Origin of the sequence: Micromonospora sp. NPDC007271, assembly GCF_040634005.1 — a bacterium.
Lineage (GTDB): Bacteria > Actinomycetota > Actinomycetes > Mycobacteriales > Micromonosporaceae > Micromonospora.
Window position 1 is genome coordinate 1 of record NZ_JBEYER010000035.1, and the last position, 56,032, is coordinate 56,032.

Annotated in this window: 56 protein-coding genes (1 of these 56 cut by a window edge); 23 read left to right on the plus strand and 33 right to left on the minus strand. The window is 72.5% G+C overall.

The genetic code is table 11. The annotated features are described in order from the left end of the window. The 3 genes from ABZ570_RS15005 to ABZ570_RS15015 form a co-directional block, all read right to left on the minus strand. Positions 1–390: ATP-binding cassette domain-containing protein (locus ABZ570_RS15005; RefSeq protein ID WP_358062565.1), on the minus strand; the 390-nt coding region annotated here is incomplete at its 3' end. Next, positions 391–1,218 (minus strand): ABC transporter permease, encoded by an 828-nt coding sequence (locus tag ABZ570_RS15010; RefSeq protein ID WP_358062568.1) that lies wholly within the window; start codon positions 1,216–1,218, stop codon positions 391–393. Positions 1,219–1,282: 64 nt separating this feature from the next. Beyond that, positions 1,283–2,653 (minus strand): L-serine ammonia-lyase, encoded by a 1,371-nt coding sequence (locus tag ABZ570_RS15015; protein WP_358062571.1) that lies wholly within the window; start codon positions 2,651–2,653, stop codon positions 1,283–1,285. Positions 2,654–3,061: 408 nt separating this feature from the next. On the opposite strand from ABZ570_RS15015, the gene ABZ570_RS15020 reads away from it, so the two are divergent. Beyond that, a complete protein-coding gene (locus ABZ570_RS15020) occupies positions 3,062–3,247 on the plus strand; it encodes a PspC domain-containing protein (RefSeq protein ID WP_358062574.1) in 186 nt (61 codons plus the stop codon). Between the two features lie 59 nt (positions 3,248–3,306). Here the strand turns inward: ABZ570_RS15020 and ABZ570_RS15025 are convergent, their stop codons facing one another. The 7 genes from ABZ570_RS15025 to pdxH form a co-directional block, all read right to left on the minus strand. Beyond that, on the minus strand, positions 3,307–4,089 hold the full coding sequence (locus ABZ570_RS15025; protein ID WP_358062576.1) for a DUF4230 domain-containing protein: 783 nt from the start codon (positions 4,087–4,089) through the stop codon (positions 3,307–3,309). Between the two features lie 100 nt (positions 4,090–4,189). Next, complete coding sequence (locus tag ABZ570_RS15030; protein WP_358062578.1) at positions 4,190–5,350, minus strand: acyl-CoA dehydrogenase family protein; 1,161 nt, start codon at positions 5,348–5,350, stop codon at positions 4,190–4,192. 32 nt (positions 5,351–5,382) lie between these two features. Next, complete coding sequence (locus ABZ570_RS15035) at positions 5,383–5,688, minus strand: type II toxin-antitoxin system VapB family antitoxin (RefSeq protein ID WP_091669177.1); 306 nt, start codon at positions 5,686–5,688, stop codon at positions 5,383–5,385. A 180-nt stretch (positions 5,689–5,868) separates the two neighbouring features. Next, the gene (locus ABZ570_RS15040; protein WP_358062581.1) at positions 5,869–6,471 is read right to left on the minus strand and encodes a nitroreductase family protein; all 603 of its coding nucleotides are present in this window, start codon (positions 6,469–6,471) and stop codon (positions 5,869–5,871) included. Between the two features lie 16 nt (positions 6,472–6,487). Further along, positions 6,488–7,435, minus strand: a complete 948-nt coding sequence (locus ABZ570_RS15045; protein ID WP_358062583.1) for an aldose 1-epimerase family protein — start codon at positions 7,433–7,435, stop codon at positions 6,488–6,490. 69 nt (positions 7,436–7,504) lie between these two features. Then, on the minus strand, positions 7,505–8,794 hold the full coding sequence (locus ABZ570_RS15050; RefSeq protein ID WP_358062586.1) for an MFS transporter: 1,290 nt from the start codon (positions 8,792–8,794) through the stop codon (positions 7,505–7,507). 53 nt (positions 8,795–8,847) lie between these two features. Further along, the gene (gene pdxH, locus ABZ570_RS15055; protein ID WP_358062725.1) at positions 8,848–9,477 is read right to left on the minus strand and encodes a pyridoxamine 5'-phosphate oxidase; all 630 of its coding nucleotides are present in this window, start codon (positions 9,475–9,477) and stop codon (positions 8,848–8,850) included. Between the two features lie 271 nt (positions 9,478–9,748). On the opposite strand from pdxH, the gene ABZ570_RS15060 reads away from it, so the two are divergent. The 4 genes from ABZ570_RS15060 to ABZ570_RS15075 all read left to right on the plus strand — a co-directional run bounded on the left by ABZ570_RS15060 (position 9,749) and on the right by ABZ570_RS15075 (position 14,654). Beyond that, entirely contained in the window at positions 9,749–10,855 is a 1,107-nt protein-coding gene (locus ABZ570_RS15060; protein ID WP_358062589.1) for a citrate synthase 2, read from the plus strand. Between the two features lie 299 nt (positions 10,856–11,154). Further along, positions 11,155–12,282 (plus strand): phosphoserine transaminase, encoded by a 1,128-nt coding sequence (serC, locus tag ABZ570_RS15065; protein ID WP_358062591.1) that lies wholly within the window; start codon positions 11,155–11,157, stop codon positions 12,280–12,282. A 188-nt stretch (positions 12,283–12,470) separates the two neighbouring features. After that, positions 12,471–13,553, plus strand: a complete 1,083-nt coding sequence (sepH, locus tag ABZ570_RS15070; protein WP_358062594.1) for a septation protein SepH — start codon at positions 12,471–12,473, stop codon at positions 13,551–13,553. 114 nt (positions 13,554–13,667) lie between these two features. After that, positions 13,668–14,654, plus strand: a complete 987-nt coding sequence (locus ABZ570_RS15075) for an aldo/keto reductase (protein WP_358062597.1) — start codon at positions 13,668–13,670, stop codon at positions 14,652–14,654. 139 nt (positions 14,655–14,793) lie between these two features. On the opposite strand, the gene thpR is transcribed toward ABZ570_RS15075, so the two are convergent. The 5 genes from thpR to ABZ570_RS15100 form a co-directional block, all read right to left on the minus strand. After that, complete coding sequence (gene thpR, locus ABZ570_RS15080; protein ID WP_358062600.1) at positions 14,794–15,372, minus strand: RNA 2',3'-cyclic phosphodiesterase; 579 nt, start codon at positions 15,370–15,372, stop codon at positions 14,794–14,796. A gap of 13 nt (positions 15,373–15,385) precedes the next feature. After that, the gene (locus ABZ570_RS15085) at positions 15,386–15,889 is read right to left on the minus strand and encodes a hypothetical protein (RefSeq protein ID WP_358062603.1); all 504 of its coding nucleotides are present in this window, start codon (positions 15,887–15,889) and stop codon (positions 15,386–15,388) included. Positions 15,890–16,043: 154 nt separating this feature from the next. Next, entirely contained in the window at positions 16,044–17,330 is a 1,287-nt protein-coding gene (locus tag ABZ570_RS15090; protein ID WP_358062606.1) for an MFS transporter, read from the minus strand. Positions 17,331–17,400: 70 nt separating this feature from the next. Further along, a complete protein-coding gene (locus ABZ570_RS15095) occupies positions 17,401–17,850 on the minus strand; it encodes a MarR family transcriptional regulator (protein ID WP_358062609.1) in 450 nt (149 codons plus the stop codon). A gap of 78 nt (positions 17,851–17,928) precedes the next feature. Next, complete coding sequence (locus ABZ570_RS15100; RefSeq protein WP_358062612.1) at positions 17,929–19,407, minus strand: NCS2 family permease; 1,479 nt, start codon at positions 19,405–19,407, stop codon at positions 17,929–17,931. Between the two features lie 83 nt (positions 19,408–19,490). Between ABZ570_RS15100 and ABZ570_RS15105 the strand changes: the two genes are divergently transcribed. Beyond that, positions 19,491–19,751, plus strand: coding sequence for a DUF2530 domain-containing protein (locus tag ABZ570_RS15105; RefSeq protein ID WP_358062615.1), 261 nt, complete (start codon positions 19,491–19,493; stop codon positions 19,749–19,751). Positions 19,752–19,760: 9 nt separating this feature from the next. Here ABZ570_RS15105 and ABZ570_RS15110 read toward each other — a convergent pair whose 3' ends face one another. After that, the gene (locus ABZ570_RS15110) at positions 19,761–20,582 is read right to left on the minus strand and encodes a DUF3027 domain-containing protein (protein ID WP_358062617.1); all 822 of its coding nucleotides are present in this window, start codon (positions 20,580–20,582) and stop codon (positions 19,761–19,763) included. Positions 20,583–20,687: 105 nt separating this feature from the next. On the opposite strand from ABZ570_RS15110, the gene ABZ570_RS15115 reads away from it, so the two are divergent. Beyond that, the gene (locus ABZ570_RS15115; RefSeq protein WP_358062620.1) at positions 20,688–22,289 is read left to right on the plus strand and encodes an MFS transporter; all 1,602 of its coding nucleotides are present in this window, start codon (positions 20,688–20,690) and stop codon (positions 22,287–22,289) included. Then, a complete protein-coding gene (locus ABZ570_RS15120; RefSeq protein ID WP_358062623.1) occupies positions 22,286–22,936 on the plus strand; it encodes a futalosine hydrolase in 651 nt (216 codons plus the stop codon). The genes ABZ570_RS15115 and ABZ570_RS15120 overlap by 4 nt, the downstream gene beginning before the upstream one ends. Here ABZ570_RS15120 and ABZ570_RS15125 read toward each other — a convergent pair. After that, positions 22,908–23,774 carry a GNAT family N-acetyltransferase gene (locus ABZ570_RS15125; protein ID WP_358062626.1) on the minus strand — a complete coding sequence of 289 codons (867 nt, stop codon included), beginning with the start codon at positions 23,772–23,774 and terminating at the stop codon, positions 22,908–22,910. The two genes, ABZ570_RS15120 and ABZ570_RS15125, sit on opposite strands and share 29 nt — an antisense overlap. A 280-nt stretch (positions 23,775–24,054) precedes the next feature. On the opposite strand from ABZ570_RS15125, the gene ABZ570_RS15130 reads away from it, so the two are divergent. Next, positions 24,055–24,885, plus strand: coding sequence for a 1,4-dihydroxy-6-naphthoate synthase (locus ABZ570_RS15130; RefSeq protein WP_358062629.1), 831 nt, complete (start codon positions 24,055–24,057; stop codon positions 24,883–24,885). On the opposite strand, the gene ABZ570_RS15135 is transcribed toward ABZ570_RS15130, so the two are convergent. After that, a complete protein-coding gene (locus ABZ570_RS15135) occupies positions 24,846–25,232 on the minus strand; it encodes a cold shock domain-containing protein (RefSeq protein ID WP_088997128.1) in 387 nt (128 codons plus the stop codon). The two genes, ABZ570_RS15130 and ABZ570_RS15135, sit on opposite strands and share 40 nt — an antisense overlap. 27 nt (positions 25,233–25,259) lie before the next feature. Beyond that, complete coding sequence (locus ABZ570_RS15140) at positions 25,260–25,883, minus strand: HAD family hydrolase (RefSeq protein ID WP_358062633.1); 624 nt, start codon at positions 25,881–25,883, stop codon at positions 25,260–25,262. A gap of 76 nt (positions 25,884–25,959) precedes the next feature. On the opposite strand from ABZ570_RS15140, the gene ABZ570_RS15145 reads away from it, so the two are divergent. After that, positions 25,960–28,437 (plus strand): helicase-associated domain-containing protein, encoded by a 2,478-nt coding sequence (locus ABZ570_RS15145; RefSeq protein ID WP_358062636.1) that lies wholly within the window; start codon positions 25,960–25,962, stop codon positions 28,435–28,437. 27 nt (positions 28,438–28,464) lie between these two features. Here the strand turns inward: ABZ570_RS15145 and ABZ570_RS15150 are convergent, their stop codons facing one another. Further along, on the minus strand, positions 28,465–28,701 hold the full coding sequence (locus ABZ570_RS15150) for a hypothetical protein (RefSeq protein ID WP_358062638.1): 237 nt from the start codon (positions 28,699–28,701) through the stop codon (positions 28,465–28,467). Between the two features lie 117 nt (positions 28,702–28,818). Continuing rightward, positions 28,819–29,715 (minus strand): L,D-transpeptidase family protein, encoded by an 897-nt coding sequence (locus ABZ570_RS15155; protein WP_358062641.1) that lies wholly within the window; start codon positions 29,713–29,715, stop codon positions 28,819–28,821. Positions 29,716–29,887: 172 nt separating this feature from the next. Between ABZ570_RS15155 and ABZ570_RS15160 the strand changes: the two genes are divergently transcribed. After that, complete coding sequence (locus ABZ570_RS15160; protein ID WP_358062644.1) at positions 29,888–31,567, plus strand: DNA repair helicase XPB; 1,680 nt, start codon at positions 29,888–29,890, stop codon at positions 31,565–31,567. A 273-nt stretch (positions 31,568–31,840) separates the two neighbouring features. On the opposite strand, the gene ABZ570_RS15165 is transcribed toward ABZ570_RS15160, so the two are convergent. After that, the gene (locus tag ABZ570_RS15165; RefSeq protein ID WP_358062647.1) at positions 31,841–32,296 is read right to left on the minus strand and encodes a lamin tail domain-containing protein; all 456 of its coding nucleotides are present in this window, start codon (positions 32,294–32,296) and stop codon (positions 31,841–31,843) included. A 261-nt stretch (positions 32,297–32,557) separates the two neighbouring features. Next, a complete protein-coding gene (locus tag ABZ570_RS15170) occupies positions 32,558–33,373 on the minus strand; it encodes an RNA polymerase sigma-70 factor (RefSeq protein WP_358062728.1) in 816 nt (271 codons plus the stop codon). Positions 33,374–33,677: 304 nt separating this feature from the next. On the opposite strand from ABZ570_RS15170, the gene ABZ570_RS15175 reads away from it, so the two are divergent. Next, positions 33,678–34,163 (plus strand): carboxymuconolactone decarboxylase family protein, encoded by a 486-nt coding sequence (locus ABZ570_RS15175; RefSeq protein ID WP_358062650.1) that lies wholly within the window; start codon positions 33,678–33,680, stop codon positions 34,161–34,163. A gap of 1,645 nt (positions 34,164–35,808) precedes the next feature. On the opposite strand, the gene ABZ570_RS15180 is transcribed toward ABZ570_RS15175, so the two are convergent. Further along, entirely contained in the window at positions 35,809–36,018 is a 210-nt protein-coding gene (locus ABZ570_RS15180; protein ID WP_358062653.1) for a winged helix-turn-helix domain-containing protein, read from the minus strand. A 387-nt stretch (positions 36,019–36,405) separates the two neighbouring features. On the opposite strand from ABZ570_RS15180, the gene ABZ570_RS15185 reads away from it, so the two are divergent. Next, positions 36,406–36,678, plus strand: a complete 273-nt coding sequence (locus tag ABZ570_RS15185) for a DivIVA domain-containing protein (protein WP_358062731.1) — start codon at positions 36,406–36,408, stop codon at positions 36,676–36,678. Beyond that, on the plus strand, positions 36,675–36,944 hold the full coding sequence (locus ABZ570_RS15190; protein WP_358062656.1) for a hypothetical protein: 270 nt from the start codon (positions 36,675–36,677) through the stop codon (positions 36,942–36,944). The genes ABZ570_RS15185 and ABZ570_RS15190 overlap by 4 nt, the downstream gene beginning before the upstream one ends. Positions 36,945–37,064: 120 nt before the next feature. On the opposite strand, the gene ABZ570_RS15195 is transcribed toward ABZ570_RS15190, so the two are convergent. Continuing rightward, the gene (locus tag ABZ570_RS15195; protein WP_358062659.1) at positions 37,065–37,934 is read right to left on the minus strand and encodes an N-acetyltransferase; all 870 of its coding nucleotides are present in this window, start codon (positions 37,932–37,934) and stop codon (positions 37,065–37,067) included. Positions 37,935–38,105: 171 nt separating this feature from the next. Here ABZ570_RS15195 and ABZ570_RS15200 point away from each other — a divergent pair, with 171 nt between their 5' ends. Then, positions 38,106–38,342, plus strand: a complete 237-nt coding sequence (locus ABZ570_RS15200) for a hypothetical protein (RefSeq protein ID WP_358062662.1) — start codon at positions 38,106–38,108, stop codon at positions 38,340–38,342. A 33-nt stretch (positions 38,343–38,375) separates the two neighbouring features. On the opposite strand, the gene ABZ570_RS15205 is transcribed toward ABZ570_RS15200, so the two are convergent. From ABZ570_RS15205 to ligD (ABZ570_RS15215), 3 genes are all read right to left on the minus strand, one after another. Further along, on the minus strand, positions 38,376–39,137 hold the full coding sequence (locus tag ABZ570_RS15205) for a TIGR03089 family protein (protein WP_358062665.1): 762 nt from the start codon (positions 39,135–39,137) through the stop codon (positions 38,376–38,378). A 171-nt stretch (positions 39,138–39,308) separates the two neighbouring features. Further along, the gene (gene ligD / locus ABZ570_RS15210; protein ID WP_358062667.1) at positions 39,309–40,223 is read right to left on the minus strand and encodes a non-homologous end-joining DNA ligase; all 915 of its coding nucleotides are present in this window, start codon (positions 40,221–40,223) and stop codon (positions 39,309–39,311) included. After that, positions 40,213–41,154, minus strand: coding sequence for a non-homologous end-joining DNA ligase (gene ligD / locus ABZ570_RS15215; protein WP_358062734.1), 942 nt, complete (start codon positions 41,152–41,154; stop codon positions 40,213–40,215). Before ligD (ABZ570_RS15215) ends, ligD (ABZ570_RS15210) begins: the two co-directional genes overlap by 11 nt. 85 nt (positions 41,155–41,239) lie before the next feature. On the opposite strand from ligD (ABZ570_RS15215), the gene ABZ570_RS15220 reads away from it, so the two are divergent. Next, complete coding sequence (locus ABZ570_RS15220) at positions 41,240–42,298, plus strand: Ku protein (protein WP_358062670.1); 1,059 nt, start codon at positions 41,240–41,242, stop codon at positions 42,296–42,298. Between the two features lie 71 nt (positions 42,299–42,369). On the opposite strand, the gene ABZ570_RS15225 is transcribed toward ABZ570_RS15220, so the two are convergent. Beyond that, positions 42,370–43,332, minus strand: coding sequence for a zinc metalloprotease (locus tag ABZ570_RS15225; protein ID WP_358062673.1), 963 nt, complete (start codon positions 43,330–43,332; stop codon positions 42,370–42,372). A 147-nt stretch (positions 43,333–43,479) separates the two neighbouring features. After that, on the minus strand, positions 43,480–43,872 hold the full coding sequence (locus tag ABZ570_RS15230; RefSeq protein ID WP_358062676.1) for a PPOX class F420-dependent oxidoreductase: 393 nt from the start codon (positions 43,870–43,872) through the stop codon (positions 43,480–43,482). Positions 43,873–44,060: 188 nt separating this feature from the next. On the opposite strand from ABZ570_RS15230, the gene ABZ570_RS15235 reads away from it, so the two are divergent. The 4 genes from ABZ570_RS15235 (at position 44,061) to ABZ570_RS15250 (ending at position 47,877) form a co-directional block, all read left to right on the plus strand. Then, the gene (locus tag ABZ570_RS15235; RefSeq protein WP_358062679.1) at positions 44,061–44,720 is read left to right on the plus strand and encodes an FKBP-type peptidyl-prolyl cis-trans isomerase; all 660 of its coding nucleotides are present in this window, start codon (positions 44,061–44,063) and stop codon (positions 44,718–44,720) included. Positions 44,721–44,856: 136 nt separating this feature from the next. Next, the gene (locus ABZ570_RS15240) at positions 44,857–45,714 is read left to right on the plus strand and encodes a hypothetical protein (protein WP_358062736.1); all 858 of its coding nucleotides are present in this window, start codon (positions 44,857–44,859) and stop codon (positions 45,712–45,714) included. 205 nt (positions 45,715–45,919) lie between these two features. Then, positions 45,920–46,669 (plus strand): MerR family transcriptional regulator, encoded by a 750-nt coding sequence (locus tag ABZ570_RS15245; RefSeq protein WP_358062682.1) that lies wholly within the window; start codon positions 45,920–45,922, stop codon positions 46,667–46,669. A 194-nt stretch (positions 46,670–46,863) separates the two neighbouring features. Then, entirely contained in the window at positions 46,864–47,877 is a 1,014-nt protein-coding gene (locus ABZ570_RS15250; RefSeq protein ID WP_358062685.1) for an NADPH:quinone reductase, read from the plus strand. A gap of 185 nt (positions 47,878–48,062) precedes the next feature. On the opposite strand, the gene ABZ570_RS15255 is transcribed toward ABZ570_RS15250, so the two are convergent. Beyond that, positions 48,063–49,697 (minus strand): fatty acid--CoA ligase, encoded by a 1,635-nt coding sequence (locus ABZ570_RS15255; protein ID WP_358062739.1) that lies wholly within the window; start codon positions 49,695–49,697, stop codon positions 48,063–48,065. A gap of 98 nt (positions 49,698–49,795) precedes the next feature. On the opposite strand from ABZ570_RS15255, the gene ABZ570_RS15260 reads away from it, so the two are divergent. Continuing rightward, positions 49,796–50,287 (plus strand): NUDIX domain-containing protein, encoded by a 492-nt coding sequence (locus tag ABZ570_RS15260; RefSeq protein ID WP_358062688.1) that lies wholly within the window; start codon positions 49,796–49,798, stop codon positions 50,285–50,287. A 101-nt stretch (positions 50,288–50,388) separates the two neighbouring features. Here ABZ570_RS15260 and ABZ570_RS15265 read toward each other — a convergent pair whose 3' ends face one another. Next, positions 50,389–52,038 carry an MDR family MFS transporter gene (locus ABZ570_RS15265; protein WP_358062691.1) on the minus strand — a complete coding sequence of 550 codons (1,650 nt, stop codon included), beginning with the start codon at positions 52,036–52,038 and terminating at the stop codon, positions 50,389–50,391. A 185-nt stretch (positions 52,039–52,223) separates the two neighbouring features. On the opposite strand from ABZ570_RS15265, the gene rfaE2 reads away from it, so the two are divergent. Together rfaE2 and ABZ570_RS15275 are read left to right on the plus strand one after the other, a co-directional pair. Next, positions 52,224–54,164, plus strand: a complete 1,941-nt coding sequence (rfaE2, locus tag ABZ570_RS15270) for a D-glycero-beta-D-manno-heptose 1-phosphate adenylyltransferase (protein ID WP_358062694.1) — start codon at positions 52,224–52,226, stop codon at positions 54,162–54,164. Then, positions 54,161–55,015, plus strand: a complete 855-nt coding sequence (locus ABZ570_RS15275) for a glycosyltransferase family A protein (protein WP_358062698.1) — start codon at positions 54,161–54,163, stop codon at positions 55,013–55,015. The genes rfaE2 and ABZ570_RS15275 overlap by 4 nt, the downstream gene beginning before the upstream one ends. On the opposite strand, the gene ABZ570_RS15280 is transcribed toward ABZ570_RS15275, so the two are convergent. Beyond that, positions 55,008–56,032: the 3' portion of a glycosyltransferase family 9 protein gene (locus ABZ570_RS15280; RefSeq protein WP_358062701.1), read on the minus strand. 79 nt of this gene lie beyond the right edge of the window; only the last 1,025 of its 1,104 coding nucleotides appear in the window; its start codon lies off the right edge, out of view — the gene reads right to left on this strand; it ends in the stop codon at positions 55,008–55,010. The genes ABZ570_RS15275 and ABZ570_RS15280 overlap by 8 nt on opposite strands.

The window sequence follows — 56,032 nt, forward strand, 5'->3', positions numbered from 1 at the left end:
CTCGTCGAAGTGCCGCCGCAGGTACGCCGTCGACAGCCCGTGCAGTCCGCCCACCAGGTACACGTTCTCCCGGCCGGTCAGGTCGTTGGAGAAGCCGGCGGAGAGTTCCAGCAGCGGAGCCACCGTCCCGCGTACCCGGATCCGGCCCTCGTCGGGGATCAGCACCCCGGCGATCAGCCGCAGCAGGGTGCTCTTGCCGGTGCCGTTCCGGCCGATCACCCCGACCGTCTCGCCCGCCTCGATCCGGAAGGACACGTCCCGCAACGGCCAGAACTGCCCGGCGGCGCTGTTCCGGCCGCCTCGGCCGATCAGCAGCTCCCGCAGCCGGAGCTGGCGGCGCCGGTTGCGGACGAACCGGATGCCGAGCCCCTCCGCCTCGACGATCGCCATTCACAGTTCCTTGAGCACGGCCGGTTCCAGCCGGCTGAACGACCACCAGCCGACCGCCAGCACCAGCAGGCTGCCCAGCACGGTGATGGTGAGCAGCCGGGCGTCCGGGAACTCGTCCGGGTACCAGATCGAGTGTTGCAGCTGGAAGATGCCGACCAGGGGGTTGAACTCGTAGCCGAGCTTGGCCCAGGTCGGCATGCCGGAGTCCCGCACCAGACCGAGCGGATAGATGATCGGGGTGGCGTAGAAGAGCACCCGGATGATCAGCCGCATGAAGCGCTCGATGTCCCGCATCAGCACGTTGATCGCCGACAGCAGCAGCGCGACCCCGACCAGCAGGACGAACTGCACCGCCACGGCCAGCGGCAGGGCCAGCATCGTCCAGCCGAGATGGATCTTGCCGTGCGCCGCGTAGATCGCGGCGATGCCGGCCAGGATGGGCAGGCCGGCGGCGTACTCGGCGAAGCGGCCGGTGACCCGGCCGATCGGGAAGACCTGCCGGGGCACGTTCATCGTGGTGATCAGCCGGGCCTGCCCGGTCAGCGCCTTCGTCGCCTCGCTGAGCGCGGAGCTGGCCCACATCCAGGCGAAGATCCCGGTGATCAGGAACAGCGGGTACGACCCGGACGCCTCGCCCAGGTGCCGGCGGGTGGCGCCGGAGTAGAGCACCCCGAACACGAACCAGTAGATCAGGCCCATGCCGAGCGGTTCGATCAGCGACCAGAGGTAGCCCAGCACCGACTGCTGGTACTTCACCGCGAGGTCCCGTTTGACGAGGATGCGCAGCGAGTTGCGGGCCGACCAGAGCGCGGCGACGCCTGTCGTCACCGTCCCATCCTCGCCCCCGCCACCCGCCTCCGGCGTCGGTACGCGGCCGGTCACCCCTTCGGGTTCAGCACTCGATCACGTTCACCGCGAGGCCGCCCCGCGCCGTCTCCTTGTACTTGACCTTCATGTCGGCGCCGGTCTCCCGCATCGTCTTGATGACCTTGTCCAGCGACACCGCGTGCACCCCGTCCCCGCGCAGCGCCAGCCGCGCGGCGGTGATCGCCTTGATGCTGGCCACCGCATTCCGCTCGATGCACGGGATCTGCACCAGGCCGCCGACCGGGTCGCAGGTCAGCCCGAGGTTGTGCTCCATGCCGATCTCGGCGGCGTTCTCCACCTGGGCGGGGGTGCCGCCGAGCGCCTCGGCGAGCCCGGCGGCGGCCATCGAGCAGGCCGAGCCGACCTCGCCCTGGCAGCCGACCTCGGCCCCGGAGATCGAGGCGTTCTCCTTGAACAGCACCCCGATCGCGCCGGCCGCGAGCAGGAAGCGGACCACGCCCTCGTCCGAGGCGCCGGGCACGAACCGGGTGTAGTAGTGCAGCACGGCCGGGATGATGCCGGCGGCGCCGTTGGTCGGGGCGGTGACCACCCGCCCGCCGGCCGCGTTCTCCTCGTTGACCGCGAGGGCGAAGAGGGTGACCCAGTCCATCGCGCGCAGCGGGTCGGTGGCGTCGGCCTCGGCCTCCAGGCTGCGGCGCAGCTCGGCCGCCCGGCGGCGGACCTTCAGCCCGCCCGGGAGGACGCCGTCCCGCGCGCAGCCGGCCTCGACGCACTCCCGCATCACCCGCCAGATCTCCAGCAGCCCGGCCCGGACGTCCGCCTCGCTGCGCCAGGACAGCTCGTTGGCGAGCATCACCTCGCTGATCGACAGGCCGTTGCCGCTGGTGACGTGCAGCAGCTCCGCGCCGGTCAGGAACGGGTACCGGACGCGGGTGCTGTCCGGCTTGATCCGGTCCGCCCCGGCCGCCGCCTCGTCGACCACGAACCCACCACCGACCGAGTAGTACGTGCGGGCCCGGAGCAGAATCCCGGCCCCGTCGTACGCCGCGAAGGTCATCCCGTTGGGGTGGTACGGCAGCGAGCGGCGCCGGTGCAGCACCAGGTCCCGGTCCGGATCGAAGTCGATCTCCTGGGTGCCGAGCAGGCCGAGCCGCCGCTCGGCCCGGATCCGCTCCACCCGCGGCCCGACCGAGTCGGTGTCCACCGCCTCCGGCGTCTCGCCCTCCAGCCCGAGCAGCACCGCGCGGTCGCTGCCGTGGCCATGACCGGTGGCACCGAGCGAGCCGAAGAGTTCGGCCTGCACCCGGATGGTGTCGGCGAGCAGCCCGTCCGCCTTGAGCCCGGTCACGAAGGTGCGAGCGGCCCGCATCGGCCCCACCGTGTGCGAGCTGGAGGGCCCGATGCCGACGCTGAAGAGGTCGAAAACACTGATCATGGCTGCTGCACTTTCCTCGCCGTCGGTCCCGTTGTGCGGGTCAAGCCCGGGACGTGCCGCTCCCGGTCCGGGGCGGCGGGCGGCACCCGGGGTGCGGGCGCCCGACCGGCGAGCCTACCCGCCCAGGTCAGACCCGGCCCGCGACCCCGCACACCCATCCTCCGCCCCGCCCGTCTCCCCGCCGTCAAAGCCCGGCGCCCCGCGCGCGATGCGGGAGGTAGTGGCCTCGGAGCGAGCGGGATGGCACTCGATCCAGGGTCGAGCAACGTCCTGCTGCGGCGGTACCCGGCAGGGTAGGCACCTACGGGTGCCCGGGTCACCGATCCTCCTTGGGGCCGAGGGCACGAGGCGCATCGGTTTCTAGCGTGGAATCAGCGCGGCGGACCGCCGCAGAGTGGGAGTACGAGGATGAGTCGCAAACTGGTCCGGCCCCGCCAGGGGCGCATGGTCGCCGGGGTCTGCGCCGGCCTGGCGCAGCGGTTCGGCATCTCGGCCAACCTGGTCCGGCTGCTGTTCCTGCTGTCCCTGCTGCTGCCCGGCACCCAGGTGATCATCTACCTGGTCCTCTGGATCCTGATGCCCAACGAGTCCTGATCCTCACCCGCCCGCGCCGGGGCGCCCGCCCCGGTGCCCCGGGGCAGGCGCCGGCGGTCTCAGGGGGCCGTGTAGGTGACGGTCACCTTCTCGTAGCCGAGGGAGCGGAGCAGGCCCTCCAGCATCTTGCGGGTGTTCTCCTCGGCGCGGGCGGTGAGCCCGCTGCCCCGGGCGGCGGCGGTGATCCGGTCCTCGGCCAGCCGGTAGACCTGCTGTTGGCGGTTGGGGTCGCCGGCCACCAGGTCGTTGAGCCGGTTGAGCAGGCCGCGCTGCTGGGCGAAGACGTAGCTCTTCTCCAGATCGAGGCTGGTCTCCCCGAGCTGCGGCGCGGGCAGCTTGATCTCCACCGACTTCTTGTCAGCCGACTCCACGATCGCCCCGTCGGCGATCTTCGAGAAGTCGACGTACGCCTCGACCCGGCCGGCCCCGACGAAGAGCGTCCGCTCGTTGAGCAGGAAGTCGGGCACGTTCCGTCGGTCGTTCTGCAGGTCGACCACCACCTGGAAGTCGCCCTCGGCGGCGACGTACCGGCTGAGGTCGCGGATCGACTTGAGCAGCGTCGGCTGGCTGCGGTCGGTCTGCTCCTTGGCGAACGGGTTGCGGAAGTCCGGCAGGATCCCGGTCGCCTGCACGCCGAGCAGCACCACCACGGCCAGCGCGGCGGCGCCGAGCACCCAGAGCAGGCCACGGACCGGCCCGTTCGCCGACGCCGGGCCGCTCGCCGACGTGGGGCCGCCCGGCGCGGGGTCAGGTGTGACGCTCGACCGGGCGCGGAGGTCGTCGCCGGTCGGGTAACCGGGGAACTCCCTGGTGGGCTCGTTGATGTCACCGTCGCGGGCCATCGCCCTCACCGTCCTCGTCAGACACAAGCGCCTGAAGACGACGGTAAGGCCTCGGTACGACACCCGCTCGACGAGCGGTGTCGGGCGGGAGAACCGCAGGTCAGGCGAAGGCCGAGAGCCCGGTCAGCCGCTGCCCGACGACCAGTTGGTGGATCTCCGAGGTGCCCTCGTAGGTCAGCACGCTCTCCAGGTTGTTGGCGTGCCGCATGACCGGATACTCGCCGGAGATCCCGTTGGCGCCGAGGATGGTCCGGCACTGCCGGGCGATCGCCAACGCCTCCCGGACGTTGTTCAGCTTGCCCACGCTGACCTGCTCGGGGCGCAGCTTCCCGGCGTCGGCGAGCCGGCCCAGGTGCAGCGCCAGCAGCAGGCCCTTGTTCCACTCGACGGCCATGTCGGCGAGCTTGGCCTGGGTGAGCTGGAAGCCCGCGAGGGGCCGGCCGAACTGGGTCCGGGTGGTCGCGTACGACAGGGCCGTCTCCAGGCAGTCGCGGGCCGCGCCGAGCGCGCCCCAGACGATGCCGTACCGGGCCTCGGTGAGGCAGCTCAGCGGGGCCTTCAGGCCGACCGCCTCGGGCAGCCGGGCGTCCGCCGGGAGCCGGACGCCGTCGAGGACGACCTCCCCGGTCAGCGAGGCGCGCAGCGACATCTTGTGCCGGATCTCGCGCGCCGTCACGCCCGGCGTGTCCATCGGTACGGCGAACCCGCGCACCCCGTCGTCGGTGCGCGCCCAGATCACCCCGACGTCCGCGATCGGCGCGTTGGTGATCCACATCTTGGTGCCGTCGAGGATCCAGTCGTCCCCGTCCCGCCGGGCCCGGGTGGCCATCGACGCCGGGTCGGAGCCGTGGTCCGGCTCGGTCAGCCCGAAGCAGCCGATCGCCTCGCCGGCCGCCATCGCGGGCAGCCAGCGCTGCTTCTGCTCCTCGCTGCCGTAACGCCAGATGGCGTACATGGCCAGCGAGCCCTGCACCGACACCAGTGAGCGGACGCCGGAGTCGCCAGCCTCCAGTTCCAGGCAGGCCAGCCCGTACGCGACGGCCGGCGCGCCGGCGCAGCCGTACCCGGTCAGGTGCATGCCGAGCAGGCCGAGCTTGCCGAACTCGCGGGCCAGCTCGCGGGCCGGCACCTGGCCGTCCTCGTACCACGTGGCGACGTGCGGGCGTACCCGGTCGTCGACGAGCTGGCGCACGACGGCGCGGATCTGCCGCTCCTCCTCGCCCAGCGACGCGTCGATGTCCAGCAGGTCGAGCGGGGTCATGCGGCCACCTTAACGATTCCTCAGGTGAGGCGTCACTCGGCCTGGGGGCCGAGCACCAGCACCCGGGCGTGGATCTGGTTGCGCTGCTGGAGCGCCGCGCGCAGTGCCCGGTGCAGGCCGTCCTCCAGGTAGAGGCCGCCGTTCCACTGCACCACGTGCGGGAAGAGGTCACCGTAGAAGGTCGAGTCCTCCGCGAGGAGCTTGTCCAGCGCCAGCTCCCGCTTGGTGGTGATCAGCTGGTCCAGCCGCAGCGGGCGCGGCGGGATCTCCGCCCACTGCTTGAGCGTGAGGTTGTGCTCCGGGTAGGGACGCCCGTCCCGGACCGCTCTGAAGATCACGGCGCGCTCCCCTCCCCCTGGCCTGGCCCGCCCCGATGCCCGGCCAGGTCACGGCGCGGGGTCACGCGGAACGGCTGATGATGTCCGTGCCAGCCTAGCCGCACCCGCCACACTGCGTTTTACTCCCTCATGTCGGTTTCGCTACCGCCGATACCCCGACCAGCCCGGGCAAACCCACCCTCAATTCCATCGGCCCCGGTGGACCACCTCGTCGATCGGCCGCCGGCCACGCCGCAGCGACGGTGACCGGTGGTCGGGCACCCGGTAACCGACGGTGAGCGCGCCGATGGGGTGGTACTCCTCCGGGACGCCGAACGCCTCCCGGTACGCCCCGATCCGCTGCGGCGGGATGCCGAAGAAGCACGCGCCCAGCCCCTCGTCCACCGCGGTGAGCAGCATGAGCAGCGCGGCGAAGCCGGTGTCCACGTACCAGTAGGGCACCGGCCACCGCTCCTCCGACCGGTCCGCCCAGCCCTTGTCCGGCTCGGCGTACCGGTCGAGGTAGGCGGAGCGGTTGGCGTGCGGCACGACGATCAGCGGGGCGCGGCGCATCCCGGCCAGCCAGCGGTCCCGGCCGCCCCCGCCGGGCGTGGCCGCGGCCCAGAACCGCTCCCGGTCCGCCGGCTCCGCCAGCACCAGGAAGCCCCAGCCCTGGGCGAAGCCCGCCGAGGGGGCCCGGATCGCGTGCTCCAGCAGCCGGTCCACCACCTCCGGCGGGACCGGCCGGTCAGGGTCGTAGTTGCGTACCATCCGGCGGCGCCGGACCACCTCGGCGAACTCCATGCGCAGGCTCCCTGGGTCAGCCGGCCACGACGGCGGCCGGCTCGGGCCGGATGCCCCAGGCCCCCCGCCAGGTCTCCCCCGGGGACAGGACGATCAGGTCCTTGCCGGAGCGGAAGGCGTCCGCCGGGCAGGTCATCGGCTCGATCGCGACGGATCGGCGGTGGCGCTCGCCGGTGAGGGTGTCCCCGGTGAACACCTGCCACCAGCCGAACTCAGGGCCCGCCCAGACGTGCACCGCGGCCGAACCGTCCGGCGCCGCGAGCGTCACCGTCGACCGGCCGTCGGCGTCCCGCTCGACGTCGCCGAAGGCCATGTCGAGCACGGCGGCGCCGATCAGGCGGGGTTCGGTGAAGTCGTACTCGGTGCCGGCGACCGCGGTCGCGGCCATCGGGAGCAGCCGGCCGTCCAGCAGCAGCCGGGTCCGCCCCGGCACCCGCAGCGACAACTCGTCCACGCTCACCTTCGGCAGCCGCAGGTAGGGGTGCACCGAGAAGCCGAACGGCGCCGCCTCACCGGCCAGGTTCGTCACCTCGTGCTCGGCCCGCAGCCCGTCCGCCCCGACGCTCCACCGGGTACGCAGCCGCAGTGCCCACGGATAGCCCGGGCTCGGCGGCAGGTCGTACCCGATCGTGACGCTCTCCGCGGAGCGCTCGATCAGCTGCCAGGACACCCAGTTGACCAGGCCGTGGATGGCGTTGTGCCGGGCCGGCTCGCTCAGGTCGAGCTGCAACGACCGGTCGCCGAAGGTGTACGCGCCGTCCCGGATCCGGTTCGGCCAGGGGGCCAGCACCTGGCCGGCCGAGCCGGGGCTGAGCTCGTCCGCCTCGTACCCGTCGAGGTAGTCCACCTCGTCGTGCCGGTACGCCCGCAGCCCGCCGCCCACCTCGACGACGACCGCCTCGTGGCCCCCGCCGGCGATGCTCCACTGTGCCCCCGACACCGCCCGGTTCCCGCTGCTCCCCATGCTCTCCCACCCTAGTCGATGCAAGGAAGGGCCCCCTGTTAACGCTTGCGGTAGAGGAAGGGCCCCTTCCTAACCGTCGGCGCGGGAGGCGGTGGCGGCCCGGTAGCGCAGCAGCGCGGGGAACACCACCACCAGCAGCACGGCGAGGACGGCGGAGGCGAGGCCGCCAGCCACCCAGGCGGCACCGGCGCCGAAGCCGGCGGCCATGGTGCCGGCCCGCAGGTCGCCCAGGCGGGGGCCGCCGGCGACCACCACGGTGTTGACGCCCTGGAGCCGGCCACGCAGCCGGTCGGGCGCGTAGACCAGCAGCATCGACTGCCGCAGCACCGAACTGACCAGGTCCGCCGCGCCGGCCAGGCCGAGCAGCAGCACCACCAGCCAGAGTTGGTGCGCGAGCCCGGCCAGGGCGATCGCGACGCCCCAGCCCACCACGGCCAGCACCAGCGCCAACCCCTGCCGGCGCAGCCGGCCGATCCAGCCGGAGGTCAGGCCGCCCACCATGGCGCCGATGGCGATGGCGCTGTAGAGCCAGCCGACGGCGCCGCCACCACCGAGCCGCTGCTGCGCCACCTCGGGAAAGAGCGCCCGGGGCATGGCCAGGATCATCGCGATCAGGTCGATGGCGAACGACAGCAGCAGCACCGGCGTGGTGGCCAGGTAGCGGAAGCCGTCCACGATGCTGGCCAGGCCGGCCTTGCGCGGGGCGCCGTCACTCTCCGGGTCCGGCTCGGGCGGCATCGCCGGCAGGCGCAGGGTGGCCCAGAGCGAGACGGTGAACAGCAGCGCGTCCACCGCGTACGTGATCGGCAGCCCGACCTCGATCCGCCAGGTGGCGAAGATCAGGCCGGCCGTGAGGGGCCCGAAGACCGCGGTCGCGGTGAACGTGGTGAAGTTCAGCGTGCTGGCTGCCGGGACCAACTCGTCCGGCACCAGCCGGGGCAGGATCGCGCTGCGGGCCGGCGAGGTGATCGCGAACGCGATCGACTGCACCGCCACCAGGGCGAGCAGCAGCACCGGGCTGCCCACCCCGAACAGCGACTGGAGCAGCAGGCCCAGGGTCGCCGCCCAGAGCAGCCCGCCCGCGGCCAGCAGCACCTGCCGCCGGTCCCGGGCGTCGGCGACCGCCCCGCCCCAGAGCCCGAAGATCAGCAGCGGCAGGAAACCGGCCACCCCGAGCAGCCCGACCCAGAACGAGCCGCCGGTCAGCGCGAACATCTCCACCGGTACGGCGACCGCGGTGAACTGGAAGCCGAACATCGCCACGCCGTTGCCGAGCCACACCCGCCGATACGCGGGCACGGCCAGCGGGCGCAGATCGATCGCCCAGCGGCGCGGTCCGCGCGGCTGGGCCTCCTTCACCCGGGGCGCAGACGATCGACCGGGCGGCGTCCGGGGCGGGGGCGAGACCCCGGTCACGGGGCCAGCCGCTCGCTGACCCAGGTGCCGCCGTCGGTCCGCCGGAACCGCAGCCGGTCGTGCAGCCGGCTGGCCCGGCCCTGCCAGAACTCCACCGTCTCCGGGAGCACCCGGAACCCGCCCCACTGCGGCGGCGTGGGGACCGGCTCCACGGCGACGAAGCGTTCGGCCGCCGCCCGGTACGCCGCGTCCAGCGCGGCCCGGCCGGGGACGACCCGGGACTGGGTGCTGGCCCAGGCGCCGAGCTGGGAGCCGCGCGGCCGGCTGGCGAAGTACGCCTCGGTCTCTTCCCGGTCGACCCTGACCACCCGGCCGGCGACCACCACCTGGCGCTGCATGGGGAACCAGGGGAACACCAGGCTGGCCCACGGGTTGGCGGTCAGCTCGACGCCCTTGCGCGACTCGTAGTTGGTGTAGAAGACGAAGCCGTCCGGGTCGTACCCCTTGAGCAGCACGGTCCGGCCGCTCGGGCGGCCCTGGGCGTCGGCCGTGCCCACCACCATCGCGTTCGGTTCGGGGAGCGGGTACGCCACCGCGTCGGCGAACCAGCGGGCGAACTGGGTGTGCCAGTCCGGCGCGAGATCCGATTCGGAAAGGCCCAGGTCGGCCGCGTACTCGTTACGCATGGCCGCCGGAGCCGGTGTGTCGCCGGTCACTCTCCACGTCCCTTTCGTCGGGGCGACCGCGTCCCCCGACGCAGGCCAGGCCCCACCGCCCAGTCTGGCCGAGGCCGTGCGCCTGTCCACCCACGGGGATGTCGCGTGCAGCACAGTCGCAGCGGGTCGCGCACTTAGTTACTCAGCAGGCAAGATGGCACGAACACATCCCTGAAGGTCGCCTGAGGAGCGGGGCGGATGAGCCCGCGGGGGCGCACCGAGCCGGAAGCCAGGAGACGACATGTCCGACTTCAAACCGGGCCTGGAGGGCGTCGTAGCCTTCGAGACCGAGATCGCCGAACCGGACCGCGAGGGCGGCTCGCTGCGCTATCGCGGCGTGGACATCGAGGATCTGATCGGCCAGGTCTCCTTTGGCAACGTCTGGGCGCTGCTGGTCGACGGGCGCTTCGGCCCTGGCCTGCCGCCGGCCGAGCCGTTCCCGGTGCCGGTGCACTCCGGCGACATCCGCGTCGACGTGCAGTCCGCGGTCGCTATGCTCGCCCCGTACTGGGGGCTTGACCAGATGCTCGACATCTCCGACGAGCAGGCCCGCGCGGACCTGGCCCGGGTCTCGGTGACCGCGCTCTCCTTCGTCGCCCAGTCGGCGCGCGGCCTGGGCCTGCCGGCCGTGCCGCAGAAGGAGATCGACAAGGCGGAGACGATCGTCGAGCGGTTCATGAAGCGCTGGCGGGGCGAGCCCGACCCGCGGCACGTCAAGGCCGTCGACGCCTACTTCATCTCGGCCGCCGAGCACGGCCTGAACGCCTCCACCTTCACCGCCCGGATCGTCGCCTCCACCGGCGCCGACGCCGCCGCCTGCATCTCCTCCGGCATCGGCGCGCTCTCCGGCCCGCTGCACGGCGGCGCACCGTCGCGGGTGCTCAGCATGCTGGAGGCCGTCGAGCGCAGCGGCGACGCCGAAGGGTACGTCAAGGGCGTCCTCGACCGGGGCGAGCGGCTGATGGGCTTCGGCCACCGGGTCTACCGGGCCGAGGACCCGCGCGCCCGGGTGCTCCGGCGCACCGCCAAGGAGCTGGGCGCGCCGCGCTTCGAGGTCGCCGAGGCGCTGGAGAAGGCCGCCCTGGCCGAGCTGCAGGCCCGCCGCCCGGACCGGGTGCTCGCCACCAACGTCGAGTTCTGGTCGGCCGTGGTGCTGGACTTCGCCGAGGTGCCGGCGCACATGTTCACCTCGATGTTCACCTGTGCCCGGATGGGCGGTTGGTCCGCGCACATCCTGGAGCAGAAGAAGCTGAACCGGCTGGTCCGCCCGTCGGCCCGGTACGTCGGCCACAGCCCGCGCAAGCCGCGGGAGGTCGAGGGCTGGGACGCCATCCCGCACGGCGTCTGAGATGTAAGGAAGGCACCTTCTCGACGCCTCCGGCAGCGGAAGGCTCCCCTGTTAGCGGCGCAGGTCCGCGCGGCGGCCCCGACCGGCGAGGTCGGGGCCGTCGCCGTGTGTGGCGCATCCCTCAGCGGCAGCGGTGGGACCAGCCGCCGAAGCGGGTGGCGAGGGTGCGAGGATGAAGGCCGGCAGTGCCGCCGGACCGGGCTTCGGATCCCGGCTTCTCCGCGCCCGTGCGCGGCCGCCGTCGGTCCGCGCCCGCTGACTGGGCCCGTCCTCGCCCACGCGGAAGGATCGAGACAACCGTGGCTGACGCACCGACCATCCGGATTCCCGACGACCTCAAGCCCGCCGACGGACGCTTCGGCTGCGGGCCGTCCAAGGTCCGCCCGGCGGCGGTCTCCGCCCTCGCCGACGTCGCCACCAGCTACCTGGGCACCTCCCACCGGCAGAAGACCGTCCGGGACCAGGTGGCCCGGCTGCGCCGGGGCATCGCCGAGTTCTTCGCCCTCCCCGAGGGCTACGAGGTGGTTCTCGGCAACGGCGGCACCACCGCCTTCTGGGAGGTCGCCACCTTCGGCCTGATCCGCGACCGGGCCCAGTTCGCCAGCTTCGGCGAGTTCGGCGCGAAGTTCGCCAAGTCGGTCAAGGACGCGCCGTTCCTCGGCGAGCCGACCGTCCGCAAGTCCGAGCCGGGCAGCGCGCCGGCCCTGGTCGCCGAGGCAGGCGTGGACGTCTACGCCACCCCGCACAACGAGACCTCCACCGGCGTGGCCGTGCCGATCAGCCGGGTGGCGGGCGCCGACGAGGGCTCGCTGCTGCTGGTCGACGCCACCTCCGGCGCCGGTGGCCTGGAGGTCAACGTCGGCGAGACCGACGTCTACTACTTCGCCCCGCAGAAGTGCTTCGGCTCGGACGGCGGCCTCTGGCTGGCCCTGATGTCGCCGGCCGCGCTGGCCCGGGCCACCGAGATCAAGGAATCCGGCCGCTACATCCCGGCCTTCCTCGACCTGGTCACCGCGATCGACAACTCGCGGCTGGAGCAGACGTACAACACCCCCGCGCTGGCCACCATCTTCCTCGCCGCGGAGCAGACCGACTGGATGAACGCCCAGGGCGGCCTGGCCTGGGCGGCCAAGCGCACCGCCGAGAGCGCCGGCATCGTGTACGGCTGGGCCGAGCGGTCCGCGTTCGCCACGCCGTTCGTGGCCGACCCGGCGCTGCGCTCCAACGTGGTCGCCACGATCGACTTCGCCGACGGTGTGGACGCCTCGGCGATCGCCAAGGCGTTGCGCGCCAACGGCATCGTGGACACCGAGCCGTACCGCAAGCTGGGCCGCAACCAGCTGCGCGTCGCGCTCTTCCCGGCGGTCGAGCCGGCCGACGTGGAGGCGCTCACCGCGTCCATCGACTACGTGGTCGAGCGACTCTGATCACGCCATGACGGTGGGTGGTCGTCCGGGCCCCGGCGACCACCCACGGTGATCATCGTCGCAGCTCAGTCGCGACATGCCGGGTGTCGCATCCCCCACCTTCGGGTAGATGAGCGTACGGTGGTGCGAGACGCCCGGGTGGCCGGCTCGTGGCGTGACGGCCAGCGAAGCGGGACGGAGGCAAGCACATGCGCCCAGTACGCTTCGTCGCCCTCTCCGAGGACGGCCAGGCTCTGGTGCTCGCCGACGAGGTCGGGCGCCTGCTCGCCCTGCCCATTGACGAGCGCGTCGCCGGGGCACTGCACCCCGAGCCCGGCGCGGCCCCCCTCGCGGTGGTGGCCTCCGCCACCGACCCGGTGCCGTCGCTCTCCCCGCGGGACATCCAGGCCCGGATCCGCTCCGGCGAGTCCGCTGAGGACGTCGCCCGGATCGCCGGCGTCCCGGTCGACCGCGTCCTGCGGTACGCCGGCCCGGTGCTCCAGGAGCGGGCCATGCTCGCCCAGCACGCCCGGCGCACCCGGCTCAAGGGTGCGGAGAAGCCGACCCCGCTGGCCGAGGTGGTCAACGGCCGGCTCGCCCAGCACGGGATCGACACCGAGAAGATCTCCTGGGACGCGTACCGGCGGGACGACGGCACCTGGCGGATCATCGCCACCTGGCCGTCGGGCAAGGCCACCGCGCAGGCGGTCTGGGACCTCGACAAGACCCGGCAGCACGTCACCCCGCACGACGACATGGCGCAGTACCTCTGTGCCGAGCGGCCCACGCCGATCCTCGGCCAGGAGCCGGCGCCGGAGCGGGGCGGCCACGCGCTGCCCGGCCCGTCGCGTGGCGAGCCGAGCCGGGGTGGGCACGGCCTGCCGACGCCGGCCGAGCACACCCGCCCGGGGCGGGACCCGATCCGCGCCGGCCGGGACGCGCTGCTCGCCTCGCTGGACCGGCCGCTCGGCGGCACCTCCGGGCGGGGTCTCGACACCCGGTCCCCGGCCGCGCTGGCCGGGCCGGAGGCTCCCCGCCAGCGCCCGGTCGCCGGTGGGGCGGCGGCGCTGCTCGGTGGCGGCCCCGGGTCCGCGTTCGACGACGACTCGGACGCGCCGAAGGAGGTCCCGGCCGTACCCTCGCTGGCGGTGCTCCGGCCCCGCCGCACCGGCGCGGCGGCGGCCGCGGGCGGCAACGATTCCGCGGAGGCCGGCGGCAAGCCCCGCAAGCGCCTGCCGAGCTGGGACGATGTCCTGTTCGGCACCGGCCCGGCCGCCCGCGAGTCGTCCTGACCACAAACGGTCACCCTGCTAACGCGCGACGGCTCCAGGTCGCGGCGCGTCGTCAGCCGCGCCGAACTGGAGCCGTCGTAGGCACTCTGAGCACCCGCGTGCCAGGGTGGACCCATGGAGTACACGAACCTGGGACGCACCGGCCTCTCGGTGAGCCGGCTCTGCCTCGGCACGATGAACTTCGGGCCGCAGACCGACGAGCCGGACAGCTTCGCCATCATGGACCGGGCGCTGGAACACGGGATCAACTTCTTCGACACCGCGAACGTCTACGGCTGGAAGCTCGGCGAGGGCGTCACCGAGCAGATCATCGGCCGCTGGTTCGCCCAGGGCGGCGGGCGCCGCGACAAGGTCGTCCTGGCCACCAAGGTGTACGGCAGGATGGGCGAGTGGCCCAACGAGCAGGGGCTGAGCGCCCGGCACATCATCCGGGCCTGTGAGGACTCGCTGCGCCGGCTCCAGACCGACACGATCGACCTGTACCAGATGCACCACATCTCGCGGACCACCCCGTGGGAGGAGATCTGGCAGGCCATGGAGACCCTGGTCGCCCAGGGCAAGGTGGTCTACGTCGGATCGTCCAACTTCGCCGGTTGGCACATCGCGCAGGCGCAGGCCGCCGCGGGCCGACGCAACTTCCTCGGCCTCGTCTCCGAGCAGTGCATCTACAACCTGATGACCCGCTACGTCGAACTGGAGGTGATCCCGGCCGCCCAGGAGTACGGGCTGGGCATCATCCCCTGGTCGCCGCTGCACGGCGGGCTGCTCGGCGGGGTGCTGCGGAAGATGGCCGAGGGCGGCGCGGCGCGGGGTGCCTCCGGCCGGTCGGCCGACGCGCTCACCGAGCACCGGCCCACCATCGAGGCGTACGAGAAGCTCTGCGCCGACCTGGGTCAGGACCCGGCCGACGTGGCGCTGGCCTGGCTGCTCTCCCGGCCGGGGGTGACCGCTCCGATCGTCGGCCCGCGCACCCTGGACCAGCTCGACCGCAGCCTCGGCGCGCTGGACGTCGCCCTCGACGAGGCCACCCTCACCCGCCTCGACGACCTCTTCCCACCCCTCGCCAACGGCGGCCCCGCCCCCGAAGCCTGGGCCTGGTAACCCACCCCCACCCCCACCCCCACCCCCGCGTTGATCTTGCACTTTGGGTCGCCGATCTGAGCCTTGTGCGCCATTCATCCCGACGCGAAGTGCAAGATCGCGGAAGGGCGAGGGGGCGGGGGCGGGGCGGGGGCGGGGGTTAGAGGGGCCAGGCGGAGAGGCGGGCGTGGGTGGGGTGGGGGCCGGGGTGGCTGCGGACCAGCACCAGCTCGGTCGCCGGCCACTCGGGGCCGAGGTACGCGTGCAGGGCCTCCCGGTCCGCCATCACGTCGGCGCGGTCGATCCGGTCGCCGGGACGGGCGATGGTCAGGTGGGCCCGGAACGGCTTCTCGTCGTGCGGCAGCTGGGCCCGGTGCAGCCCGAACCGGATCAGCCGGGCCAGCGTGGCCAGCCCGTGGAGATCGCCCTGGACGTCCACCCAGAGCACGGTGAACCGGCCGCGCCCGAAGCTGCCCCCGCCCCCGAGCCGGAGCTGGAGCGCGCCGTCCCGCCCGCCCCGGAACGTCTCGGCGGCCAGCCCGAGCGTGCTCTCCACGTCGACCAGCCGATCCTCCGCCACGTCGCCGAGGAAGGCCAGGGTGAGATGGGCGTTGGCCGGGTCGGCCAGCCGGACGTTGATGCCGGCGGCGGAGGCGGCACCGATCCGCAGCCGGGACACCTGGGCGGCGAGGTCGTCGATCGCCGGCCGGGGTGGGTAGACCGCGACGAACAGCCGCACCGACGTCGCACCGTCAGCGGTGCCGCTGGTGATGGCCGGCGCGGGCGGCGGGCAGGGTCAGCCCGGCGGCGTGCACCAGCCCCTCCACGCGTACCCGCTCGATCTCCCGGTCCACGCCCGCCAGCTCGGCCAGGTGCTCGGTGATCCCCAGCGCCCGGCAGGCGGCCCGCAGCCGCTCGTCGTACGCGTCGATGACCGCGCCGTGCCACACCACCGAGCGGTCGACGGCGGCGAGCCGGTGGCCGCCGAGCCGACGCAGGTCGGTGGCGAGTTGCTCCAGGGGGCGCCGGTCCGCCCGGTCGAGCAGGGTGAGGTCGACGTCGCGGGTGAGCGCGTCGGCCTCGATGGCCCGATCGAGCCGGGCGATGGTCCGCCGTTCCCGGCGCTGCTCGCGCCACTCGGCCCACCGGCAGACCGCCCGGTCGAGGATCTCGTCGGCGCAGAAGAGCAGCGCGAAGGCGGCGGGCAGGCAGCAGACGGCGAGGATCGCCAGTACCAACAGTAGTCCCCGCCCCACGCATCGAAGCTAAGCCCAGTCGTCGCGGCCCGCCACCCGTTTGCCCATATCCGGCGTGAATTGTTGAGCCGAGCGCCCGCTCTTCCTCATCCGAAACAGCGTCAGCAGGCCCCCTGCTGTGCACCAGGCGTCAACAGGGGACCCTTCCTGGCACCTATTCGGCGCCGGGCGACACCACGTAGAAACGGGGCATGGGCAGCATCCGCAGCCGAAGCCGGGCACCGGAGCGGCGCAGCTGCCAGGTGAGCGCGAGGATCGCGGCGGCCAGCGAGATCAGACCGCCGACCCAGATGCTCGCCCCGGCGCCGTAGGTCTCGGCCACCCAGCCGATGACCGGCGCGCCGACCGGGTTGGTGCCGAGGAAGACCAGCACCCACAGCGCCATCACCCGGCCCCGGAAGGCGGCGTCGACGCTGAGCTGGACCCGCTGGTTGGCGGCCTGGGCGAAGAAGACCATGAAGAACCCGGTGGGCAGCAGCAGCGCCACCACCATCCAGTACGCCGGGGCGAGCCCGACCAGCGTGCCGAAGGTGGCGCAGCCGACCGCCGCGCCGAGCACCAGCCACACCGTGGGACGGCTGCGCCGCCCGGTGCCGGCCAGTGCGCCGACCAGCGCACCGACCGCGAGCGCGGTGCTGAACAGGCCGAACGAGGCGGCACCGGTGTTGAACACGGTCTTGGCCAGCGCGGCGAGGGTGAGCTGGAAGTTGAACAGGCTCATGCCGATCACCGACATCAGCGCCATCGGCAGCAGGATGTCGGGCCGGCGGGCGACGTACCGCAGGCCGTCCACCACCCGGGCCTGCTGGCGCTCGCCAGCCGGCGGCAGGTCCTTGCGGTGCAGCTCGGAGGTACGCATCCGGACCACGTTGACCAGCGGGGCGATCGAGCTGACCGCGCTGAACAGGAAGACCGGCCCGACGTCGAACGCGGCGATGGCCAGGCCGGCGGCGGCCGGGCCGATTATCCGGGCCGAGTTGAAGGTGGCCGCGTTGAGCGACAGCGCGTTCGGCAGCAGCGGCATGCCGACCAGCTCGGAGACGAACGCCTGCCGGACCGGGGTCTCCACCGCGTTGGCGACGCCCAGCAGGGCGGCGAACGCGAAGACGTGCCAGAGCTGCACCAGCCCGGTGAGCACCAGCAGGCTCATCACCAACGCCAGCGCGGTCCAGAACGCGTTGGCGATGAAGAGCAGCATGCGCTTGTCGTACCGGTCGGCGAGCCGACCGGAGAGCAGGGTCAGCAGCAGGACGGGGGTGAACTGCAACGCGGTGACCACACCGAGCGCGGTGGCGGAGTTGCCGCTGAGGTCGAGGACGAGCCAGTCCTGGGCGATGAACATCATCCAGACGCCGACCAACTTGATCAGCTGTCCGGTGGCGAAGAGTCGGTAGTTGCGGACTCGTAGGGACTGGAACATCGTGCTCAGCTTCGCCTGCACTCTCTATGCGCCTCCTCGCGTCGGGTACGGCTTCGCCCACAGCGGACGAAGCGGACCGGACGAGGCGGTCTCAGGCGCGGGCGATCCCCTGGAGAATGTCGGCGGCGCGCCGCAGCGTGTCGCGTTCCTCCTCGGTGAGCGCGGCCAGCCGGCCGGCCAGCCACTCGTTGCGGGCCCGCTCGAACTGCTCGAGCACGGCCCGGCCTCCCTCTGTCGCCGCCAGGATGACCTGCCGGCCGTCGGTCGGGTGGGGGGTGCGCTGCACAAGGCCGCGCTCCTCCAGCTTCGCGACGATCCTGGTCATCGTCGGCGGCTGCACCCGCTCGACGTCGGCCAGCTCGCGCGGCGTCAGAGCACCAGCCAGTTGGAGGCTGGTGAGCGCCGAGAGCTGGCTGCCCGTCAAGTCGCCCACCGGGCGGGCCTGTCGGACTCGCCGGTTGAGCCGGGTGATCGCATCACGCAGCTGAGGTGCCAGCTGCGCCGGTGGCACGCGTTTCGCCGTCACCGTCCGCTCCGTCACAGTAGTTAGCTTAACTAATGAGCCTGGCTAACGACATGCGATATGACCAGACTCACCAGAAGATCGTCTCTTCCCGCGTCAGGACACCACGTACTCGATCGGCCCGCGCAGGAAGTACAGGATGAACAACAACGCCACGGCGTACAACACGGGGTGCAGCTGCCGGGCCTTTCCCCTGGCCAGCTTGATCACCACGTAGGTGATCAGGCCGGCGCCGATACCGTTGGAGATGGAGAAGGTGAACGGCATCATCACCATGGTGAGGAACGCCGGAATGGCGACCTCGTAGTCGGCCCAGTCGATGGCCCGCACCCCGGTCAGCATCAGGAAGCCGACCACCACCAGCGCCGTCGACGCGGCCTCGAAGGGCACGATCTCCGACAGCGGCGCCAGGAACATCGCCAGCAGGAACAGACCGCCGACGACCAGGTTGGCCAGGCCGGTCCGGGCGCCCTCCGCGACCCCGGCCGCGCTCTCGAGGTACGCCGTGTTGCTGGAGACACTCGCCGCGCCACCCGCCGCGGCGGCGACCGAGTCGACCAGCAGGATCTCCTTGGCCCGGGGCGGCGTGCCGTGCTCGTCGAGCATGCCCCCCTCCTGGCCGATGGCGACCATCGTGCCCATCGTGTCGAAGAAGTCCGTGATCAGCAGGGTGAAGACGAACATCAGCGGCACCAGCCAGCCGACCCGGCTCCATGAGCCCAGCACGTCGAAGCGGCCGAGCAGGGAGAGATCCGGGACCGCGAGGACCGTCTCCGGCACGGTGGGCACGTTCAACGCCCAGCCCTTCGGATTCGGCCGGCCGTTGACGACGGACGGGCCGACGTGCGCGATCGCCTCCACGACGATCGCCAGCACGGTGGTGGCGATGATGCCGATCAGGATCGCGCCCCGGACCCGGCGTACCACCAGCACGATGGTGAGCAGCAGGCCCAGCACGAAGACCAGCATCGGCCAGCTGAGAATCTTGCCGTTGATGCCCAGCCCGACCGGCACGGTGGTGTTCGCCGCGTCCGGCACCCGGCGGACGAACCCGGCGTTGACCAGGCCGATGAGGGTCAGATAGAGGCCGATGCCGACGCCGATCGCGGTCTTCAGCTGGGTCGGCACCGACCGGAACACCGCGGTACGCAGCCCGGTGAGCACGAGCACGGTGATCAGCACCCCCTCGATGACCACCAGGCCCATCGCGTCCGCCCAGGTCATCTGCGGCGCGACCTCGAACGCGACCAGCGCGTTCACGCCCAACCCGGCGGCCAGCGCGATCGGGAAACGCGCGACGACACCCATGAGGATGGTCATCACGCCGGCCACCAACGCGGTGGCCGCGGCGAGCGCCGGGATGGCGAGCCGCCGCCCGTCGCCGTCGGCGGCGCTGCCCAGGATCAGCGGGTTGAGCACCACGATGTACGCCATCGTGAAGAAGGTGGCCAGGCCGCCGCGCACCTCCCGGCCGGGCGTGGAGCGGCGGGCGGAGATCGCGAAGTAGCGGTCGACACCGTTACGGGGGTGCGCGGGATCGCGTGGCGTGCCGTTGTCCGGCGGCGCAATGGCCATCAGGTCCTCGCAGGGTGATCGACCGTGGCTGTCGTCCTCGATCACCGGCAAGGCAGGAAGCAGTGGTCGCGTACGCTGTGCCCGTGCCTCAGGAGCAACCGCCGCGGCCCGAACCGCTCGACCCGCCGATGGTGCCGTTCGCCGTCGCCGGGTTGATCGGCTGGGCGGCGGCCGGGCTGGTGCTGCTGATCTTCTTCCGCGGTTGGCTCACCGAGCACGGGCACCAGAACTGGCTCTGGACCTGCCTGGCCGGTTTCCTGTGGGGCTTTCCCGGTCTCGCGGTGATGATGCGGCACGACGCCAACCGGCGTCGCCGCCGGGAGGCCGCCGCCCGCCGCGGCTGAGCCCTACCGTCAGGGGTGGCCGTACGGCTCGGCCGGCTCGGCCGCCTCCACTGAGCCCGGGGCGCGGCTGACCGACATCGCCTCGACCGCGCTGTCGTCGTAGACCGTGGGCAGCTCGTCGACCGGGGTCTCGCCCGTCTCGGCGAGGGTCTCGGAGTGTGCGCCGCAGCCGTGGTCGGCGCTGACCACCCGGCCGTCGTCCGGGGCGTAGAAGTTGCCGCACGCGCCGAAGGCCTGCCGCAGCGCCCCGGCGAGGGGCAGGTAGAAGCCGCAGGTGCCGCAGCGGGCGGCGGCCGGCGCGGCCACCGAGATCGCGGCGTTCGGGCCGTGGTCGCCGTCGTACCAGCGCTGAGCGGCCTCCGAGCGGCCCTCCCGGGACAGCACCCGGGACCGGCCCAGGCCCAGCTCCCACGCGGTCTCCTCGACCGCCGGGTCGTCGGAGAGCAGGTAGCCGGGGGCGAGGCGCTCGTCGTCCGCCGGGGTGGGCAGCAGGTCGCCGGGGCCCAGGTCGCCCGGCTTGAGCCGCTCCTGCCAGGGCACCCAGCCGGGGGCGAGCAGCGCGTCCGAGCCGGGCAGCAGGACGGTCTCGCAGACCGTGACGTTCCGGCTGCGCGGCACCCGGGTCACCGTGACCGACCAGCGCCAGCCGCGGTAGCCGGCCAGCCGGCACTCGAAGTAGTGGGTGACGAGCCGGTCACCCTCGGCGACAGCCTGGAGGTGCTCGCCGACGTCGGCGGGGTCCACCTCGGCGATGGCGGCGCGAGCCACATCGACGGCGGCGGCGCACACCTGGTCGAGCCGGGGAGCACGGGCGGAGGCGGGCCTGGTCACCTACCCATTGTTGCCCATGCCCACGGTCGGCTGTCAGGCACTCCCCGGAGTCGTTCTCGCGGGTGGCGCGAGCACACGTGGATCAGATGGGCAAGGATGGGACACATGCCGCTGTCCTCCCGCTCCGGCCGGTCCGCCCTCGGGCGTGCCGTCGGCACGGGCATCCGCGCCACCCGCCTGCTGCTGCGCGGCTCGCTGCGCGGCGGCCGGTGGATGACCCGGCGGGCCGGGTCGGCCCGGGCCCGCAGCGCCGGCAACGAGGTGGGCATGGTCCGCCTCTTCGACCTGCACGCCCTCTCCTGCGCCGGGGACACCCTGATCGCCATCGGCCTGGCCGGGACGATCTTCTTCGACGTGCCGCTCGGCGAGGCGCGCAACAAGGTGGCGCTCTACCTGCTGGTCACCATGGTGCCGTTCGCCATGCTCGCCCCGGTGGTCGGGCCGCTGCTGGACCACTTCCGGCACGGCCGCCGGTACGCGCTGGCGACCACCATGCTCGGCCGGGCCTTCCTCGCCTGGCTGATCTCCGACTACCTCGGCAGCTTCGGGCTCTACCCGGCGGCGTTCGGCGTGCTCGCCCTCTCCCGGGCGTACGGGGTGGCCCGCTCGGCGGCGGTGCCGCGGCTGCTGCCAGAGGGGCTGGGGCTGTCCCAGGTGGGCGCCCGAGCCAGCGTCTACGGCACGGTGGCCGGCGGCCTGGTCGCCCCGCTCGGGCTGGCCACGTTCTGGTTCGGGGCACAGTGGCCGCTCCGGGTGGCCTCGCTGATCTTCCTGGTCGGCATGGTGATCTCGCTGCGCCTGCCGCCGCGGGCGGACTCGGAGCCGCCGGAGCGGGTGCCGCAGCCGTTCCGGGCGCTGCGCCGCCGGGACGGGGAACGGCCGCTGGGCCGGGGTCGGCCGGCCGGCCGCCTGGTGATCGCCACCCTGATCAGCGCGGCGGCGCTGCGCGGGGTGTACGGCTTCCTGCTGCTCTTCCTGGCCTTCGCGATCAAGGCCGGCGACCTGACCACCGACTTCTTCGGCCGGGACCTGGGCGCCCAGGGCGCGCTGGGCCTGGTCGGCGGCGCGCTGGCGGTGGGCAGCTTCCTGGCCACCGCGGTCGGCACCCGGCTGCACATCCACCGGCCGGCCGCGATCCAGTCCAGCGGCACGATCATCGTGGCCGGGGTGGCGGTGCTGGCCGCGTTGAAGTTCTCGCTGCCCATGGTGGCGCTGCTCTGCCTGGTCGCGTCCCTGTTCAGCGGGCTCGCCAAGCTCGCGGTCGACGCGTCGATCCAGGAGCGGATCCCGGAGCGGCTCCGGGCCAGTTCCTTCGCCCACTCGGAGACCGCGCTGATGCTCGCCTTCGTGGCCGGCGGCGGGCTCGGGCTCGTCCCCTTCACCGGCCGGATCGGGGTCACGGTCGTCGCCTGCGTCGCGGCGCTGGTGGCCGTACGTGGCGTGCTGGTGGCCGGCCGGCTGCGCAGCGAACGCCTGATCGGCCGGCCGCTCGGCGACGACGAACTGGCCGACGAGCCGGCGGAGGCGCCGGCCGACCCGACCCCCACCTCGCCGGCCCCGCCCTCGGGCGGCACACCCACCGGCGAGCCCGATGACGGGTTCCCGCCGCCGGGCTTCCACATCTACCGCCCCTCCTCCTCTCCGGTCGGCGGGCCGGGCGGGGTCGACGAGGAGAGCCGGCGGGAGCCGCGGGGGCCGGTTGCGTGAGTGGGCTGCTGGTGGTGACCGCCGTGCCCGCCGAGGCGGAGGCCGTCCGGGCGGGTCTGACCGACCCCACGGTCACCGTCGCGCCGGCCGGGGTGGGCCCCGCCGTCGCCGGGGCCGCCACCGCCCGGCTGCTGGCGCTCGCCGAGGCGGCCGGCCGGCCGTACCGGGCGGTGGTCAGCGCGGGCATCGCCGGCGGCTTCGTCGGCCGGGTGCCGGTCGGCGGCACCGTGCTGGCGACCCGCAGCGTGGCGGCCGACGTGGGTGCCGAGTCACCGGAGGGCTTCCTCCCGGTGGAGGCGCTGGGCATGCCGGCGGAACTGCTGGGCGTGGGCAGCGTGATACCCGCCGACCCGGCACTGCTGGACGCCCTGCGTACCGCCCTGCCGGAGGCCACGGTCGGCGCTGTGCTCACCGTCAACACGGTGACCGGCACCGCGGCGAGCACCGCGGCCCTCGCCGACCGGCACCCCGACGCGGTGGCCGAGGCCATGGAGGGGTACGGCGTGGCCGTCGCCGCCGCCCAGGCCGGTCTGCCCTTCGCCGAGCTGCGTACGGTGTCCAACCCGATCGGGCCACGGGACCGGGAATCCTGGCGGATGCGCGAGGCGTTCGCCGCTCTCACCGCGGCGGCGGCCGCCCTGCGCTGACCGACCGCTCCCACCGCAGCGCGGCGGGCCGGCTCGCCTCCAGCTCGAAACCGCAGGCGAGCAGGAAGCTGATGCCGGGCTCTTCGGTCAGGGCCCGCACCACCCCGATGTCGGCACCCGGCAACTCAGAGACGAGTGCTGCCACCAGCCGACGGCCGATTCCCAGCCGGCGGTGCCGGGCCGCGACGAGCAACCCGTCGAGGATGATCTCCCGCTCCCCGGGGCGCTCCTCGCCACCCCAGCAGAGATGTGGGCTCTGCTCGTGCGCCCGCAACTCCCCGACCAGGCCGCCGTCGGGCAGCTCCGCCACGAACCGCCAGGACGTCGCCGCCAGCGTCCCCAGCACCCGCCGAACCGTCACCGATCGGCGCACCCATTCCGCCTCGCGCCGCCGGTCCCGGTACTCCCGGTTCACCTCGTACGTCGCCGGAGGCAGCGGCAACGGCCACTTCTCCGGGGGGAGCTTGTACCACTCCGCCCACCACGCCCCGGGCCAGTCCTTCGGCTCGCGGACCTCCCACACGTCGAGGTGGGCCGGATACCGGCGCCCGGCCTGGTCTCGCAGCTCATCGTGGGGCGCCGGTGCGGGCAGCTGATCTGATTCGTCGGCCCGTCCGGCGTCGAACCGCACCTGCCCGCCCGCGGCCCCGATCAGCCGCTCCACCGTCCGGTACCGAGGGTCGACGGCCCGGCCGGACTCGATCCGTGCGACGGTGGCCTGGGGAACGCCGGCCCGGGCGGCCAGCTCGCGCTGGCTCAGATCAGCGCGCCGCCGCAGCCGGCGCAGCAGCTCCCCCAGGTCTGCCCGCCGCTCGGTCGGCGGATTCGGCTCTGCCACACCCGGCATGCTCCCCAGCCGCCCGCTGCCGTTTCAACAGGGCCGACCAACCTGTGGATAACCCTGTGGACATCGGCTCATACGCCGGGAGGCATGTGGATAGCGAGACGCTTTGGAGCTGAATCGTTGGTGATGTCGCCGGTCGTGCCGGTAGCCGCGGCACCACCCCTGAATCGTTTGCGATATCAGCTCGAAAGCGAACGGGGAGTCTTGTCCCCACGGGCACGAGCAGCGCCTGCCCGCTGCGACCGCGGGAAGGGGCGGGGTTAACGTGGGGGGCGTGGCGCTCTCCCTGGCGATCTCCCCCTGCCCCAACGACACCTTCGTCTTCGACGCTCTCGTGCACGGCCGGGTGCCGGGCGCCCCGCCCGTCGAGGTGACCTACGCCGACGTGGACGTCACCAACACGGCCGCCGAGCGGGGGGCGTTCGACCTGGTGAAGGTGAGCTACGCGGCGCTGCCGTGGCTGCTCGACGACTACCACCTGCTGCCCTGCGGCGGCGCGCTGGGCCGGGGCTGCGGCCCGCTGGTGCTCACCCGCGGCGACCGGGCCGACCTCACCGGCGCGACCGTGGCGGTGCCGGGTGAGCGGACCACGGCGTACCTGCTCTTCCGGCTCTGGTCGGCGGAGCGCCCGCCGGCGCGGATCGAGGTGGTGCCGTTCCACGAGATCATGCCGGGCGTCGCCGCCGGCCGGTACGACGCCGGGCTGGTGATCCACGAGGCCCGGTTCACGTACCCCCGGCACGGGCTGACCGCGCTGGTCGACCTCGGCGAATGGTGGGAGGGTGACACCGGCCTGCCGATCCCGCTCGGCGCGATCCTGGCCCGCAAGGGCGCGGTCGACCCGGTCGAGGCCGCCGCCTGGATCCGCGAGTCGGTACGCCAGGCCTGGGCCGACCCGGCGGCCAGCCGGGAGTACGTCCTGGCCCACGCCCAGGAGATGGAGCCCGACGTGGTGGACCGGCACATCGCCCTCTACGTCAACGACTTCACCGCCGACCTGGGCGAGGCCGGTTTCGCCGCTGTGGAGGCGCTGCTCGGCCGGGCCGCCGACGCCGGGCTCGTCCCTCAGACCTCCAGCTCGCGCGCCACCGCGTGGACCAGCTGAGCGATCTTCTGCGCGGTCTTCCGGTCGGGGAAGCGGCCCCGGCGCAGGTCCGGCTGGACCTTCGCCTCCAGCACCTTGATCATGTCCTCGACCAGGCCGTGCAGCTCCTCGGCCGGCCGGCGGCGCAGCTCCGCCACGGACGGCGGCGCCTCCAGCAGCTTCACGCCCATCGCCTGGGCACCCCGGCGGCTGTCGACCACGCTGAAATCGACCCGCTGGCCGCCCTTCAGGTCGGTGACGCCCGCCGGCAGCGCGCCCTTGGGCAGGAACACGTCGCCACCCTCGTCACTGGTGACGAACCCGTATCCCTTGGCCGCGTCATACCACTTCACTCGACCCGTCGGCACTTGAAACCCCTGCTTCGCTCGAAACCGCTACCCCCTCAAGGCTAGCCGGATGATCCGGTCCAGCGCCGCCGGGAATCCGCTGAGATCGTCCAGCACCGTGTGCGCGCCGGCGGCCCGCAGTTCGTCCTGCGTACACGGCCCGGTCGCCACTCCCACGCCTGGGATTCGCGCCGTCTTGGCGGCGGTCATGTCCGCCACGTGATCGCCGACATAGAGCGCCGCGCCGTGCTCCCGCAGCGCGGTCGCCTTCTCCTCGGCGAAGAGGTCCCCGGCCAGCTCGTCCACGGCCAGCCCGAGGTGGTCCAGGTGCAGCTTCGCCAAGCGGCCGATCTTCGAGGTGACCACCATGACCCGGCCGCCGCGCTCGTGCACCGCCTCGATCGCGGCCCCCGCGCCGGGCATCGGCAGGGTCGGGGTGATCGCGTACGCCGGGTAGAGCTCGCGATACACGACCACCGCCTCCTCCACCCGCTCCGGCGGGAACCAGCGGGCGATTTCCGTGCGCAGCGGCGGGCCGAGCCGGGACACCGCCGCGTCCGCGTCCACGTACACGCCGGTACGCGCGGTCAGCGCCCGGTACGCGGCGGCGATTCCCGGGCGCGAGTCGACCAGGGTCATGTCGAGGTCGAAGCCGACCATCAGTGGGGGCATGGGGAAAACGTACCCAGGACCGAGCCGGACGTCCGAGGGGCGGGACCACCCCCGACCGGGCTAGCGTGGTACGACGATGACCACCTCACTCGCCGATCACCTGCGGGCCCTTCCCGACGAGTCCCTGGCCGCCCTGCTCCAGCTGCGGCCGGACCTCGTCGTGCCGGTGCCGGCCGACGTCTCCGCCCTCGCCATCCGGGCCCAGTCGCGGGTCTCCGTGGCCCGGGCCCTCGACGGGCTGGACCAGTTCACCCTCCAGATCCTGGACGCCGCCCGGCTCACCCGGGACCCGGCGGGCGGCGGCACCGCCACCGAGGCGATCCTGGCGATGGCCACCGCCGGCCCGCACCCGCCCGCCCCGACCGCTGTCCGGGCCGCGGTCGGCCGGCTGCGCGCGCTCTTCCTGCTGTACGGCCCGGAGCACGACCTGCACGTGGTGGGCGGCGTCGACGAGGTCTCCCCGTACCCGGCGGGGCTGGGCCGACCGGCGGCGGACCTGGACCCGCGGGCGGCGGCGCTCTGCGCGGACCCGGCGAAGCTGCGGCGGACCCTGCTGGCCGCGCCGCCCTCGGCCCGGGCGATCCTGGACCGGCTCGCCGCCGGGCCGCCGGTCGGCACGGTACCCCCGGGCGCGCTCGACGCCCCCGCCACCGGCGCCGAGGAGGAGCTTCCCCCGGACCCGATCAACGGTGGCGCGCCGACCGGCTCGCCGATCCGCTGGCTGGTGGAGCACCGGCTGCTCGTCCGCATGTCGGGCGGCAAGGGTGGTGCCGGAACGGTGGAACTGCCCCGCGAGATCGGGCTGCTGCTGCGCCGCGACAGCGGCCCGCTCGGCCCGCTGCGGACCGACCCGCCGCTGGTGGCGAGCCCGGCCCGGGAGCCGAAGGCCGTGGACTCCGCCGGCGCCGGGCAGACCATGGAGGTGGTACGCCACACCGAGGCGCTGCTGGAGAGCCTGGCCGCCGAGCCGGCCCCGGTGCTGCGCTCCGGCGGGGTCGGCGTACGCGACCTGCGCCGGCTGGCCCGGGGGCTCGGGCTGGACGACGCCACCGCCGCGCTGCTCTTCGAGGTGGCGTACGCGGCCGGGCTGCTCGGCGAGCTGGACCTGACCGGCACCGCCACCGCCCGGTACGGCGGCGGCGACCAGCAGATCCTGCCCACCGGCGGGTACGAGGTGTGGCGGGCCGGCTCGCTCGCCCAGCGCTGGGAGCAGCTGGCCCGAGCCTGGCTTACCATGACCCGCCAGGTGGGCCTGGTCGGCCAGCGCGACGACCGGGACCGGCCGATCTCGGTGCTGTCCGCCGAGGCGGAACGGGCCGGCGCCCCGGCCGCCCGGCGCGCGGTGCTCGCCATCCTGGCGGACCTGGCCCCGGCGACCGCTCCGACTTCCGACGAGGTGCTGGAGCTGCTGGACTGGCGGACGCCCCGGCGGGCCCGGGGCCGGGAGGCCGCGCACCGCGAGGTGCTGGCCGAGGCGGCCCAGCTCGGGGTGACCGGCCTCGGCGCGCTCACCTCGTACGGGCGGCTGCTGCTGGCCGACGTGACCGAGGCCGACGACCGAGCGGAGGACCCGCTTGGGCTGCTCTCCGACGCCGAGTCGGGCGAGCCGTCCACCGCCGTACGCGCGTTGGACGCGCTGCTCCCCGCCCCGGTCGACCACTTCCTGCTGCAGGCCGACCTGACCGTGGTGGTGCCCGGCCCGCCCGACCCGGCGCTCGCCGCCGAGCTGGACGTGGTGGCCGAGCACGAGTCGGCCGGCGGGGCGAGCGTGCACCGGGTCACCACGGCCAGCATCCGGCGGGCCCTGGACGCCGGGTACTCGGCCGACGACCTGCACGCGCTGTTCCGCCGCCGGTCGCGTACCCCGGTCCCGCAGGGGTTGACCTACCTGGTGGACGACGTGGCGCGCAAGCACGGCGGGCTCCGGGTCGGCTCGGCCGGCGGGTACGTGCGCAGCGACGACGAGACGCTGCTCACCGAGGTGCTGGCCGACCGGCGGCTGGAGTCGATGGCGTTCCGCCGGCTGGCCCCGACGGTGCTGGTCACGCCGTACCAGGTCGGGCGGATGCTGGCCGCGCTGCGCGACGCCGGGTATGCGCCGGTGCCGGAGGACGCGAGCGGCTCGGCCGTGCTCTCCCGGCCGAAGACCCGGCGGGCCCCGGCCCGGGTGCCGGTCGCCTCCCGCGGCCTGGACCCGCTGGCCGCCCCGAAGCTGCCCATGCCCCGGCTGCTGGGGGTGGTGGAGCAGATCCGCCGCGGCGACGCGGCGGCCCGGGCTGCCCGGCGGGCTCCGGCGGTGGTCCGGGGCGAGGCGGCGCGCACCGGGCCGGTGCCCGCCCACACCCACAGCGACGCGCTCGCCGTGCTGCAGCAGGCGGTCCGCGACAAGGCGCTGGTCTGGGTGGGATACGTCGACGCGCACGGGGCGACCGCGTCCCGCCTGGTCCGCCCGGTGTCGATCGGGGCGGGCTACCTGCGCGCCGAGGACGAGCGCACGGAGATGCTGCACACCTTCGCCCTGCACCGGATCACCGCGGCGGTGCTGGAGGACTGAGCGACCCGGGGCCGGCCCGAGCCGTGCTCAGCCGCGGTTGTGGCGGATCATCTCCACCACGGAGACGGCGAGCAGCAGCGCGAACGCCGCGCCGGCCGACTCGCCGACCGAGTCGACGAGGCCCTGCCGCTGCACCAACAGCCCGAACAGGAACCAGCCGAGAATGCCGACGGCGGCCACCGCGTAACCGATCAGGGCCGCGGTGGTGACCTCGCCGCCCGGCGCCTGCTCCTCCTTGGGACGTACGTCGTGGTCGACCGTCATGATCAGTCCCTCCCCCGCCCGCCGGACCCGATTTCCAGCGTGGCACCGAAACGGACTCGCGGACAGGGGAGAAAACCCGGACTCAGGTGCCGGGGCGGCTCAGGGTGCCGGCGCGGCTCAGGTGCCGGGGCGGTGGCCGAAGACGACCACCCGGGTGCCGACCCTGCCCAGCTCCCAGAGCCGGACCGCGTCCTGGTGCAGCAGGTTGACGCAGCCGTGCGAGCCGATCGACCCGTTGTGCAGGTACGTGGTGGTCTCGTGGAAGCCGATCCCGCCGTTGAACTGCTGCCAGTAGGGCAGCCACACCTCGTACGGGTTGGACCACTCCTTCAGGTTCCGCCAGCCGATGCGGTAGGTGCCGGTCGGGGTGGCGTACCCGGCCATGCCGGTGCGGGTGACCGTCGGGCCCATGACGACCTCGCCGTCCCGCATCGCGAAGACGGTCTGCCGGGTCAGGTCGACGCAGAAGGTCAGCCCGGAGCCCGCCCGGCAGCGGCTCACGTCGGTGCCGGCCAGCCGCCGCGCGACGTCGTAGGTGGTGGCGCCGGCGCGGCCGGCGGCGGGGCTGATCCCGTACCGGCGCTGGAACTTCTTGATCGCGGTGCAGTCGGCGGCGGACTGCTTGCCGTCCACGGTCAGTGTGCCGAACCCGCCCAGCTTGTTCAGGTACTCCTCCACGGCCCGCTGGTGCTCGCCCTGCGGGCAGCCGGTGAAGCCGGAGGCGCTCGGCTTCGGCGCGGCGGTGGTGGGCGTCGTCCGGCTGGGCTTCGGCGTGGCCGTGTCGCCGGGCTTCGGCGTGGCCGGGCGGCTCGGCCGCGCCGAGGGGGACTGGGTCGCCTGGTCCGGCGTTGGTGGGTGCGTGCTCGCCCCCGATGCCGTCTCCGTCACGCCGACGGGCACCGGGGCGGCCGCCCCGGATCCGTCGGCCTGCGGATCGAGCGCGCACGCACCAACGCCGACCAGCACGACCGCCGCCAGGGCGACGACCCGCGCGGTGAGTCGGACACGCTTCATGGATCCTCCCCTGGACAGGCTGTTCCCTTCCTAGACGTCCGGACCGAATGTCCCGTTGCCCTTCGGCGTGACATTTTTCGGACACCGCTGCGCGTGCAAGACTGGATGGTCCGCCTTCGGCAGGTCAGCGCCGGTGCGGGCGAGGAAACCCGGCTATCGGAAGGACGCTGGCGTGAGCGGTGGACCACTGATCGTGCAGTCGGACAAGACCCTGCTGCTGGAGATCGACCACCCCGACGCGCAGGCGTGCCGGATGGCCATCGCGCCCTTCGCCGAGCTGGAGCGCTCTCCCGAGCACGTGCACACCTACCGGCTCACCCCGCTGGGGCTGTGGAACGCCCGGGCCGCCGGCCACGACGCCGAGGGCGTGGTGGATGCGTTGATCAAGTACTCCCGCTACCCGGTGCCGCACGCGCTGCTGGTCGACGTGGCCGAGACCATGGACCGGTACGGGCGGCTCCAGCTCGCCAACGACCCGGCGAACGGGCTGGTGCTGCGCGCGCTGGACCGGGTGGTGCTGATCGAGGTCGCCAAGAGCAAGAAGCTCGCCGGAATGCTCGGCGCGAAGCTCGACGACGACACCATCGCGGTGCACCCGTCCGAGCGGGGCCGGCTCAAGCAGGCGCTGCTCAAGCTCGGCTGGCCGGCCGAGGACCTGGCCGGGTACGTGGACGGCGAGGCGCACCCGATCGAGCTTGCCGAGGCCGGCAAGGACGGCGTGAAGCCGTGGACGCTGCGGTCGTACCAGCGGGAGGCCGTGGAGGCGTTCTGGGCCGGCGGCTCCGGCGTGGTGGTGCTGCCCTGCGGCGCCGGCAAGACGCTGGTCGGGGCGGCGGCGATGGCCGAGGCGAAGGCGACCACGCTGATCCTGGTGACGAACACGGTCGCCGGCCGGCAGTGGAAGCGGGAGCTGGTCGCCCGCACCTCGCTCACCGAGGACGAGATCGGCGAGTATTCGGGCGAGCGCAAGGAGATCCGCCCGGTCACCATCGCCACGTACCAGGTGCTCACCTCGCGGCGCGGGGGCGCGTTCACTCACCTGGACCTGTTCAACGCCCGCGACTGGGGCCTGGTCGTCTACGACGAGGTGCACCTGCTGCCCGCGCCGATCTTCCGGTTCACCGCGGACCTCCAGGCCCGCCGCCGGCTCGGGCTGACGGCGACGCTGGTCCGCGAGGACGGCCGCGAGGGCGACGTGTTCAGCCTGATCGGCCCCAAGCGGTACGACGCACCCTGGAAGGACATCGAGGCGCAGGGCTGGATCGCTCCGGCAGACTGCACCGAGGTACGGGTCACGCTGACCGACGCCGAGCGGATGGCGTACGCGACGGCCGAGGCCGAGGAGCGCTACCGGATGGCCGCGACCGCCCGCACCAAGCTGCCCGTGGTGCGGGCGCTCGTCGACCGGCACCCGGACGAGCAGGTCCTGGTCATCGGCGGCTACATCGACCAGCTCCACCAGCTCGGGGAATACCTCGACGCACCGATCGTGCAGGGCTCCACCACCAACAAGGAGCGGGAACGGCTCTTCGACGCGTTCCGCTCGGGCGAGGTACGCACGCTGGTGATCTCGAAGGTGGGCAACTTCTCCATCGACCTGCCGGAGGCGGCGGTGGCGATCCAGGTGTCCGGCACGTTCGGCTCCCGCCAGGAGGAGGCCCAGCGCCTCGGCCGGGTGCTGCGCCCGAAGGCCGACGGCCGCCAGGCGCACTTCTACACCGTGGTCTCCCGGGACACCATCGACACCGAGTACGCCGCCCACCGCCAGCGCTTCCTCGCCGAGCAGGGGTACGCGTACACGATCGTGGACGCCGACGACGTCCTCGGCCCGTCCCTGCCCTCGTTCGACTGATCCCCCTTGTCTTGATCAACTCCGTTTGCGGCATGTCGCGGTCTCCAGGCCACCCCGACACCGCCATGTGCCGTACACGGAGGGATCGCTGGGGCGGGCCACGGGGCGACCGAGCGGGGAGCGACTGTCCCTCGCGCTCGCTTTGGACCTGATGGCGTAAACGACTCAGCCATCGGCGCTTCGCCAGAACGGCCAGGAAAACGGCCGGCCCTACCGGGTCCGGAAACGGAGAACGCCGGCCCAGCGAAGGGGCCGGCGTTCTCCAGCAGGGCGTCAGCAGTAGGTGTAGCCGTTGCCGATCTTCGTCCAGGTGCAGCTGTCGATGAGGGTGCCGGACGTGTTGCGCAGGTAGGCCTTGTCGCCGGTGTTGTTCCACACGTACGAGGAGCGGCCCCAGTAGCGGTGGGCGCTCGTGTTGGTGCCCTTGCCGGTGTGGATGTAGACGTTCTTGCCGGCGGGGAGCCGGAAGTCGGTCGAGAACTTGTAGGTGTAGCCCGTCTTGTCGCGCAGGGTCCAGCCCTTGAGGTTGAGGGTGGTGCTGCGCTTGTTGGTCAGCCGGACGTACTCGGCGTTCAGGCTGCTGTTGGACCGGGTGTCGCTGCCCGGGGAGTCGTAGTAGACCTTGGTGATCATGACGGCCGGGGCGGCCTGCGCCGGGGCGGCGACGGCCAGCGAGCCCCCGACCGCGATGGCCAGCGCCGAGACGAACCCGATCAGCCTCTTCTTCAAGTGGTCCCCCTGATTGCAAGGTGGAGGCCGGCGTGAACCCATCGCCGGCCGGATGCCTCGATGGCATACACGCAGACAAGATCGTAACCACGGGGGCGGATCGGTCCGCTACCGGACGTAGGGCTAGAAAACCGGCATCTACCTGGGCATCCAGGCACACCCGTCCGGCTTCATCAATGGCCGGTTGTGGGAGCTGGCATCGGACAAGAGGCGAAACGCCGGCCGGCACGGCCCACGACGCGTTCTCGGAGGCCGCCGGGCTCAGCGGCGCAGGGCGGTTTCCCGCTCCATGTGCGACAGCTTCTCGGGATTGCGTACGGCGTAGATCCCGCTGATCAGGCCGTCGTCGATACGCAGGGCCAGGACGCTGTCGAGCTCGCCGTCGAGGTGGAGGATCAGCGCCGGGTAGCCGTTGACCTGCGCCGACCGCAGCGACGAGATGCCGGCGACCCTGCCCCATCCGCCGGCCAGCAGGCGGGCCACCTTGTCGGCCCCCACGATGGGGCGCGGGACGGCCTGCTTGACTCCGCCGCCGTCGCCGAGCAGGACGACATCCGGTGCGAGGATGTCGAGCAGGCGCTGCAGCTCGCCGGTCTCGACCGCCCGCTGGAACGCGTCGAGCGCGTCTCGGGTCTCGGCGGCTGAGACGACCTGCCGAGGCCGGCGTGCCGCCACGTGTGCCCGGGCCCGGTGCGCGATCTGGCGCACGGCGGCTTCGCTCTTGTCGACCGCTTCGGCGATCTCGTCGTACCCGACGTCGAACACCTCGCGCAGCACGAACACCGCCCGCTCGGTCGGCGCGAGCGTCTCCAGCACCAGCAGCATCGCCATCGAGACGCTGTCGGCCAACGCGACGTCCTCCGCCACGTCGGGCGTGGTGAGCAGCGGCTCGGGCAGCCAGGGGCCGACGTAGGACTCCTTGCGGCGGCCGAGGGTACGCAGCCGGGAGAGTGCCTGGCGGGTGGTGATCCGGACCAGGTAGGCACGCTGATCCCGTACCGTGTCGAGGTCGACGCCGGCCCAGCGCAACCAGGTCTCCTGCAGGACGTCCTCCGCATCGGCGGCCGAGCCGAGCATCTCGTAGGCAACGGTGAACAGCAGGTTGCGGTGGGCGAGGAACGTCTCGGTGGCCTGGTCCGGGCGGTCGTCGCGGCTGCCTCGGCCGCGATCCTCGGCTGCTGTCTGCGGCGTACCCACCATCGGTGACTCCTGTTCCTCTCGACTGCGTCACCCACCAGATGCCGGGCACCGCTCTTGTGTGACACCGGGACGCCACCCCGGCCACTGGTTGTGGCCGGCGTCACCGGACCGCGCTGTCACAGGGGCCGGATCGCAGGCATCTCGTGTTCGTCAACGCCACACCACGAGTGAGGACGGAACGATGGACACCCGGTTCAACCTGTTCGACAACGAGATCGCCGTCAAGTTCGCCAAGCGGTTCGCCAACGCCGGCATGGTGATCCAGCAGTCGCCACTGCCGAAGTCCACGCAGGAACTGGTGTCGCTGCGGGCCAGCCAGATCAACGGCTGCGGTTGGTGCATCGACATGCACACCAAGGAGGCCGAGGCCGCCGGCGAAACCTCGCTCCGGCTCCACCTGGTCGCCGCCTGGCGCGAATCCACCGTCTTCACCGAGGCCGAGCGGGCCGCGCTGGCGCTCGCCGAAGAGGGCACCCGGCTCGCCGACGCCCACCAGGGCGTGTCCGACGAGACCTGGGACCAGGTACGCAAGCACTACGACGACGACCAGATCGCCGCACTGGTCTCCCTGGTCGCCCTGATCAACGCAGCCAACCGGCTCGCCGTGATCGTGCACCAGAAGGGCGGTTCCTACCAGCCCGGCATGTTCGCCGCGTTCGACCTCTGACTCCTCGACAAAACCGGCCCGGCCCGGGATCACCCGATCCGGGCCGGGCCCGCGCATGTCCGCGCGCCGCTCAGTCGGGGTACGGAGCCCCTGACCGAGGGCGGGAGGCCGGGGAGGCTGCCCTCGCTTCGACTGATCCCCTACCCATGCCACGCCAGGAGCGACTGTCCTTCGCGCTCGCTTTGGACCTGATGTCGTAAACGACTCAGGCCGTCGGCACAGCGCCGACACGGCCACGAACCCGGTGGTTTCGGTCAGCCAGGCAGCCTCGGCCGGCGCTGACGAATCACGGCTGCCTCCTCGGGTACGCAGGCTGTGACACGCGACGAAGAGAGGCATGCGATGAAGGACAGAATCCTCAAGGGGTTGAAGCGGAAGGCCAACTCAATCATGGTGCGGCGCAGGCGCCGGGACTCCATCATCGGCAGACCGGGGCGCTCCCGAAGGCCCGGCCGGCTCTTCCAGTGAGAGCGAGAACGCCCCGTTTCGCCGATGTGGCGGTGTCGGACCAGACCGACACCGCCATATCGCAGATATGGAGCAGGCCGCCATGCCAGCGAGGGTAAGGCACCCAGCGATTGTCCCCCTCGTGCTCCTGCGGTCCGCACCTCGTCGACTCACCACCCCAACGAGCAAGTCCTGGTCATCGGTGGCTACATCGACCGACTCCACGAAGCCGGCGGCTACCTGAACTCGATCGCGCGCGCTCCGTTATGACAAGAAGCGGGAACAGCTCTTCGACGCATTCGGCTCCGGCGAGGTACGCACCCTGGTCATCTCAACGGTCGGCAACTTCCCCATCGACCTGCTCGAGGCGTCCATGGCCATGGCCATGGCCATGGACGGTCGACGATCAGGCCTAGCTTCCCTTACCTACATGTACCGGCGCGCCTACTAGGCCTCTATTTATGGAACGACCAGTAACGCAATCTGCAGAAGCCCACGATGACGGCACCGGCCTTTACCGTTTGAGTGTCCACTCCACTCGCTCCGTTTCGTTGTTGTAGATAGCGAGCGCAGGAGGGTCGGCGCGATGCACAACAAACGAGATCCAACCTCGCGTGCACTTTGAAGGCTGTACGACGCGGCCGCCATACACTGGCTGCTGTGGCATGGCGAAGTCCTGGAAGTTCGCCTTCTCGTATTCAGTGCTTTCGGCCGACTGCAGAGTCCAGTAGTCGTCATCCACCTCAATTGGCCCAGCGGACGTGTTGCAGAGACGAACGTCGACCGAAGCCCATTTCTCTGATGCTCCGATTTTGACGGCTCGATCATTTGACGAACCCTCGCGGTACGCCTCTACGGTGAGCTTGACGGCCCCCAAGTTCGATGTGTTACCAAGGCGCAGTGGACCTGTTGGCGAGGGAGCAGCGCTCGTCGCTGCGGCGGCGGACGTCGGCGGCGTCATGCTGGGGCTGGGCGAGGAGGAAACGGACGGGGTCGACGAGGCGGCCGGACTTCCAAACGGTTGCTTGTCGCTGGAGGCTCCGCAGCCCACAAGGGCCATCGGTACCAGCGCGGTAGCTGCTAAACGGGAAGTTGCGATCATCGAGGCACCTTAGTGGACTACTCAGCGCTGCCTCTGTCGGTAACCCGACTACGAATGCCGGTCGAGCACGGGTCCCGAAGGAAAAGCCCACGCCGGTCAGCGCCGTGGGAGCTCCGCGACGAAAACGCCGCGGCCGGGGCGGCCGACCAGCACGCCCTGCTGCCGCAGCCTCGCCACTGCCCGGCTGATCGTGGACTGCGAGACGTCATACGAGTCCGCCAGTGCCCGCCCGGAGGGCAGCTGTGAACCAGGCGGATACGTCCCATCCTTGATCTTGCTCAGGAGATCGTCGAGCAGCTCGTCCATTGTGGGCGGAATAGGCACGTCAGGCCCCTTGCAGTCGGTTGGCCCGCCCAGTATCGATCAACCATTCCTGCATGGGCAACGCACGTAGCATGGGTGACATAGGTGACTCACTGACTCAGAGACATGCTTGACATAGGTGACTCGGTGGCAATACGGTCACTCCTGGTGATGCGGTGCCGCTGCGGTCGGTTGGCGCCTCTCGTACCGGTCTCGCATCGCCGTCGAGACCTCACCCGCCGCGCCACCCCCAGGCGCGGCCCTGCTGCCGTACCGCCGATCGAGGCTGCGGTGGCAGGGCGGGGCGGTCTCCGCCGACCGCAACCGGCGGAGACCGCCCCCTCCACCACGACGCGATCCGACGAAGGGCGATCACTCGTGCGCAACCTGATCCGTCGGCTGGCGGGCCGACGCGAGGAACAACGTCCGCTGGAAGAAGGGCGGCGGCTTCCGCTGCGGCCCTGGCAGATCCGCGAGCGGCATTTCAACGTACGCCGGCGCGGGCTCGACCCGGTCGAGATCCGCTCCTTCCTGCACCGGGTGGCCGACGAACTCGCCGTCGCGCAGACCGCCCTGGTCGCGGTGCAGGAGGAGAACGTACGCATCAAGAATGCCCTGCGCGCGTGGCAGAGCGCCCAGGCCGCGGACCGTCACTACCGATGACCGACCGCTGGGTGATCCACCTGCCGGTGACCGCGCCCGACCTGCACCGCGCCCGGATCTTCGCCCGTACCGCCGCCCGGGTGTTGGCCCAGCTCAGCGCCCGCGTCGAGCCGGGCGGGGTGACCGTCTCCGCCGAGGACCAGCAGTGCGTACGCCACTGGGTGTTCTGCGACCGGCCGCTGCCCGACGGCGGCGGGCGGTGTGCGCTGCCGGTGGACCACAGCTCACCCTGCGCGCGGCGCGCGCCGTGGCTCACCCGCCGCTGACGACGAGCGGGCGCCAGCGGGGCTCGCGCCCGGGACGTGTGAGTCGTTTACGCCATCAGTTCCAAAGGCGGAGTGAAGCTAAGACCTTTCCCCGCTCCTGGCGCCCTCCGGCGGCGGCGGTCACGAGCGGCGGTGCAGGTAGCGGGCGCGGCGGCCGGCGTCGCGGAACCCGAGCCGCCGGTACAGCGCGGCGGCCGGGTTGTTCTCGTTCACGCAGAGCCACGCCTCCCGCGCACCGTGGTCGGCCAGCGACCGCAGCGCGCTCGCCACCAGGTACGCCCCGACCCGCCGGCCCCGCCATTCCGGTACGACGCCCACCTGGTCGATCCAGTTGTCGAGGATGTTGAGGAAGCCGACCGGCCTGCCGTCGGGCCCGCGCGCGAGCATCGACAAATCTGGCCGGTACTCGTCGTCGTCCCGCAGCTCACCCAGCCACTCCTCGGCGGTAGGCGCGGCGAAGCCGGGCCGGTCGGCGAAGGACGCACGGTACGTCTCGAACAGGTCGGTATCGAGCGCCACCGGCTCGGTGCGCAGGCCGTCGGGGCGCGCGACCTCCGGGAGTTCCGTGAGGTCGTGCCGCAGCACCCATTCGGTGAAGGTCCGCTCGAAGCCGTGCGCGGTGAAGAGGGCGTCCGCGCCCGGGTTCCAGGACTCGGTGGTCAGCAGCAGGTCCGCGTCGCCGGCCTGCTCGCCCGCCCAGCTCAGCAGCCGCCCGCCGAGGCCCCGCCCCCGCCAGGCCGGATGCACCAGGCCGGTGCTGGTGGCCGGCTCCCGCGCGGTGCCGACCCCGACGGCCGCGATCAGGCCGCCGTCATGCCAGGCGCCGAGGGTACGCGTCTGGAGCAGCCGCGCCCGGAGCAGCGGAGGACGGGCGAACAGCGGCAGTCCACCGTCGGCGGCCAGGCACGCCTCGGCCAGCCCGGTCAGCGCGGCCAGGTGTTCCTCGCCGAACTCCTTCCAGGTGAGCGCATCCCCGCCCAGTCCTGCCATGATCCTCTGCCCTTTCGCCTGCCGCCGGCCGCACGACGCCCGACGGGCAAGTAGGCATCCTGGCCCGGCCCACGGTCAACGAATTTCCGGTCAGGAATCGAGAAGCCCAGGTCACCGAGCCGCAACTAGCGTGGCCGCCATGGATGCCCCACCTATCCCGAGGAGGTCCCGTTGAACTGGAACAAGTGGGTCCGGCAGATCCACCGCTGGCTGGCCATCGTCTTCACGGTGACCGTCATCGTCACCTTCGTCGCGCTGGCACAGGAGGAGCCTCTCGTCTGGGTGTCCTACGTACCGCTGCTCCCGCTCTTCCTGCTCCTGTTCACCGGCCTGTACCTGTTCGTGCTGCCCTATGCCACCAAGTGGCGTAAGGCGCGGCGCACCACGCCGAGTGCGGCTGAAAGTTAGTGCTCCGGGGGTGGGCGGCCCCACGTCTTCAGGCTACGTGGAGAGCACCCGGGTGACCTGCTCGGCCTCGATCCGGGCATCCAGCCTGGACCGGTCGAGGTTCGCGCAGATCACTACGGATGCGCCGGCGGCGAGCGGGGCGAGCAGCCACTTCACCGGCTGCTCGTGCTCGGCGGCGTCGACCAGCAGCCGGTCACCGGCCCGCAGATCGAGCTGTTCGGCGATCGCCGACGCCAACTGCCGCCACTCCCCGTAGCTGGTGCCGTCGGGGCTGGCCGGGTCCCACGGGCGGACGGCGGTGTAGTCGGGTGGGGTGTCGGTGTGCCGGAGCACCTCCGTGGACCAGTCGAGCCAGCCGACGGGCACGCCGGCCAGCGGCCCGGGCCCGGTGCCGACGAGGTAGCGGTGCACCCCCTCGGGCACGTCCTCCAGCCAGTCGTCGAGGCGTTCCGGGGTCACGAACACCGCGTCGTACGGCTGGTCGCCGCCCGGTTCGAGGACCGGCAGCCCGGCGGTGGCCCGCGGCCGGAAGGACACCGCCATCCCGGTCGACCAGGCGCCGATCAGCACGGCGGCGGTACGCCAGTGCGGCGGCAGCAGCACCGCCACCCGGCTGCCCGGGCCCAGCCCGCAGCCGTCCCGCAGCAGGCTCGCGGTGCGCGCCGCCCAGCCGCCGAGCTGCGACGCGGTGAGCTCGACCCGCTCCCCGGTCGCGTCGTCGCAGTAGGTGAGCAGCGGAGGGCCGGCCTCCCGGGGCGCGTCAGCCGGAACGGGTACGGGCGTGTGGACAGCCATCGGGGAAACTCCTCCTGCCGGTCCGCTCACCCTAACGAGCCGACCGCCGGCCCGACCGCCCCCACACGGTCACCCTGCCCACCCAGGCCCTTCGCGAGCGGAACGCCATGGGTGTCACATCCGCTCGTTGACACCCATGGCGTTCCACCCACCGGCCTCTCCGCAGGCTGCTCAGGGGCTCGGCAGCTCCGGGCCGCCGTTCAGCAGCGGGGCGAGGAGGTCGCCCTGCTTCTCCACCCGCTTGAGTACCTCGCCAGCTGTGTACGGCTTGGTCGACGGTCGCTTCCCGGCGGCGCCGGCCTCGACCTCGTCCCAGGTCAGCGGGGTGGACACCGACGGCACCGCCTGGGCGCGCAGCGAGTACGGCGCCACCGTGGTCTTGGCCGCGTTGTTCTGGCTCCAGTCGATGAAGACCTTGCCGGGGCGCAGGTTCTTGGCCATCTTCGACACGATCAGCTTCGGGTGCGCCTTCTCCAGCTCCTGCGCGATCCGCCTGGCGTAGGCGGACACGTCATCGGAGGACTGGGTGCCGGCGATGGGGCAGCAGAGCTGCATGCCTTTCTTGCCGGAGGTCTTGGGATAGCTGTCGATGCCGTCAAGAGCGAGGCGGTCTCGCATCAGCAGGGCCACCTGGCAGCACTGCTTCAGCGCGGCCGGTGCACCCGGGTCCAGGTCGACCACCATCATGTCGGGGTGCTCGCCGATCTTCCACTGCGGCGTGTGCAGCTCCAGCGCGGCGAGGTTGGCCAGCCAGACCAGGGTGGGCAGGTCGTCGCAGACCACGTAGTCGATGGTCTCCCGCCCCTTGCTCGACCCAGGGGCGGGCAGGGTTTCGGTGCGTACCCAGCCGGGGGTCGCGGCGGGGGCGTTCTTCTCGAAGAACGAGCCGCCCTCGACCCCGTTCGGGAAGCGGATCCGGGTCAGCGCGCGATCCTGGAGGTGCGGCAGCAGCACCGGGGCGATTCGGGTGTAGTAGTCGATCACCTCGCCCTTGGTGAAGCCGGCCTTCGGGTAAAGGATCTTGTCCAGGTTGGACAGCTCCAGCGCGTGCCCCTCGACGTCCACCTTCAACCGGTCAGCTGGCATCGTCGACCTCCTCGGGCGGCTTGTCGGGGCGCAGGCGCAGGATCCGGGGGAAGCGCAGCCGCCCGTCGGGGGTGCGCTGGCCGTACTTGATTTCCACCACCACCCGGGGGGTTACCCAGATCGCGCCCCGGGCATCCTCGCGCGGCACGTCCCCGGCGAACGGCGACGCGGCGGTGCGCAGTGGTTCCAGCTCGCGCAGCAGCTCGCGTTCCAGTGCCGCGCCGATCCCGCCGCCGACCCGGCCGCGGAAGGTGAGCCGCCCGTCCGGCCGGGGCACGCCGACCAGCAGCCCGCCGATCTTGCGGGCGCCGGGCCGCCAGCCGCCGACCACGAAGTCGCCGGTCACCTCCAGCTTGACCTTGACCCAGTCCGGGGAGCGGACGCCGGGCCGGTAGGCCGAGTCGATCCGCTTGGCCATCACGCCCTCGAGGCCGTGCTCGCCGGCGGCCTCCCAGGTGGCCGGGCCGTCGGCGAAGGCGGGCGGCACCGCCCACCGGGCGGCGCCGAGCCCGAGCGACTCCAGCGCCGCGCGCCGCTCCCGGTAGGGGCGGCCGGTCAGGTCCTCGCCGCGCAGCCGGAGCAGGTCGAAGATCATGTACGTGACGGGCATGGTGGCCGCCAGCCGGGCCGCCTTGGCCGGGTTCCGCACGTGCATCCGCTCCGCGAGGGCGGTGAACGACGGTTGCCCGGCCTCGTTGAAGAGGACCACCTCGCCGTCGAGCAGCGCGTCGTCGACCTGCTCGGCCAGCGGGATCAATTCCGGGTACGCGGTGGTGATCTCCACGCCGGAGCGCGCGTACAGGTGCTTGTCGCCGTGGGAGATGTCGGCGAGCGCGCGGACCCCGTCCCACTTGAATTCGTACGCCCAGCCGGCACCGGCCGGGAGCTGCCCGGTCATCGCGAGCATCGGCTTCAACGGCGCGCCGGGCACCTCCTGACTGTAGTTGCCGGCGGAAGCGCGTGCGTCTCGTTCGATCATTTGCGATTCTGGTCAGAACCGGGGAGAGGAGCGCGGAATGCGGGCCATCTGGAAAGGAGCGGTGTCGTTCGGCCTGGTGTCGATCGGGGTGAAGGTCTACTCGGCCACCGAGGAGAAGGACATCCGCTTCCACCAGGTGCACCGCGACGACGGCGGCCGCATCCGCTACAAGCGCACCTGCCAGGTCTGCGGCGAGGAGGTCAGCTACGACGACATCGCCAAGGGGTACGACATCGGCGGCGGCGAAATGGTCATCCTCACCGACGAGGACTTCGCCGAGCTGCCGCTGACCACCTCGCACGCGATCGACGTGCTGGAGTTCGTCCCCGCCGAGCAGGTCGACCCGATCCTCTACAACAAGGCGTACTTCCTGGAGCCGGAGAGCTCGGCCACAAAACCGTACGTACTGCTGCGCGACGCACTGACCGACTCGGAGCGGGTGGCGATCGTCAAGGTGGCCCTGCGCCAGCGGGAGCAGCTGGCCACCCTGCGGGTACGCGAGGGCGTGCTGCTGCTCAACACGATGCTCTGGCCGGACGAGGTGCGTACCCCGGACTTCGGTTTCCTCGACGAGGACCTGAAGGTCCGCCCCCCGGAGCTGGCCATGGCCAGCTCGCTGATCGACTCGATGGCCGGCGAGTTCGAGCCGGACGCCTTCACCGACGACTACCGGGCGGCGTTGCAGGAGGTCATCGACGCAAAGATCGAGGGGCGCGAGGTGGTCCAGCCGGAGGAGGAAGAGGCGGCACCGGCCGCCGCGGTGGACCTGATGGCCGCGCTGAAGGCGTCGGTGGAGCGGGCGCGGGCCGCGCGGGGCGAGGCGCCGGCGGGCGGCGGGGCCGAGCCGACCCCGATCACGTCGGCACGGTCGGCGCAGCAGGCGGCCAAGGCGGCGAAGACGACCAAGGCGCCGACGAAGACCGCGGAGAAGAAGGCGGCCGCGAAGAAGGCACCGGCGAAGAAGGCCGCCGCCAAGAAGGCCGAGCCGGCGAAGAAGGCCGAGCCGGCGAAGAAGGCGGCAGCCAAGAAGACCGCGGAGAAGAAGGCCCCCGCGAAGAAGGCCGCCAAGAAGGCCGCCCCCCGCAAGACAGCCTGAGCCCAGCGTGGGCGTCAGGAGGGGGCCCCGCTCTACCACCGAGGCGTCGACAAGGGCCCCCTCCTTCTCACTTACTTGCCGCCACCGGCCCGGAATGCCACCCAGGCGTCGCTCATCCGGTCCGCCTGTCCCGGGGTGAACATGTTCATGCAGGCGTCCTGCGTGTAGTCCATGAAGTTGTGGATCGGGTCCAGCCCGGGTGCGGCGCAGGTGTCCGCGCCCACCGGGCAGTTGAACTGGGGCGCCGCCTCCCGCGGAGTGTCCGCGACGTAGTCGCCGGCGGCGGAGCACCCGTGCGCGAAGGTGTGCTCCAGCATCAGCCAGTGCCCGACCTCGTGCGTCAGCGTGTCACCCAGGGCGTACTTGCCCGCCGTTCCGCCCGGCATCGACTCGTCGAGCATCACCACGCCGTCGATGTAGTCCCGGCCGTTGTTGTAGCCCTTCGGGAAGTACGCCCAGCCGAGGAGCCCGCCGCCGATGTTCGCCGCGTACACGTTCAGGGTGCGGGCGTCGCCGGTGTACAGCGCCTTCTTCATGTCCCGCTCGTTCTTGCCCGGCACGACCGTGTACCAGTTGCTGTTCACCGTCCACGTCGTGTCGACGAGCGAGAACCGGAACGGCGTGTCGGAGGCGTCCGCCGCCGTGCGGCCGCCGAACGAGTCGTTGAGCACCGTCATCTGGGCCGCGATCATGGTGTTCCACCGGTTCGTCTCCGCCGCCGTGAGGGGGTGGTCGGAGATCATGTGGAAGACGGTGGGGATGGTGACGCTGCCGTTGGGCAGGCGCGGCGAGTCCTTGATCACGCCATAGGCTTTTGCCTCATTCTCCGAGTACAGCGCCGGCTCCTGGGCGGTGGCGCCCTCCTTGACCCGCGCCGCGCTGTGCCCCTCGGCGCCCGGTTCGCACGCCGCAGCACCCGGGGAGGCGGTGACGGGTGCCGCCGTGGCCACTCCGGCGGAGGCTCCACCGGCCGCCAGGAATGTCGCGGCGGTAGCGGTCAGGACCGCCAGCTGGAAAGTCGATCTTCTGCGCATCGTTGCACCTTTCATCGCATCGGGGATGGAGGCAGCGCGGCCTGGACGGAGGGCCGCCGCGACCAGGTGACTGACGTCGTCGTTCCGGTATGAGAACACGGCGTTGGCGTCGACAACAGACCCAGGAGAGTCGATCCCTCCGTCCTGTCAGCCCCGACCGAGCTTCTCGGTGGGGGTGATGCGGACGATCACCCGCTCCTCGCCCGGCTGGCGGAACGGGTAGGTGTCCTGCCCGAGATACTTCTTCGCCAACCGGTCGATGTGCTCGTCGGCGCCCTCGGTGACCAGCTCGGCGGTGCCCTTCACCCAGAGCGTGCGGAAGTCGTTCGCCTTGTCGACGACGGAGACCGCGACGGCCGGGTTGCGGGCGATGTTGACGTGCTTCTGCCGGCCCTTGGCGGTGTTGAACAGGATGTGTTCGCCGTCGGTGTCCACCCAGACCGGGGTGACGTGCGGCGTGCCGTCGGCCTCGATGGTCGCCACGTGGGCGAGCTGCGGCTCGGCGAGCAGGGTCAGGTCTTCTTCGGTGAGGATCCCCATGGCGGTGAACGTACCCGCCGGTGCCGATTGCCGCCCTTCGTCACCAACATCCGGTCCCGCTCGTCGAGGGCTGAGCTGCCCGGAACTCCACCGGCCGTAGGAGCACGGGCGGCGTCCGGCCGGGTACCGTGTGCGCTGGTCTCGACAGCGGCCCCGGCCGCACCCACCCACCCAGCAGGGGAGTCGACGTGAGCGAGCGTGTGCAGAACCGGTCGGCGGGCCAGGGCCCGGGCACCAAGGCGCAGCGACGGCTGGCCGCCCAACTGGCGGCGAAGAAGGCCGCCGAGGCGAGGCGTCGCCGGCTGGCGATCCTTGGTTCCGCCGCGAGTGTCCTGGCCGTGGTGGCCCTGGTCGGTGGCATCGTCTGGCTGAACAGCGGCGACGACAAGCAGTCCGTCGCCAGCTCGTCGGCCAACCCCACCGCCGAGGCCTCCGACGAGCCGACCGCTCCCGAACCGCAGCTCCCCGAGGGCGCCGACCCGGCGCTGAAGACCAAGCCGCAGGTCGGCCCGGGCACGGGCGAGCTGAAGAAGCTCACCGTCACCACCCTGATCAAGGGCAAGGGCCCGGCGGTCAAGGCCGGCCAGCAGATCACCACCAACTACGTGGGCGTGTTCTACAAGGACGGCAAGGAGTTCGACTCCTCCTGGAAGAACGGCCAGCCGGCGACCTTCGGGATCGGCGTCGGGCAGGTCATCCCGGGCTGGGACCAGGGCCTGGTCGGCGTGCCGGTGGGCAGCCGGGTGCAGCTCGACATCCCGGGCGAGCTGGCGTACGGCAACGAGTCGGTGGGCGGCCGGCCGGGCGGGCCGCTGCGCTTCGTCGTCGACGTGCTCGCCGCGCAGTAGGTCACAGCAGGCTTCCTTCCGGTCACCCTGCGGCAGTAGGTTCGGGGTCATCGCGGGCGGTCCACCCGCCCGCGACGACCTGCCCAACGACGCGGAGGTGCACGTGGCGCTGGACGACCCCGGCCTGGCCCGGCTGATGTGGATGCACTTCGAGCCGGTCCACGCGGTGACCTACTTCCACCCCCGGGCCCGGGCCGCGTACGAGGCGGTCGGGCTGCGCGGCTACTGGCGGGGCTACTTCGCCGGCCGGGCCGCCCCGTTCGGGCCGGTCGACGCGCCGATGGTGATCGCCGCGTTCTTCAGCTTCGCGCCGGCCATGGTGGCCCGGGCCGTGCCCGCGGTGTGGCGGCTGGCCACTCCGCAGGAGGCGCTGCGGGCCCGGCTGACCGGTGCCGTGCAAGCGCTCGCCGAGTTCACCTACGAGCTGCCCGAGTCGCACCTCGTCGAGGCGGCGGACCTGCTGGAGGAGGCGGCCGGGCGGGTCGAGACGGCCGGCCGGGTGCTCGGCGCGGCCAACGCCGCGCTGCCCCGGGGCGAATATCCGCTGGCCCGGCTCTGGCAGGCCGCCACCACCCTGCGTGAGCACCGGGGCGACGGGCACGTCGCGGCGCTGGTCACCACCGGGCTGGACCCGATCGAGGTGGTGGCCTGGCGGTGCCGGCTCGACCAGTCCCGCGAGTTCCACCAGCTGGCTCGCGGCTGGACCGACGAGGAGTGGGCCGCCGCCGAGCAGCGCCTGGTCGAGAACGGCTGGCTGACCGCCGAGCACACGCCGACCGAGCACGGCAGGGCGGCGTTCCGGGTGGTTGAGGAGGCCACCGACCGGGCCGCGCTCGGCCCGTGGCGGGCGCTGGGCGCGGAGCGTACGGAGCGGCTGCGCGAGCTGCTCGACCCGATCGCGAGCCGGTGCCGCACGATCATTCCCCCGCAGAGCCCGATCGGCCTGCCCGCGCAACGTACCCCCACCGGGCAGGCCACCGCCCCGGCCCGCTGAGCACCGCTCGGACCGTCCGGCAGGATGGGTACGTGGTGGACGCTTCCCCCACCCGGTTGATCGCGGCGGCGCTGGCCGCGACCGACGCGCTCACCCCGGACGTGGTGGCGCAGCTCGGCTGAACGACTTGCTCCTGACGCGGCGTCAGGTCCTAGCGTCGGTTGCTGTCGCCGCAGGGTGCGGCGACAGCGAGAGGGAGTGGGACGTGGCGTCCACCTGGCGGATCGGCGAGCTGTGCCGGCGTACCGGGCTCACCGTCCGGACCCTGCACCACTGGGACCACGTGGGGCTGCTTCGGCCGTCCGCGCGCACGTCCGCCGGTCACCGGCTCTACGACGAGGGGGATGTGGACCGGCTGTACCGGATCGTCGCGCTGCGCGAGCTGGGCCTGCCGCTGGAGACCATCGGCGTGCTGCTGGACGGCGGCGGGGACGGCGGCCCGGAGCTGGCCGGGCTGCTCGACGACCACCTGGCGCACGTGGAGCGGCAGCTCGCCGCGCTGGGCGGCCTGCGCGACCGGCTGGCCATGCTGGTGCCCGCTGTACGCGCCGCCGGGGGTGCCGCGCCCGTCGACCTGCTCGCAGTGATCGAGGAGGTGACCAAGGTGGAGGACACGATCCGGAACTATTTCACCGAGGACCAGCTCGCCGCGTTGGCGCAGCGGCGGGAGCAGGTCGGTGAGGCGGCCATCCGCGGCGTACAGGACGAGTGGCCCCGGTTGATCGCGCAGGTCCAGGCGGAGCTGGACGCCGGGACCGACCCGGCGGACCCGCGGGTGCGTGCGCTGGCGCAGCGGTGGATGGAGCTGCTGGAGGCGTTCCACGGCGGGGACCCGGGGCTGCGGGACTCGCTCTACCGGATGTACGCGGAGAACAGCGCACAGATCGCCAGCGAGCACGGCGGCCCGACGCCGGAGCTGATGGACTACGTGAAGCGGTCGGTGGCGGCGGGCTGAGCTGCGGCAGGGCGGGCCGGCTGGGCGGGACCCGGCCGGCCGGCCCGCCCCGCCACCGCTGGTATGTCCCGCATCACACCTCTCCTGCCCCGGATCACCTCGTTGTACGTTTTTCCCGGCGCGTCCGATCGGAATGATCAGGGAGCGTCCGGGTAGCGCAGCCGACGGGCACGTGTCGGGGTGAGAGGACGGCGATGCAGGCGATCGTGTACGAACGCAACGGGGACGTCTCGGTGCTCCAGCTGGCCGAGCGCCCGATCCCGGAGCCGGGCCCCGGCGAGGTGCTGGTGCGGATGGCCGTGTCCGGGGTCAACCCGACGGACTGGAAGGCCCGCCGGCAGTGGCCGCTGCCGGCCGGCTGGCAGATCCCGGGGCAGGACGGCGCAGGGGTGATCGAGGCGGTCGGCGAGGGCGTCGACCAGATCCTGATCGGTGCGCGGGTGTGGGTCTGGGAGGCCGCCTGGCAGCGGCCCTGGGGCACCGCCGCCGAGTACACGCTGGTTCCGGTCCGGCACGCGGTGCGCCTCGGCTCCGCCTCCTTCGACCTGGGCGCCTGCCTCGGCATCCCGTTCCTGACCGCGCACCGCTGCCTCACCGCCGGCGAGTTCATGCCGGACAAGCTGCACGCGGGCGCGCTGAGCGATCACGTGGTGCTGGTGCAGGGTGGGGCGGGCGCGGTGGGCAACGCCGCCATCCAGCTCGCCCGCTGGGCCGACGCCTGCGTGATCACCACGGTGAGCAGCCCCGAGAAGGCGCAGCTCGCGGCGGCGGCCGGGGCCGACTTCGTGATCAACTACCGCGAGCAGGACGTGGTCGAGGAGGTCCGCAAGATCGCGCCCGACGGGGTGCACACGATCGTCGAGGTGTCCGCGGCCCGCAACGCCGCCACCGACGTGCAGATCCTGCGCAACGGCGGCGCGGTCTGCGTGTACGCCGACGACGGCGGCGGGGAGGTGACCTTGCCGATCCGACCGCTGATGGTGCCGAACGCCCGCTGGCAGTTCGTGCTGGTCTACACGGAGCCGAAGGCGGCCAAGGCGCAGGCGGTGACGGACGTGGCGGCGGCGGTGGCCCAGGGCGCGATCCGGGTGGGTGAGGAGGCCGGGCTGCCGCTGCACCACTACCCGATGTCGGCGGCCTCGGCGGCGCACCGGGCGGTCGAGGACGGCGCGGTCGGCAAGGTGCTCATCGCCACGGCCGAGGCGTGACAACGCGAAACGGATTTCGCCGACATCGGGGCAGAGGCGAACAAGTTTCGCAACAATGGACCTGCGGGTCGCCCCGCATGGACGGGCGGCCCCGGCGCGGTGCGAACGCCGGGGCCGCCCTCTGGGGAGGGATGTCGTTCAGGAACGCGTCCCTACCTGTGCAGGCGACGGTACGCCGGAAAGTGTTACGGCGCGGTCAGTTCGCGTACCTCCAGCCCACCTTCCGCGTACCGCGAGCGCACCACCTTCTTGTCGAACTTGCCGACGCTGGTCTTCGGCACCGCGTCGATGAAGGCCCACCGCTCGGGCAACTGCCAGCGGGCCACCGACTTCGCCAGGAAGTCCCGCAACTCCTCCGGGGTGACCGAGGCGCCCTCCCGGACCACCACGGTGGCCAGTGGCCGTTCGTCCCAGCGCTCGTCCGGTACGCCGACCACGCACGCCTCCAGCACCGCCGGGTGGGCCATCAGGGCGTTCTCCAGCTCCACTGAGGAGATCCACTCCCCGCCCGACTTGATCACATCCTTGGCCCGGTCGCTCAGCCTGATGTATCCGTCCGGCGAGAGCGTGCCCACGTCCCCGGTACGCAGCCAGCCGTCGCGGAACTTCTCCTCGTCCGGGGCCTCGTCCCCGACGTACCGCGCGGTCACCCACGGGCCGCGGACCTCCAGCTCGCCCACGGAGGCCCCGTCGGCGGGCAGCGGCTCGCCCAGCGGGCCGACGATGCGGGCCTCGACCCCGGCCGGGATGCGGCCCTGGGTGTAGCGGTAGCGCCAGGCCGTCGCGCCGGTCACGCCGGCGGGCGACCGGGAGACCGACCCCAGCGGCGACATCTCGGTCATGCCCCAGGCGTGGATGACGTCGATCCCGTGCCGCTCGTGGAACGCGTGCATGAGCGCCGGCGGGCAGGCCGAGCCGCCGACGATCACCTCCTTGAGCGAGGAGGTGTCGACCTCGTGGCCGTCCAGGTGGGCCAGCAGGTCGGTCCAGATGGCCGGTACCGCGCCGGCCAGGGTGGGCCGCTCGGCGGCGATCATCGCGGCGATCGGCTCGGCCTGGAGGAACCGGTCGGGCATGATCAGCGACGCGCCGGAGAGGAACGCGGCGTACGGGAGGCCCCAGGCCATCGCGTGGAACATCGGCACGATGGGCAACTCCCGGTCCGTCGGGCCCAGCCCGAAGCTCTCCGGCAGGCAGACCTGCAACGAGTGCAGGTAGATGGAGCGATGCGAGTAGGCGACCCCCTTGGGGTTGCCGGTGGTCCCGGAGGTGTAGCAGAGGGCGGCGGCGTCACGCTCGTCCACCTCGGGCCAGTCGTAGACGTCCGGCTTGTCGGCCAGCAGGGCGTCCCAGTGGTGTACGGCGATCCGGTCGCCGGCCGCCGCCAGCAGCGGGGCCGGGTCACCGCCGCCGACCACCACCACGTGCCGCACCGTGGTCAGCTGGCCGATCACCCTGGCGAGCAACGGGATCAGCGTGGTGTCGACCAGCACCACCCGGTCCTCGGCGTGGTTGGCGATGTAGGCGACCTGGTCCGGGAAGAGCCGGATGTTGAGGGTGTGCAGCACCGCCCCCATGCTCGGCACGGCGAAGTACGCCACCAGGTGCTCGTTGTTGTTCCACATGAACGTGGCGACCCGCTCGTCACCGGTCACCCCGCACTCGTCGCGCAGCGCGTGGGCCAGCCGGGCCGCGGCCCGCCCGACCTCGGCGTACGTCATCCGGCGGGGCTCCGCGCCGGTCCAGGTGACAACCTCCGCCGTGCCGTGCACACCTGAACCGTGTTCGAGGATCCGGGCGACCTGGAGAGGGACGTCCATCATTGTGCTACGCATGGGTAACAAGTTAGTGGCGTCCGTCACATTCAGGAAGCCCCGGAACCGCCGACCCCGCCCGGGAAGCTGCGTAGATTGTCCGGGTGAGCATCTCGTGGGCTGACTCGTACGTGGGACAACTACGGGCTTTGGCCGGTGACCGCACCCTGATGTTCGTCGGGGCCCGCGCCGTGGTCCGGGACAACGCCGCCCGGGTGCTGCTGATCCAGCGCTCCGACAACGGCCAGTGGGCGATGCCGGCCGGCGCGATGGAGCTGGGCGAGTCGATCGCCGATTGCGCCGTCCGGGAGGTACGCGAGGAGACCGGCCTGCGCGCCCTGCGGGTGAGCGCGTTCGCCCTCTACACCGGCCCCGACCGCACCCACACCAACATGTACGGCCACACCTACCAGATCTTCACCACCGCGTTCCGGGTCGACGAGTGGGACGGGGACCTGCTCCGGATGACCGACGAGACCACCGACGCCCGCTTCTTCCACCCGGAGGAACTGCCCCACCCGCTCTCCGCCAGCGTCATCGAGACCCTCGCCGACCTCGACGTCTTCGAGCAGACCAACCGGCTGATCCTCAAGTAGCCCCGGCGGCCCGGCCCGGCCCGGCCCGGCCCGCCCGGCCCGGCGCGCGGACGGCCGGGCCACGCCGGCCGGCGTCCGCCGCGCCACGCGCCGTCTCCCGGTCAGAGCATCGTCTGCGACTTCGACTCCATGTCGGCGGCGGCCTCGTCCTTCGACTCCTTGACCAGCGGCTTGCCGCCGGGGGCGGCCGCCTTCCCGCCGAGCGGATCGGCACCGCCCGTCGCGCCCTGCGGGCCGGTACCGCGCAGTTGGTGGTTCGGCATGGCCAGGGTGACCAGCACCGCGAGGATGGCGATCAGCCCGGTGGTCAGGAAGACCAGGTGCAGCGACTCGACGAACGCGGCCTGGATCGCGGCCCGGACCGGGGCGGGCAGGGCGAGGATGGTCGCCGGTTCGTTGATCGAGATCTTGGTGCCGCCACGGGCCGCGACCGCCGCCTGCTCGGCGGGCGGAAGCTGCGCGATCGCGGCCGGCAGTCGGCTGGCGAGCTGGCCGGTGAGCTGCGTCGACAGCACCGCGCCGAGGATCGCCACGCCGAACGAGCCGCCCAGCGAGCGGAAGAACGTCGCGGACGAGGTGCCGGCGCCCAGGTCGCGCGGGTCCACCGCGTTCTGCACCGCCAGGATCAGCGACTGCATGCACAGGCCCAGCCCGACGCCGATCACCACCATGTAACCGAACGCCACCCAGACCGAGGTGGCCACCTGGAGCTGCCGGAAGAGCAGCATGCCGGCGACCAGCACCGCCGAGCCGGCCACCGGGAACCACTTGTAGCGCCCGATCCGGCTCATCGCCCGGCCGGTCAGCACCGAGGTGATGATGATGCCGGCCATCATCGGCAGCATCAGCAGACCGCTGCGGGTCGGCGAGGCACCCTTGACGATCTGGAGGTAGAGCGGGATGAAGATGATCGACCCGAACATCACCAGACCAAGCACGAAGCCTGCCGAGTTGGCCAACGCGAACGTGCCGCTGCGGAACAGCCGCAGCGGCAGGATCGGCTCGCTCACCCGGGCCTCCTGCAGGACGAAGAGCACGCCCAGCACCGCCCCGGCCACGAACAGCCCGATGATCACGCCGGAGCCCCAGGCGTACTGGGTGCCGCCCCAGCTCAGCGCCAGCAGCAGGCAGCTCACCCCGGCGACCAGCAGCAGCGCCCCGAGCCAGTCGATGGCGTGCTGCCGCTTCTCGAACGGGACCAACCGCATGACGTGGTAGCAGACCACGATGGCGAGGATCCCCAGCGGCACGTTGATGTAGAAGATCCAGCGCCAGTTGGTCTGCGCGAAGTAACCGCCGACCAGCGGGCCGGCCACCGAGGACAAGCCGAAGACCGCGCCGAAGAGCCCCTGGTAGCGGCCACGTTCCCGGGGGGAGACAACGTCCGAGATGATGGTGAAGGCCAGGGTCATCAGGCCACCGGCGCCCAGCCCCTGCACGCCCCGGGTGAGGATCAGCTGGGTCATGTTCTGCGACAGGCCGGCCAGCAACGAGCCGACCAGGAACGTGCCGATCGAGAACAGGAAGACCGGACGACGCCCCCGCAGGTCGGCCATCTTGCCGTAGAGCGGCGTCGAGGCGGTGGAGGCGAGCAGGTACGCGGTGACCACCCACGAGTAGTGGTTGATCCCGCCCAACTGGCCGACGATGGTGGGCAGTGCCGTACCGACGATGGTCTGGTCCAGCGCCGCCAGCAGCATCCCGGTCATCAGACCGAACATCAGCAGGCGGAGCTGACGGGCGTGCAGCACGGGACGACCGTGGGCCGGGGCTGTCATTGCGCCCGCTTTCCCACCTACCGCAGAACATGCCCCCGAATCGGTGCGCAGGCTGGGCCAGGAGGTGACCCGCCGACCGGACCAATGCCGGCTCGCGCCGCACCCCCGGCCGGACGCATACAGGTTTGGCCGGACCGCCTCGGGGGACCCGAAGGGACATGGCAGGAGCAGCAGCGGAAGATCGCCGGCTCACCACCGTGGTGGAGAGCTGGTCGGGGCGTCCCGTGCTGGTCGTCGGCGACGCCATGCTGGACGAGTGGCGGTTCGCGGAGTCCGAACGGCTCTGCCGCGAGGCCCCCGCCCCGGTCCTCACCCTGCGTCGGCGCATCTCTGCCGCCGGTGGTGCGGCGAACACCGCGGTCAACATCGCCGCCCTCGGCGGGCGGGCCGCGCTGGTCTCCCCGGTCGGCGCGGACGCCGCCGGCGACGAACTGCACGACTGCCTCGACCGCGCCGGCGTCTGGGACCGGACGGTGAACCAGCCCGGCCGGCCGACCCCGGTCAAGCGGCGGATGCTCGCCGGCAACCAGATCCTGCTCCGCGAGGACTCCGGCGAGCCGGACGACGCGCTCGACGACGACGGGGTGGCCCGCCTGCTGACCGCGCTGCACTGCGCGACCGAGGAACTGCGGGCGGCCTCCGGGGATCAGCCGCTCACCCTGGTCGTCTGCGACTACGGCCTGGGCGCGCTGCCGAGGGCGCTCCGCGCCTGGCTGGTCGCCAACCGGGACCGGTACGCCATCGTGGCACTCGACGCGCACGACCTGGCCGACTGGCGCGGCCTCAACCCCACCGTGGTGACCCCGAGCTTCGCCGAGGCGACCCGGCTGCTGGCCCGCGCGGCGGCCGGCTTCGGCACTGGGGACCGTACCCCGGCTCGCGGAGCCACCGCCGGTGACCTGCACCTGGATCCGCTGGCCGAGCCGACCGACGGCCCGTCCGAGCTGGTCGTCGGCGCGGCACCGGGCGGCGCGGGTGAGCGGACGCCGGGCGAGGCGGCTGAGCGGACGCCGGGCATCACCGGTGAGTGGACGCCGGGCAGCCCGCACCCGACCTCTGGCGCGCCGGCCACCGCCCGGCCCGACGCGGGACCCGCCGACCCGCCGTCCGCCGACCGGTCCGGCGCGCTCATCGGGCCGACCGGCGAGCCGGCCCCCGGCGAGGACCGGGTCGCGCTGACCGGGGACGGGCTCAGCGTCACCGGCACCGGCGTCACCGTGAACGCGACGGCCGGCGAGGGCGTCGACCGGGCGGTGCTGGCCGAGTCGCGCCTGGCCGAGCTGCACGCGCACACCGGCGCGGACGTGGTGGCGGTGACCCTGGACACCGAGGGCGCGGTGGTCGGCGCGGCCGACGGCGAGCGCCGGCGCAGCCACAGCACCCCGGTCCCGGCCAGCCACGCGGTGGGCGCGGGGGACGCGTACCTGGCGGCGATGACCCTGGCGCTGGCGGCGGAGGCGAGCCTGCCGACCGCCGCCCAGCTCGCCCAACTCGCCGCGACCATCACCGTCTCCGACACCGGCACCTGTGTGTGCCGGCGGGAGGACCTGCTGGACGCGCTGGGTGCCGGGACGGAGGGCTCCGGCCACCCGACGCTGGTCGAGGCGGAGGAACTGAGCGCCCTCGTCGCCGAGCACCGCCAGGCGGGCCGGTCGATCGTCTTCACCAACGGCTGCTTCGACGTGCTGCACCCAGGGCACGTCCGTTACCTGACCCAGGCCCGCGCGCTCGGCGACCTGCTGATCGTGGCGGTCAACTCGGACGGCAGCGTACGCCGGCTCAAGGGGCCGGACCGGCCGGTGAACCCGGTCGAGGACCGGACCGCCCTGCTCGCCGCGCTGGAGTGCGTCGACCACGTGGTGGTCTTCGAGGAGGACTCGCCGGCGAAGCTGATCGAGGCGGTGCGCCCGGACGTGTACGTCAAGGGCGGCGACTACCCGCCGGAGATGGTGCCCGAGGGGCCGCTGGTACGCCGGCTCGGCGGGCAGGTCCGCACCCTCGGGTACGTGCCGGACCGTTCCACCTCGGCGATCATCGACCGGATCCGCGCGCAGTCGGTCACTCCCCCCGTCGGCGAGGGGACGGGCCGGCCGAGGTGAACCGACCGCTCGACCTCGGCACCCCGGAGCGGTTCCGCGGTCCCCGACAGCTCGACGTGCTGATCCCCACCCGCAACCGCCCCGCCGAACTGGCGGTCACCCTCTCCGGGCTGGCCGTGCAGGAGGGCGTACCCGACTTCGGGGTGGTGGTGAGCGACCAGTCCGACGACGGCCCGGCGTACGCCCACCCGGCAGCGGCCACCATGGTCCGGGCGCTGCGCCACCGGGGCCATCCGGTGTTGCTGACCCGGCGGCTGCCCCGGCGCGGGCTGGCCGAGCACCGGGCGTACCTGCTGGGCCAGTCGGCGGCCCGCTACGTGCTCTGCCTCGACGACGACGTCTGGCTGGAACCGGGCACGCTGGCCCGGCTGGTCGCCGCGATCCGGGAACTGGGCTGCGGGTTCGTCGGCAACGCGGTGCACGGCCTCTCCTACGCCGACGACGTCCGCCCGGAGACCCACGTCCACTACGAGGAGTGGCACGGCCGGCCGGTGCCGGAACGGGTCCGTCCCGGCACACCGGAGTGGGACCGGGCCGCCATCCACCCGGCGGCGAACCTGCTGCACGTCACCGAGAAGCTGCGGCTGCCGGTGGGGGCCTGGCGGGCGTACAAGGTCTCCTGGATCGGCGGGTGCGTGCTCTACGACCGGGCCAAGCTGATCGACTCCGGCGGCTTCGAGTTCTGGCGCCGGTTGCCGGAGCGGCACCAGGGCGAGGACGTCGCCGCACAGCTCGCGGTGCTGGAGCGGTACGGCGGCGCGGGAGTGCTGCCCAGCGGCGCGTATCACCTGGAGTCGCCGACCACGGTCACCGAGCGCGAGATCGAGGCGTGGGAGGTCGTCCTCAGGTGAGGAGCTCGCGGGCGGCCTCGACGACCTCGATCACCGGCACGTCGGAGACGAACGAGTCCTGGTGCGGGCAGTCGCCGTCGCCGGGGCGGTGCGGGTAGATGCCGGGCGTGCAGTCGACCCCGCAGACCGGGCAGCGGGTGATCCAGGCGGCGATCGGACGGTGCCGGGCACGCAGCGGGCTCGCCCCGTTGATCAGGTTCCCGATCCAGTAGACGCCCACCGTCGGCGTACCGACCGCACCGGCCAGGTGCAGCGGCCCGGTGTCGTTGGACACCACCAGCGCGCACCCGGCGTAGCAGGCGGCCAGCCCGCCGAGGCTGAGCGTGCCGACCTGTGGGCGGACCGGGACACCGGCCGCCGCGACCACCGCGTCGACGGTCTCCCGCTCGGCGGGCGTCCCGGTGACCAGCACCTCGTACCCGTCGCCGGCCAGCGCCCGGGCGACCTCGCCGAAACGCTCCGGGGGCCAGCGCCGGCGGGTGTCGGTCGCCCCGGGGTGCAGCGCCACCCGGGGGCGCTCCGGTGGGCCGAGCACCTCGCGGGCCTCCGCGCGGTCGGCGTCGGTGACGGCCAGGACGGGTGTGATGGTGGTGGCCGCCGCCCCGACCAGGGCCACCACCTCCAGGTAGCGGATCACCTCGTGCTGGTAGTAGACGTACCGGGTCCAGCGGTCCAGCGGCGGGGCGTCCTCGGCTCGCAGGCCGGCGGTGACCCGGGCGCCCAGGCCGGCGACGAGCGGGTTGGAGTTGGCCCCGCCGCCGTGCAGCTGCAGCGCCACGTCGAAGCGTTCCTGGCGGGCCGCCGCCAGGAAGTCGGCCATCGCCACCGGCGGCTCGTCCGGCCCCGCGCCGCGGATGCCGGGTGCGGGCGGCACCACCAGCACGCGGTCCACGGGGCCGGGGCGGTCGCGCCAGAGCGCCGCGTGCCACGGCGCGCCGAGCAGCACGATCTCCGCCCCGGGGTACGCGGCCCGCAGCGCCTCCAGCGCGGGCAGGGTGAAGATGAAGTCGCCGAGCG

Coding starts and splice junctions, on each gene's coding strand:
- ABZ570_RS15020 (WP_358062574.1), top strand. CDS start 3,062: ATGAGTCGCAAACTGGTCCGGCCCCGCCAGGGGCGCATGGTCGCCGGG.
- ligD (WP_358062667.1), bottom strand. CDS start 40,223: ATGCCAGCTGACCGGTTGAAGGTGGACGTCGAGGGGCACGCGCTGGAG.
- ABZ570_RS15045 (WP_358062583.1), bottom strand. CDS start 7,435: ATGGGGAGCAGCGGGAACCGGGCGGTGTCGGGGGCACAGTGGAGCATC.
- ABZ570_RS15015 (WP_358062571.1), bottom strand. CDS start 2,653: ATGATCAGTGTTTTCGACCTCTTCAGCGTCGGCATCGGGCCCTCCAGC.
- ABZ570_RS15240 (WP_358062736.1), top strand. CDS start 44,857: ATGTGGATGCACTTCGAGCCGGTCCACGCGGTGACCTACTTCCACCCC.
- ABZ570_RS15100 (WP_358062612.1), bottom strand. CDS start 19,407: ATGGCCATTGCGCCGCCGGACAACGGCACGCCACGCGATCCCGCGCAC.
- ABZ570_RS15195 (WP_358062659.1), bottom strand. CDS start 37,934: ATGGCAGGACTGGGCGGGGATGCGCTCACCTGGAAGGAGTTCGGCGAG.
- ABZ570_RS15250 (WP_358062685.1), top strand. CDS start 46,864: ATGCAGGCGATCGTGTACGAACGCAACGGGGACGTCTCGGTGCTCCAG.
- ABZ570_RS15060 (WP_358062589.1), top strand. CDS start 9,749: ATGTCCGACTTCAAACCGGGCCTGGAGGGCGTCGTAGCCTTCGAGACC.
- ABZ570_RS15230 (WP_358062676.1), bottom strand. CDS start 43,872: ATGGGGATCCTCACCGAAGAAGACCTGACCCTGCTCGCCGAGCCGCAG.
- ABZ570_RS15040 (WP_358062581.1), bottom strand. CDS start 6,471: ATGGAGTTCGCCGAGGTGGTCCGGCGCCGCCGGATGGTACGCAACTAC.
- ABZ570_RS15030 (WP_358062578.1), bottom strand. CDS start 5,350: ATGACCCCGCTCGACCTGCTGGACATCGACGCGTCGCTGGGCGAGGAG.
- sepH (WP_358062594.1), top strand. CDS start 12,471: ATGCGCCCAGTACGCTTCGTCGCCCTCTCCGAGGACGGCCAGGCTCTG.
- ABZ570_RS15180 (WP_358062653.1), bottom strand. CDS start 36,018: ATGGACGAGCTGCTCGACGATCTCCTGAGCAAGATCAAGGATGGGACG.
- ABZ570_RS15225 (WP_358062673.1), bottom strand. CDS start 43,332: ATGCGCAGAAGATCGACTTTCCAGCTGGCGGTCCTGACCGCTACCGCC.
- ABZ570_RS15190 (WP_358062656.1), top strand. CDS start 36,675: ATGACCGACCGCTGGGTGATCCACCTGCCGGTGACCGCGCCCGACCTG.
- ABZ570_RS15155 (WP_358062641.1), bottom strand. CDS start 29,715: ATGAAGCGTGTCCGACTCACCGCGCGGGTCGTCGCCCTGGCGGCGGTC.
- ABZ570_RS15220 (WP_358062670.1), top strand. CDS start 41,240: ATGCGGGCCATCTGGAAAGGAGCGGTGTCGTTCGGCCTGGTGTCGATC.
- ABZ570_RS15205 (WP_358062665.1), bottom strand. CDS start 39,137: ATGGCTGTCCACACGCCCGTACCCGTTCCGGCTGACGCGCCCCGGGAG.
- ABZ570_RS15140 (WP_358062633.1), bottom strand. CDS start 25,883: ATGCCCCCACTGATGGTCGGCTTCGACCTCGACATGACCCTGGTCGAC.
- pdxH (WP_358062725.1), bottom strand. CDS start 9,477: ATGCGTAACGAGTACGCGGCCGACCTGGGCCTTTCCGAATCGGATCTC.
- ABZ570_RS15025 (WP_358062576.1), bottom strand. CDS start 4,089: ATGGCCCGCGACGGTGACATCAACGAGCCCACCAGGGAGTTCCCCGGT.
- ABZ570_RS15150 (WP_358062638.1), bottom strand. CDS start 28,701: ATGACGGTCGACCACGACGTACGTCCCAAGGAGGAGCAGGCGCCGGGC.
- ABZ570_RS15075 (WP_358062597.1), top strand. CDS start 13,668: ATGGAGTACACGAACCTGGGACGCACCGGCCTCTCGGTGAGCCGGCTC.
- ABZ570_RS15175 (WP_358062650.1), top strand. CDS start 33,678: ATGGACACCCGGTTCAACCTGTTCGACAACGAGATCGCCGTCAAGTTC.
- ABZ570_RS15115 (WP_358062620.1), top strand. CDS start 20,688: ATGCCGCTGTCCTCCCGCTCCGGCCGGTCCGCCCTCGGGCGTGCCGTC.
- ABZ570_RS15170 (WP_358062728.1), bottom strand. CDS start 33,373: ATGCTCGGCTCGGCCGCCGATGCGGAGGACGTCCTGCAGGAGACCTGG.
- ABZ570_RS15145 (WP_358062636.1), top strand. CDS start 25,960: ATGACCACCTCACTCGCCGATCACCTGCGGGCCCTTCCCGACGAGTCC.
- ABZ570_RS15255 (WP_358062739.1), bottom strand. CDS start 49,697: ATGGACGTCCCTCTCCAGGTCGCCCGGATCCTCGAACACGGTTCAGGT.
- rfaE2 (WP_358062694.1), top strand. CDS start 52,224: ATGGCAGGAGCAGCAGCGGAAGATCGCCGGCTCACCACCGTGGTGGAG.